The organism is Streptomyces sp. CA-249302, assembly GCF_050936785.1.
Lineage (GTDB): Bacteria > Actinomycetota > Actinomycetes > Streptomycetales > Streptomycetaceae > Streptomyces.
The window spans coordinates 4,158,655-4,214,172 of sequence record NZ_JBNJMG010000001.1 but is presented as its reverse complement, the minus strand read 5'-3'; the positions used below and the strand labels follow the sequence as shown (position 1 = coordinate 4,214,172).

Annotated in this window: 51 protein-coding genes and 2 tRNA genes (1 of these 53 only partly in view); 28 read left to right on the top strand and 25 right to left on the bottom strand. The window is 69.9% G+C overall.

Annotated features, from left to right (window positions below):
• Window positions 1–60: 60 nt before the first annotated feature.
• Window positions 61–288 carry a DUF397 domain-containing protein gene (locus ACQEWB_RS18820; protein WP_432832420.1) on the bottom strand — a complete coding sequence of 76 codons (228 nt, stop codon included), beginning with the start codon at window positions 286–288 and terminating at the stop codon, window positions 61–63.
• A 250-nt stretch (window positions 289–538) separates the two neighbouring features.
• A complete protein-coding gene (locus ACQEWB_RS18815; RefSeq protein WP_432832418.1) occupies window positions 539–1,054 on the bottom strand; it encodes a hypothetical protein in 516 nt (171 codons plus the stop codon).
• Between the two features lie 102 nt (window positions 1,055–1,156).
• Here ACQEWB_RS18815 and ACQEWB_RS18810 point away from each other — a divergent pair, with 102 nt between their 5' ends.
• Together ACQEWB_RS18810 and cyaB are read left to right on the top strand one after the other, a co-directional pair.
• Window positions 1,157–2,032, top strand: a complete 876-nt coding sequence (locus ACQEWB_RS18810) for a helix-turn-helix domain-containing protein (RefSeq protein WP_432832416.1) — start codon at window positions 1,157–1,159, stop codon at window positions 2,030–2,032.
• Window positions 2,029–2,607 (top strand): class IV adenylate cyclase, encoded by a 579-nt coding sequence (cyaB, locus tag ACQEWB_RS18805; protein WP_432832414.1) that lies wholly within the window; start codon window positions 2,029–2,031, stop codon window positions 2,605–2,607. Before ACQEWB_RS18810 ends, cyaB begins: the two co-directional genes overlap by 4 nt.
• A gap of 736 nt (window positions 2,608–3,343) precedes the next feature.
• On the opposite strand, the gene ACQEWB_RS18800 is transcribed toward cyaB, so the two are convergent.
• Window positions 3,344–4,069, bottom strand: coding sequence for a hypothetical protein (locus tag ACQEWB_RS18800; protein WP_432832412.1), 726 nt, complete (start codon window positions 4,067–4,069; stop codon window positions 3,344–3,346).
• 581 nt (window positions 4,070–4,650) lie between these two features.
• On the opposite strand from ACQEWB_RS18800, the gene ACQEWB_RS18795 reads away from it, so the two are divergent.
• The 4 genes from ACQEWB_RS18795 (at window position 4,651) to ACQEWB_RS18780 (ending at window position 10,248) form a co-directional block, all read left to right on the top strand.
• Entirely contained in the window at window positions 4,651–5,352 is a 702-nt protein-coding gene (locus ACQEWB_RS18795) for a hypothetical protein (protein WP_432832410.1), read from the top strand.
• Between the two features lie 28 nt (window positions 5,353–5,380).
• Window positions 5,381–6,847 carry a hypothetical protein gene (locus tag ACQEWB_RS18790; protein ID WP_432832408.1) on the top strand — a complete coding sequence of 489 codons (1,467 nt, stop codon included), beginning with the start codon at window positions 5,381–5,383 and terminating at the stop codon, window positions 6,845–6,847.
• Window positions 6,844–8,649: a DEAD/DEAH box helicase gene (locus ACQEWB_RS18785; protein WP_432832406.1), complete on the top strand. Its 1,806-nt coding sequence runs from the start codon at window positions 6,844–6,846 to the stop codon at window positions 8,647–8,649. The genes ACQEWB_RS18790 and ACQEWB_RS18785 overlap by 4 nt, the downstream gene beginning before the upstream one ends.
• A 249-nt stretch (window positions 8,650–8,898) precedes the next feature.
• Complete coding sequence (locus tag ACQEWB_RS18780; protein ID WP_432832404.1) at window positions 8,899–10,248, top strand: DNA cytosine methyltransferase; 1,350 nt, start codon at window positions 8,899–8,901, stop codon at window positions 10,246–10,248.
• On the opposite strand, the gene ACQEWB_RS18775 is transcribed toward ACQEWB_RS18780, so the two are convergent.
• The 4 genes from ACQEWB_RS18775 to ACQEWB_RS18760 form a co-directional block, all read right to left on the bottom strand.
• Window positions 10,180–10,647, bottom strand: coding sequence for a very short patch repair endonuclease (locus tag ACQEWB_RS18775; protein WP_432832402.1), 468 nt, complete (start codon window positions 10,645–10,647; stop codon window positions 10,180–10,182). The two genes, ACQEWB_RS18780 and ACQEWB_RS18775, sit on opposite strands and share 69 nt — an antisense overlap.
• 215 nt (window positions 10,648–10,862) lie before the next feature.
• On the bottom strand, window positions 10,863–11,873 hold the full coding sequence (locus tag ACQEWB_RS18770) for an SEC-C domain-containing protein (RefSeq protein WP_432832400.1): 1,011 nt from the start codon (window positions 11,871–11,873) through the stop codon (window positions 10,863–10,865).
• 158 nt (window positions 11,874–12,031) lie between these two features.
• Complete coding sequence (locus tag ACQEWB_RS18765; RefSeq protein ID WP_432832398.1) at window positions 12,032–13,192, bottom strand: MFS transporter; 1,161 nt, start codon at window positions 13,190–13,192, stop codon at window positions 12,032–12,034.
• Between the two features lie 162 nt (window positions 13,193–13,354).
• A complete protein-coding gene (locus tag ACQEWB_RS18760) occupies window positions 13,355–14,827 on the bottom strand; it encodes a beta-1,6-galactanase (RefSeq protein ID WP_432832395.1) in 1,473 nt (490 codons plus the stop codon).
• 242 nt (window positions 14,828–15,069) lie between these two features.
• Here ACQEWB_RS18760 and ACQEWB_RS18755 point away from each other — a divergent pair, with 242 nt between their 5' ends.
• Complete coding sequence (locus tag ACQEWB_RS18755) at window positions 15,070–15,885, top strand: class E sortase (RefSeq protein WP_432832393.1); 816 nt, start codon at window positions 15,070–15,072, stop codon at window positions 15,883–15,885.
• A gap of 21 nt (window positions 15,886–15,906) precedes the next feature.
• On the opposite strand, the gene ACQEWB_RS18750 is transcribed toward ACQEWB_RS18755, so the two are convergent.
• Window positions 15,907–17,334: an MFS transporter gene (locus ACQEWB_RS18750; protein ID WP_432832391.1), complete on the bottom strand. Its 1,428-nt coding sequence runs from the start codon at window positions 17,332–17,334 to the stop codon at window positions 15,907–15,909.
• Between the two features lie 68 nt (window positions 17,335–17,402).
• Between ACQEWB_RS18750 and ACQEWB_RS18745 the strand changes: the two genes are divergently transcribed.
• Together ACQEWB_RS18745 and ACQEWB_RS18740 are read left to right on the top strand one after the other, a co-directional pair.
• Entirely contained in the window at window positions 17,403–17,927 is a 525-nt protein-coding gene (locus ACQEWB_RS18745; RefSeq protein WP_432832389.1) for a winged helix-turn-helix transcriptional regulator, read from the top strand.
• A gap of 150 nt (window positions 17,928–18,077) precedes the next feature.
• Window positions 18,078–18,935, top strand: coding sequence for a fumarylacetoacetate hydrolase family protein (locus ACQEWB_RS18740; protein ID WP_432832387.1), 858 nt, complete (start codon window positions 18,078–18,080; stop codon window positions 18,933–18,935).
• Between the two features lie 17 nt (window positions 18,936–18,952).
• Here the strand turns inward: ACQEWB_RS18740 and ACQEWB_RS18735 are convergent, their stop codons facing one another.
• From ACQEWB_RS18735 to ACQEWB_RS18725, 3 genes are all read right to left on the bottom strand, one after another.
• The gene (locus ACQEWB_RS18735; protein WP_432832385.1) at window positions 18,953–19,819 is read right to left on the bottom strand and encodes an LLM class F420-dependent oxidoreductase; all 867 of its coding nucleotides are present in this window, start codon (window positions 19,817–19,819) and stop codon (window positions 18,953–18,955) included.
• Window positions 19,820–19,918: 99 nt separating this feature from the next.
• Complete coding sequence (locus ACQEWB_RS18730) at window positions 19,919–20,422, bottom strand: heme-degrading domain-containing protein (protein ID WP_432832383.1); 504 nt, start codon at window positions 20,420–20,422, stop codon at window positions 19,919–19,921.
• Window positions 20,419–21,504: a Gfo/Idh/MocA family oxidoreductase gene (locus ACQEWB_RS18725; protein ID WP_432832381.1), complete on the bottom strand. Its 1,086-nt coding sequence runs from the start codon at window positions 21,502–21,504 to the stop codon at window positions 20,419–20,421. The genes ACQEWB_RS18730 and ACQEWB_RS18725 overlap by 4 nt, the downstream gene beginning before the upstream one ends.
• A gap of 75 nt (window positions 21,505–21,579) precedes the next feature.
• On the opposite strand from ACQEWB_RS18725, the gene ACQEWB_RS18720 reads away from it, so the two are divergent.
• The 5 genes from ACQEWB_RS18720 to ACQEWB_RS18700 all read left to right on the top strand — a co-directional run bounded on the left by ACQEWB_RS18720 (window position 21,580) and on the right by ACQEWB_RS18700 (window position 26,228).
• Window positions 21,580–23,070 carry an ROK family transcriptional regulator gene (locus ACQEWB_RS18720; protein ID WP_432832379.1) on the top strand — a complete coding sequence of 497 codons (1,491 nt, stop codon included), beginning with the start codon at window positions 21,580–21,582 and terminating at the stop codon, window positions 23,068–23,070.
• 158 nt (window positions 23,071–23,228) lie between these two features.
• The gene (locus ACQEWB_RS18715; protein ID WP_432832377.1) at window positions 23,229–24,164 is read left to right on the top strand and encodes a hypothetical protein; all 936 of its coding nucleotides are present in this window, start codon (window positions 23,229–23,231) and stop codon (window positions 24,162–24,164) included.
• On the top strand, window positions 24,068–24,847 hold the full coding sequence (locus tag ACQEWB_RS18710) for an HAD-IIA family hydrolase (RefSeq protein ID WP_432832375.1): 780 nt from the start codon (window positions 24,068–24,070) through the stop codon (window positions 24,845–24,847). The genes ACQEWB_RS18715 and ACQEWB_RS18710 overlap by 97 nt, the downstream gene beginning before the upstream one ends.
• A 145-nt stretch (window positions 24,848–24,992) precedes the next feature.
• On the top strand, window positions 24,993–25,556 hold the full coding sequence (locus ACQEWB_RS18705) for a hypothetical protein (RefSeq protein WP_432832373.1): 564 nt from the start codon (window positions 24,993–24,995) through the stop codon (window positions 25,554–25,556).
• A 6-nt stretch (window positions 25,557–25,562) separates the two neighbouring features.
• Window positions 25,563–26,228 (top strand): class F sortase, encoded by a 666-nt coding sequence (locus ACQEWB_RS18700; RefSeq protein ID WP_432832371.1) that lies wholly within the window; start codon window positions 25,563–25,565, stop codon window positions 26,226–26,228.
• Window positions 26,229–26,578: 350 nt separating this feature from the next.
• Here the strand turns inward: ACQEWB_RS18700 and ACQEWB_RS18695 are convergent, their stop codons facing one another.
• A complete protein-coding gene (locus ACQEWB_RS18695; RefSeq protein WP_432832369.1) occupies window positions 26,579–27,343 on the bottom strand; it encodes an ANTAR domain-containing protein in 765 nt (254 codons plus the stop codon).
• A gap of 164 nt (window positions 27,344–27,507) precedes the next feature.
• On the opposite strand from ACQEWB_RS18695, the gene ACQEWB_RS18690 reads away from it, so the two are divergent.
• Complete coding sequence (locus ACQEWB_RS18690; RefSeq protein ID WP_432832367.1) at window positions 27,508–28,518, top strand: glycoside hydrolase family 6 protein; 1,011 nt, start codon at window positions 27,508–27,510, stop codon at window positions 28,516–28,518.
• A gap of 7 nt (window positions 28,519–28,525) precedes the next feature.
• Here the strand turns inward: ACQEWB_RS18690 and ACQEWB_RS18685 are convergent, their stop codons facing one another.
• The 4 genes from ACQEWB_RS18685 to ACQEWB_RS18670 all read right to left on the bottom strand — a co-directional run bounded on the left by ACQEWB_RS18685 (window position 28,526) and on the right by ACQEWB_RS18670 (window position 33,814).
• The gene (locus ACQEWB_RS18685) at window positions 28,526–30,463 is read right to left on the bottom strand and encodes a galactose oxidase-like domain-containing protein (RefSeq protein WP_432832365.1); all 1,938 of its coding nucleotides are present in this window, start codon (window positions 30,461–30,463) and stop codon (window positions 28,526–28,528) included.
• Entirely contained in the window at window positions 30,460–32,475 is a 2,016-nt protein-coding gene (locus ACQEWB_RS18680; protein WP_432832363.1) for a glycosyltransferase family 2 protein, read from the bottom strand. Before ACQEWB_RS18680 ends, ACQEWB_RS18685 begins: the two co-directional genes overlap by 4 nt.
• A gap of 317 nt (window positions 32,476–32,792) precedes the next feature.
• Entirely contained in the window at window positions 32,793–33,509 is a 717-nt protein-coding gene (locus tag ACQEWB_RS18675; protein ID WP_432832361.1) for a FadR/GntR family transcriptional regulator, read from the bottom strand.
• A 231-nt stretch (window positions 33,510–33,740) separates the two neighbouring features.
• Window positions 33,741–33,814, bottom strand: a tRNA-Lys gene (locus tag ACQEWB_RS18670).
• A 187-nt stretch (window positions 33,815–34,001) separates the two neighbouring features.
• Between ACQEWB_RS18670 and ACQEWB_RS18665 the strand changes: the two genes are divergently transcribed.
• The 5 genes from ACQEWB_RS18665 (at window position 34,002) to ACQEWB_RS18645 (ending at window position 39,648) form a co-directional block, all read left to right on the top strand.
• Window positions 34,002–35,408 carry a peptidoglycan-binding protein gene (locus tag ACQEWB_RS18665; protein ID WP_432832359.1) on the top strand — a complete coding sequence of 469 codons (1,407 nt, stop codon included), beginning with the start codon at window positions 34,002–34,004 and terminating at the stop codon, window positions 35,406–35,408.
• 115 nt (window positions 35,409–35,523) lie between these two features.
• Window positions 35,524–36,636 (top strand): SPFH domain-containing protein, encoded by a 1,113-nt coding sequence (locus tag ACQEWB_RS18660; protein WP_432832357.1) that lies wholly within the window; start codon window positions 35,524–35,526, stop codon window positions 36,634–36,636.
• A 114-nt stretch (window positions 36,637–36,750) separates the two neighbouring features.
• Window positions 36,751–37,356 carry a lytic polysaccharide monooxygenase auxiliary activity family 9 protein gene (locus tag ACQEWB_RS18655; protein ID WP_432832355.1) on the top strand — a complete coding sequence of 202 codons (606 nt, stop codon included), beginning with the start codon at window positions 36,751–36,753 and terminating at the stop codon, window positions 37,354–37,356.
• Between the two features lie 104 nt (window positions 37,357–37,460).
• Window positions 37,461–37,940 (top strand): hypothetical protein, encoded by a 480-nt coding sequence (locus ACQEWB_RS18650; RefSeq protein ID WP_432832353.1) that lies wholly within the window; start codon window positions 37,461–37,463, stop codon window positions 37,938–37,940.
• A gap of 34 nt (window positions 37,941–37,974) precedes the next feature.
• Window positions 37,975–39,648, top strand: coding sequence for an AMP-binding protein (locus ACQEWB_RS18645; RefSeq protein WP_432832351.1), 1,674 nt, complete (start codon window positions 37,975–37,977; stop codon window positions 39,646–39,648).
• A gap of 126 nt (window positions 39,649–39,774) precedes the next feature.
• Here the strand turns inward: ACQEWB_RS18645 and ACQEWB_RS18640 are convergent.
• The 6 genes from ACQEWB_RS18640 to ehuB form a co-directional block, all read right to left on the bottom strand.
• Window positions 39,775–39,848 (bottom strand) — tRNA-Lys (locus tag ACQEWB_RS18640).
• Between the two features lie 87 nt (window positions 39,849–39,935).
• Entirely contained in the window at window positions 39,936–40,694 is a 759-nt protein-coding gene (locus tag ACQEWB_RS18635; protein ID WP_432832349.1) for an IclR family transcriptional regulator, read from the bottom strand.
• 218 nt (window positions 40,695–40,912) lie between these two features.
• Entirely contained in the window at window positions 40,913–41,710 is a 798-nt protein-coding gene (gene ehuA, locus ACQEWB_RS18630; protein ID WP_432832347.1) for an ectoine/hydroxyectoine ABC transporter ATP-binding protein EhuA, read from the bottom strand.
• Window positions 41,700–42,350 carry an ectoine/hydroxyectoine ABC transporter permease subunit EhuD gene (gene ehuD / locus ACQEWB_RS18625; RefSeq protein ID WP_432832345.1) on the bottom strand — a complete coding sequence of 217 codons (651 nt, stop codon included), beginning with the start codon at window positions 42,348–42,350 and terminating at the stop codon, window positions 41,700–41,702. The genes ehuA and ehuD overlap by 11 nt, the downstream gene beginning before the upstream one ends.
• The gene (gene ehuC / locus ACQEWB_RS18620) at window positions 42,347–43,069 is read right to left on the bottom strand and encodes an ectoine/hydroxyectoine ABC transporter permease subunit EhuC (protein WP_432832343.1); all 723 of its coding nucleotides are present in this window, start codon (window positions 43,067–43,069) and stop codon (window positions 42,347–42,349) included. The genes ehuD and ehuC overlap by 4 nt, the downstream gene beginning before the upstream one ends.
• Window positions 43,069–43,971, bottom strand: coding sequence for an ectoine/hydroxyectoine ABC transporter substrate-binding protein EhuB (gene ehuB / locus ACQEWB_RS18615; RefSeq protein ID WP_432832341.1), 903 nt, complete (start codon window positions 43,969–43,971; stop codon window positions 43,069–43,071). The genes ehuC and ehuB overlap by 1 nt, the downstream gene beginning before the upstream one ends.
• A 59-nt stretch (window positions 43,972–44,030) precedes the next feature.
• Here ehuB and ACQEWB_RS18610 point away from each other — a divergent pair, with 59 nt between their 5' ends.
• The gene (locus ACQEWB_RS18610; protein ID WP_432832339.1) at window positions 44,031–44,525 is read left to right on the top strand and encodes a DUF3830 family protein; all 495 of its coding nucleotides are present in this window, start codon (window positions 44,031–44,033) and stop codon (window positions 44,523–44,525) included.
• Here ACQEWB_RS18610 and ACQEWB_RS18605 read toward each other — a convergent pair.
• Complete coding sequence (locus ACQEWB_RS18605) at window positions 44,506–45,906, bottom strand: amidase (protein WP_432832337.1); 1,401 nt, start codon at window positions 45,904–45,906, stop codon at window positions 44,506–44,508. The genes ACQEWB_RS18610 and ACQEWB_RS18605 overlap by 20 nt on opposite strands.
• A 38-nt stretch (window positions 45,907–45,944) precedes the next feature.
• Window positions 45,945–46,892 (bottom strand): D-2-hydroxyacid dehydrogenase, encoded by a 948-nt coding sequence (locus tag ACQEWB_RS18600; protein WP_432832335.1) that lies wholly within the window; start codon window positions 46,890–46,892, stop codon window positions 45,945–45,947.
• A 144-nt stretch (window positions 46,893–47,036) separates the two neighbouring features.
• Here ACQEWB_RS18600 and ACQEWB_RS18595 point away from each other — a divergent pair, with 144 nt between their 5' ends.
• The 3 genes from ACQEWB_RS18595 (at window position 47,037) to ACQEWB_RS18585 (ending at window position 49,741) form a co-directional block, all read left to right on the top strand.
• On the top strand, window positions 47,037–47,834 hold the full coding sequence (locus ACQEWB_RS18595; RefSeq protein WP_432832333.1) for a maleate cis-trans isomerase family protein: 798 nt from the start codon (window positions 47,037–47,039) through the stop codon (window positions 47,832–47,834).
• Window positions 47,831–48,562 carry a maleate cis-trans isomerase family protein gene (locus ACQEWB_RS18590; RefSeq protein WP_432832331.1) on the top strand — a complete coding sequence of 244 codons (732 nt, stop codon included), beginning with the start codon at window positions 47,831–47,833 and terminating at the stop codon, window positions 48,560–48,562. The genes ACQEWB_RS18595 and ACQEWB_RS18590 overlap by 4 nt, the downstream gene beginning before the upstream one ends.
• An 84-nt stretch (window positions 48,563–48,646) precedes the next feature.
• Window positions 48,647–49,741, top strand: coding sequence for an LLM class flavin-dependent oxidoreductase (locus ACQEWB_RS18585; protein ID WP_432832329.1), 1,095 nt, complete (start codon window positions 48,647–48,649; stop codon window positions 49,739–49,741).
• Here the strand turns inward: ACQEWB_RS18585 and ACQEWB_RS18580 are convergent.
• On the bottom strand, window positions 49,714–51,561 hold the full coding sequence (locus ACQEWB_RS18580) for a putative bifunctional diguanylate cyclase/phosphodiesterase (RefSeq protein ID WP_432832327.1): 1,848 nt from the start codon (window positions 51,559–51,561) through the stop codon (window positions 49,714–49,716). The two genes, ACQEWB_RS18585 and ACQEWB_RS18580, sit on opposite strands and share 28 nt — an antisense overlap.
• A gap of 313 nt (window positions 51,562–51,874) precedes the next feature.
• Between ACQEWB_RS18580 and ACQEWB_RS18575 the strand changes: the two genes are divergently transcribed.
• The 4 genes from ACQEWB_RS18575 to ACQEWB_RS18560 form a co-directional block, all read left to right on the top strand.
• Window positions 51,875–53,152, top strand: a complete 1,278-nt coding sequence (locus tag ACQEWB_RS18575; RefSeq protein ID WP_432832325.1) for a M6 family metalloprotease domain-containing protein — start codon at window positions 51,875–51,877, stop codon at window positions 53,150–53,152.
• A gap of 118 nt (window positions 53,153–53,270) precedes the next feature.
• On the top strand, window positions 53,271–53,540 hold the full coding sequence (locus ACQEWB_RS18570; protein ID WP_432832323.1) for a DUF6059 family protein: 270 nt from the start codon (window positions 53,271–53,273) through the stop codon (window positions 53,538–53,540).
• A 109-nt stretch (window positions 53,541–53,649) separates the two neighbouring features.
• Entirely contained in the window at window positions 53,650–55,320 is a 1,671-nt protein-coding gene (locus tag ACQEWB_RS18565) for a fatty acyl-AMP ligase (RefSeq protein WP_432832321.1), read from the top strand.
• A 64-nt stretch (window positions 55,321–55,384) separates the two neighbouring features.
• On the top strand, window positions 55,385–55,518 hold the beginning of the coding sequence (locus tag ACQEWB_RS18560; RefSeq protein WP_432832319.1) for an acyl-CoA dehydrogenase. Its footprint extends 1,639 nt past the window's final position; 134 of the gene's 1,773 nt are visible here — the first part of the coding sequence; it begins with the start codon at window positions 55,385–55,387; its stop codon lies beyond the right edge, outside the window.

The following is a 55,518-nucleotide window of genomic DNA, read 5'->3' as shown; positions in this document are numbered from 1 at the left end:
GAGGGAGACCGGTCCCATTGCGCTACGGCACCGGGACCGGTCGGGAAGAGGAGCCGCCGGTCAGACGGACGACAGCCCGAACCTCGCGGGATCGATACCGGCCGCGTCCAACTCCTCCGTCGTGAACCGCAACGGCTCGGCCCCCGGCCGCTTGCTGTCACCGAGGGCCCAGGCGCTCTCACCGATCCGCGCGAGCGTCACGCACCCTTCGGTGCAGGGGCCTCCGCAGGCCTTCACGAAGGACGCGCTGGTGATGTCGAGGTCGTAGAGGTGGGTTCCGTCGAGCATGGGTTTGCCTTTCTGGTTCAGCTGACGCGGTCTTGGGGGACCGCCGCCGCCCGGGGTGGGCGGGAGTCGGTGGTGGCCTCGGGCGTACCGAGACGGTGCGGGGGACCAAACGCGGCGTCCTGTACCGGAGGCGTTTCGGGACAGCCATCGCGATGGCTATACGTCACGTGGGGCGGGCCCGATGCCCTGTCGTGGACGTGTTGGTCATACGTGTCTGTTGGGCGAATGCCGAGTTGGCACCGGCAGCAGATCAGGACCATCGAACGCCCACCCACGCTTGACGCAGTTGGCGTCCGAGCAGGCATGATTCGGTGCCGTGCGCACATCCGGAGCAAGCCTCGTAATGGCCGACGAGCGCTTCGTACGCCTCCGCAGACGATTGCTTGGTGACGATCGCAGCGGCGCGGGCCAAAGCGTCATGCAACTTCTCCGGATCAGTGAGGAAGTTGCTGAGACCGGGAGGCACACGCCAGTGAGGCCCAACCGTGCACTGCGGACCCGGTACGACGAGATGAGCGGTGTCGCCGAGCACGGTGACATGTGACGACTCAGGCATTTCCCATGCCGTCGCCCGCCCTGTAGGGACAAGCCAATAGAGGGTGTCGGACCACGGATCCTCCATCACGGCCCCGGACTCGTCGCGTAGGCGGTCGAGGGTCTCCAACGCGATGGCGCGGGGGACCTTGATGGCGTCCCACCACTTGCCCGCAGGAAGCAACGACACCGAGTGACCCGTCGGCATCCATTCCAGAGAAGCAGTGTTCATGGAGCCACCATCGGGTGACAGACCGTGTCGACTCGATATCCAGCCGGTAATCTCACCGTGGGATACATTCCGATCCCGCCTGCGAATAACGGGAGTTGATCCGTGACCGCCCCGCTTGCGCCGATCGAGCTGCCGGACTGGGCCTGGGAGCGTGCCGAGGTCAGACAGGCTCTGCGCGCACGGAACATGGGCGCCGTGTTCCGGTACGCCCAGCAGTACGCGGGCGCCAGCCAGTCACGCATCGCCGCGGCGGCTGGAATGACGCAGGCACGCGTCAACGAGATCATCAACGGGCGCCGTGAGGTCTCCCGGCTCGATGTCTACGAGCGCATCGCGGACGGACTCCGCATGCCCGACGACGCCCGGCACTTGCTGGGCCTCGCGGCGAGCAGGGAGAAGCGGTCCGGCGGTGTGGCCTTCGACCTGGCCGCCTTCCCCGAGGTCGTCCGGGTGTACGCCGCCCAGCACTCGGCAGCCGAGGAGATCCAACAACAGGCCCGCGAGGCAACCGAGTTAGACCTGCTCGCGGTACGCGGCCTTGGCCTGGTAGGGCTCAACGACAGCCTGCTCCGCGCCTGCCTGCCGCGCGAACGTGGCGGAAAGGGACTCCGCGTACGAGTCGCGCTCCTCGATCCGGACAGTGACGCTCTCACCCGGCGGGCAGCCGAGATCGGAGAGTCGGCAGAATCCCTCGCCGGCGGCGTACGCCTGGCCGAGGCCCGGCTACGAGAGCTGGCCGACGTGTGCGACATCAGTGTGTGGCGCTACCGGATGCTGCCCACCTGGCGGGTCATTCGTATGGACTCCACCATGTTCGTCGGCGCTTTCGATGCAGGGTGGGAAGGGCATGAGTCGGCGACCTACAAGGTCATGGAGACGCCGCACGGACCCCTGTTCCGGGGATTCCGCAGGATGTTTGAGGCGGTCATTGCCGGCGCGCAGCGCACGGTACGACCGGGAGAGGGGAACCGCTCGTGATCGAAGCGGAATTGAAGGCCCGTGTGCACGCACCGGAGCAAGTCATGCGGCGGCTCGACGAGCTCGCAGTGGCCCGCGTGGAGGTATACCGGGATACGTACTACGACCGCCCTGATGGCTCGTTGGAGAAGGCGGATCAAGAGCTGCGTGTCCGTACGGTCCACGGAACGGGCGGCACACGGACGGTGCTGACCTTCAAGGATGCGACTGTCGACGAGAGTTCTGGATCAAAACCTGAGTACGAGACCCGAGTTGAGGATGCGGAGGCTGCGCATGCCATCTTGCGCAGCCTCGGTCATGTCGAGGTCATCGCGTTCGAAAAACGCTGCAGGAACTACGAGTTCCAGGCACGTGGTCGACTGATGCTGGCAACACTCGTTCGGGTGCCGGAGGTCGACGGGACCTTCCTTGAGGTAGAGACGCTCGTCGACGAAGCCGAGACGACAGCGGCTCTGAAGGACGTGCGTGCTGTCCTCGCTGGGTTCGGTATCGGATCTGAAGACCTTACCCGGGACACGTATACGGGTGCTGTGGCTGCGCAACGGGCACGTTCAGGCTTCATCAGCCCGGAGTGACGGCGGGGACTCTGGGTAACGCTGAACCGTGGCTCTACCAGGGCTTCCACAAAGCTGCTCGGGCTTCCATGCGTGGGTGACGCTCCGTCATAAGCGGTGTGACACTCGCTGAGTGCGGGGACTTCTGCAGACGGTGTTACCCCACCAGGGCGAGGGTGCCGTCTCGGCGACGGTGCGGTCGCCGGCCGGCAGGTGTGCATCGAACCCACGGTGAATCGCTTTTCTGCGACGGACGCACCGTGGAGTGTACGCAGGTGCGGCGAGGGCGCCAGGTCCGCAATCTGTCGTGATCACTATGCAGGACTATGCAGGACTAAGCAGGAACGCGGTCGTCTGAGGTCACCGCGACGATGGCCACGGTGGGAGGCGGCGGGACGCGTACGCCACTGCCAGTCCTGGAATTCTGCCCCGGGGTTAGAGCTGGGTCTTGCGGACTTCGCTGCTGTCGGGGCGGGGCTCACCGAGTAGGATCCCGAGCCTGGGCACCCGTTCCATTTCCTGCCGGGGCATCTCCAGGGCCTCCTTGGCTCCGAGAGCTTAGATCCGTGCGGCCGCCCGAACCATCACGGCCGCAATCACGGTGCTCAGCGGCCCAGGCTCCCACGGGGCTGCTGACCCTACGCTCCATCAGCGAAAACGCAGCCTCCAATCCTGGAATGACAATAGCTACCCAGGTGGATGCAGTCTGACGGCTGGGTGACGTCTGCAGCGTGCGCAGATGCGCTCGGGTGGAGCCTCATGTGGCGCCGGCGGGGCGGCTCAAAACTGCTCGCAGTATGGCGCCGGCGTCATCGAATGCTCCTTCCTCGTTCAATTCCAGTGACACTGCCATCGCATGTCTCGGGTTTCTCTGATCTCGCCCGTAGACGTGGATCAGGTCGTCAGCCAGGTGGTCATGCTCCCCCTGCCTCAGCTCCAACAGGACCAAAGCGGTCTCGACCGGGGTCAGCAGTTCGGTAGTCGTCTGTCTGAGGAGGGTGAGCGCCGAGGCTGGGTTCCCGGCGGCGTCCAGATCCTTGGCGTGTGCCGCCAACTGCCGAGCCGCAGCCACCTCTTTCTCGCTCCGCTGCCGGTCCCGCCGCTGGCGGGGGACCGGCAGCGGAGTCTTGGAAGCTTTGGCCATCGCCAGACGGGCTTGCAGGCCGGCTTCAACGGTTTCCATTTCCTGGACAGAGGCCCTTAGGGCTGCCGCCTCGCCCCGGAGCGTCGCCAGCTCTGCCGCTCTTTCATCCTGTGCCTGTTGGCGGACCGCGCAGGCGCGGCAGGGCCTGCTGAGCTGCTGCGTAAGCGAATCGATTCGCCCGCCCAGCTGGACGCAGAGCTTGCATCCCAGCCGCTCGCCCTCGGCGCTGGCACGGAGGGCGAGCAAGTAGTCGTGAGTGATGCAGACATCCTGGCCGCTGGCGGCGGCATCTGCTGAAGCTTCCTTGTGCAGACGCTCGACGAAATTCTGCGAAGGCACCCTGGGGCGGTTCAGGTACCTCGACAGTGAATCTGCGGTACAGCCAAGACGTTTCGCTGCGTCCGCCTGAGTGGGATAGCTATCTGCCGGTTTATCCGGGTTTTGCGTTTTGAGCAGCCTGGACAGGGCTCGAAGCGCCAGTGCGAGATGCCGCTTCCGTGGAGGTACGTCAGCGTTGAATCCCTTCCCAGGATCCAGCCAACCGCGTCTTGCTGAGCCCCTTCCGGCCGATGACATGCGATTTCTGCCTTCCTGGGCTGCTTGTGCGTCCTAAGGGGTCATCCGCCCCAAGGTCTTCCCGTGATCCGGCAATTGTGCCCCAGGGGCGATGTTCCTGCGCCCCATTCTCTGCTTCTCGGGTACCGGACGGACTTGCTCTTTGAGAGCAAGTCCGTCCGGTAGAAATTGCTTTACCCGGGCAAGCTCGAAAGCCCTGGACTTTCACCTGGTCCTTGGTGTCAGCTGAATGAGCCGCTGAGGGGCGGGGGATCGCGGAGCCCAGGTGACTGCACTGTCAGTTGCGGTTGCCGCACACTCCGAAACAAAAGGCGTGTCATCGGCACGAGTTCACGGAGGCGTTAATGGCGGAAATCCCGTCCTACCAGGACAAGCAGTTCGGCAGCATGGTGAGGGCTGCGCTGTGGCTGGTCACCGAGGTGGGGGAGGGGAACATCTTCACCAAGGCCCAGCTGCGTGAAGCCTTCCCGGAGGTGGCGCAAATCGACCGCAGGCTGCGGGACCTGCGCGATCACGGCTGGCGGATCGACACGAGCCGCGACGACCCCTCGCTGCTCCAGCAGGAGCAGCGGTTTGTGATCAGGGGTGCTGATGTCTGGATCCCTGGCAAGTCGAAGGCGCCGAAGCACAAGGCCAGCCTCACCGCTGCCCAGCGGGCGAAGGTACTCCAGGACGACAACCACCTGTGCCGGTCGTGTGGCATCGGCGCCGGCGAGGCGTACGAGGACGGCGGCGGGATCGAGCTTGCCAAGCTCAACGTCTCACGGCGTAAGGTGCTCAACTCGGACGGGAGCGTCGAGCACCAGCTCGTCACCGAGTGCAAGCGGTGTGGGACCGGCGGCGGCGCCGACCGGGAGGTTGACCTCGGGGCGCTGCTGGAACTTGTCGAGGCTCTTGCTCCGCTGGAGCAGCGCCTCTTCGCCAAGTGGATCGATGCTGACCAGCGCTCGTTCAGTCCCATCGAGAAGGTGTGGGGCATTTACCGCACGCTGCCCGAGGAGTCGCGTGCTGCGGTGGCGCAGGCCATCGACGACATGACCGGCTGATCCGGAACGACCGGCAAAAGTAGCTGACATGACCGGCGACAGAAAGGGACGGGGAAAAGACATGGTGCGGGAGTTCCCGCCGCCGCCGCGCGCGGAGCAGTTCAGTGAGCTGATCAAGAAGAGGGTGGCGGAGGCGAAGGGCGCTGGAGGCACCCGGGAAACGGTCACGGTCGACTGGAACGGGCAGCAGATCCACGTCGATGTGATCGACCTCCCGTTGAACGACCTCTACCTCAACCCGGGTACGCACAGGATCCGCGCCCAGCGCAGTCACAAGCCGGACCAGGACCGGAACTTGGACAAGGATCCTTTTGGAGAGGCAGGCCAGGAATACCTGAGCGGCCTGCTCCAGGCCATGCCGTCTGACCCGGAGCTTCAAGACCCTGCCTTCGACAAGCTGATGGAAGACCTCCGGGAGTTCGGCCAGAACGACCCCGGGCTGGTTACACATCACGGCGTACTGGTGAACGGCAACACGCGTGCCGTCGCCTTGCGGAAGCTCCACAAGCCGTCCATGCGCGTGGGCGTGCTCCCTCCGTCGTTTACCCAGGCCGACATCGACGCCGTGGAGCTGGCCCTTCAGCTCCGCCAGGACCAGCGGCGCGACTACTCGTATGTCAACCGGCTTCTCGCCATGGAGGAGCAGGCGGCGCTGGGCCGTACGCCCGAGCAGATCGCCAAGGAGTTCCGGATCCGGCCGGCGACGTACCACCAGGAACGGTGGATCCTGAGCGTCATCACGGAGCTGAACGAACGCAGCGCGAGTGGCGGGGGCGTCGCGCTGCGGCTCGTGGACTGGGAGAGGGCCCAGGAGCGCCTCAAGGAACTCCAGCGGCTCTACGTGAAGTTGGAGAACCTGGACCGGGACCAGGCCGAAATCATGAAGGAGCGGCGCCTGGCGGCGATCCTGCTGAACTTCTCGAAGACGGACGTGCGCCACATCGACGAGGTGTTCCTGGAGGAGGGGTATCTGGAGAAGGAGCTGCCGCCGGCGCTGGCGGACACCGGCACGACAGCCCAGCCCGAATCCGTGTCCATCCCCGGGCTCGGGCTGGACGTACCGGCCGCCTCGTCGGCTGTGTCGGCGGCCCGTGCCCTGAACGACAGCATCCTGCGGGCAGCCGCCACTGTCCGTAATACCTCGGCGGGGCTGCCTGACAGCGAGAAGGCTTCGGCGCAGGCGCTCCTGGACCAGGCCAAGGATGCCTTCGACAAGGCGATCGACAGCCATGGCCGCGACGCCCGGGTCCGCAAGCGCAAGCAGCTCGCGCCGGCCCGGCTCGCGGACGCGTGCGCCAACATCGATCAGTGCATCATCGAACTGGTTCAGGCCCGGACCTCGAACAGCCTGGATGAGGAGGCCTTCGACGAGGCTGTGGTCAAGCTCCAGACCAGCCTGCGCAAGCTCGCCCAGCAGGCGGGGCGGGGGATCCCGAACCCTGGAGACGGCGTCTCCTGGCTCATTGCCGCTGCTACCGCGGAGGGCACCCAGTGACGGAAACGTCCCTGCACCTGGGGTTCGACGACTCGCGTACCCGTGTGGTCTTGCGGACCACCGACCAGTACCGGCAGAACCTCGTTCAGCTGGCCGCCCGGTTCCGTACCGGCGGCCAGCTGGGCCCTCTCTCCGCTTCGGTGGCCCTGGATGAGCTCCTCGCGAACCTGCCTTTCCTCAGCAGTTGGCCCGCCCCCGCCGACGTGGAGTGGACTCCGGAGCTCAGGAAGCTCGTCGCCGGGGTGGTCAACGACTCCAGATTGGTTGAGGAGCGCCTCGCCGACTCCGGGGCATCCTCGGAAGTCGCTGCTGACGATGTGCTGAACCTGCTCGGAGACACCTGGAAGGAAGACCTCAACACCTTCCAACGACGTGACATCGCCAAACTGCTTTCGCTTGGGCACGGGGCGAATTTCAGCGTGCCCGGTGCTGGAAAGACCCGCGTGGCGCTCGCCGTGTACGCGGCCCAGCGGGCAGAGGGTGCGGCCAGCAGACTGCTGGTTGTCTGCCCTAAGTCGGCCTACGAGTCGTGGCGTTATGAAACGGCCGTCTGCTTCAACTACCCGCTCCGCACCCATGTGCTCGACGGCTCGCTGGACGAGTGGGCTGAGGTCCTCATCGTCAACTACGAGCGCTTGGACCGTTCCCTGCCTCTGCTCGCGAACTGGCTTAAGTCCGCCCCGTCGATGCTCATTCTCGACGAGGCCCATCGAATGAAGCTCGGTGCACGCGGTACGTACGGCGCCGCGTGCATGGCGCTGGGCCCGCTCGCGGAACGACGGCTGATCCTGACCGGTACACCGGCCCCGAACGGCTCCAAGGACCTGGAGAACCTCATGGGCTTTGTCTGGCCAGGGCACGGGCAACGCACGGTCACCCGGGCGGTGGCCGGCGGGGACCTTGCCTACGCGAGCACCGTTCTGCGCCCGCTGTTCACCCGGACGACCAAGCAGGAGCTAGGCCTGCCGCCCATGACCCTGCGGATGCGCTACGTCGACATGCCGGACCTGCACGCGGAGATCTACAGCTCGTTGGTGGGCGGCATTACCAACGGCACCGCGCGGGAGGATCTCAGTGCGCTTGGCAAGACGGCACTGCGTCTGCTGATGGCCGCGACGAGCCCAGCCTTGTTGGTGGAGGGCGCCACCAAGTACGAGCCGTTGGCCTACCAGTTGCCTCCGCTGGATCCTCCGGCTGGCAGCTCGCTGTATTCGCTGATGCAGAACCTTCCCGACTACGAGCTGTCCCCCAAGTACAAGGAAGCGCTGGCAATCGTCGCCGAGAACGCCGCGCAGGGCCGTAAGACGTTGGTCTGGACGACCTTTGTGCGCAGCTTGACCACCTTGGCGCAGATGCTGGAGAAGTACAGTCCGGCAGTCGTGTACGGCGGTACGCCTGACAGGGAAGAGCAGTTGCGCCGCTTCCGGGAAGATCCCAGCTGCATGGTGCTGGTCTCTAACCCGGCGACTCTGGGAGAGGGCATCAGCCTGCACCATGTTTGCCATGATGCGGTTTATGTGGACCGCGACTTCATGGCTGGGCGCTACCTGCAGAGCCTCGACCGCATCCACCGCCTGGGGCTTGCCCCGGAGACGGAGACCAGGGTCACGGTGATCGCAGCGCGTGGGACGGTCGATGAAGTCGTCGAGGTGAGCATGGACCGGAAACTTGAGTTCATGGGGAAGATCCTCGATGACCCCACGGTCCAGCAGCTGGCTGACCTGGAGGAGGAGCCCTCGGTGGCCGCCGGGCTCGCACCTGGCGACATTGAGGCGCTGCTGCGGCACATCCGTGGCGGATAGTGGGTCCGCTGCTGGTCGGTACCCCTCGTGCGCACGGCGATGACGACTTTGGGCGCGTCTGGTGGGAAGAGTGGTGCGTAAGATCACAAGGTTGAAAAGTGGTCGTTGGTGTCTCCCCTGCCCCCTCTCACCGGTCAGGGGAGAGACAGTGGGACACTCGTCGGCGTCGAGTGTTCAAGAACCAGGCGAATGAGCATGGCCTCTGGGACACTTGGGCATCAGTTTTGAGTCACTCCCGGAAGGACCACTATGAGCGCCAGCGGTCGCGAGCGTCCGCAGTTCACCCGGCCCCTGACCTCGCTTGAGATCTGTGCCGGTGCGGGCGGCCAAGCCGTTGGACTGCACAACGCGGGGTTCGACCACTTGGCGCTTGTGGAGTGGGATCCGCATGCGGTGGAAACACTGCGGGCGAACGTCGGCGGCTGGCCGGGGTGGGGAAAGGAACACACTAGGGCACTTAGGCCTATGGATGTGAAGGAATTTCTCAAAACTGAAGTACGCGGGAACTTGCCGATCGAAAAGGGTAAGCTGGATCTCCTCGCCGGTGGTGTGCCGTGCCCTCCGTTCTCGCTGGCTGGCAAGCGGTTGGGAAAAGATGATGAGCGTGACCTTTTTCCTGACGCTTTGAAGATTATTGAAGATTTTATGCCGCGAGCGGTAATGATTGAGAACGTTCGAGGGATCCTGGAGCCCCCGGAGGTTTTCATTGACTATCGCCGGGATATTCTCGGCGAGCTCCGCCAACTCGGCTATGTGGTTCCAGAAATCAAGAAGAGCTGGTCGGCCGTCGAGCAGGATCGCGTTATGCGAAAGGTCTGGCGGAGAATTGACGCGAGTAACTTTGGTGTTCCGCAGCTTCGTCCGCGAGCTATCTTGGTTGTCATTCATGAAGATGAGTTGGTTTCATCGGACACCGAATTCCTGTGGCCATCCAGGATCAGAGGCGGGCAGGCGACCGTAGCTAGCGAACTCGCAGCCAGTATGGAGGCCCGTTGCCGGAAGTACTGGACGAAGAACAAGGATGGGGAGCGGGCGAAGCCGGGAGAGCGTACTGGCAAGGATGTCTACCGGGACTGGCTGCGCAAGGCTTCCAGGGCAGCTGAGGTGGGCCGGGGGGTCGCTCCGACCCTGGTCGGAGGGTCTAAGAAGCATGGTGGTGCAGACCTCGGGCCAACCAGGGCCAAGCGGGCCTGGGAAGCTCTGGGGGTCGACGGGATGGGGGTTGCCAACGATCCCAAGGACTGCGATCCAGAGCGGGATCTTTTCCGTCCTGCTGGTCCCATGCTGACGGTTGAACAGGCCGCGCTCATCCAGGGTTTCCCGCAGGGCTGGAAGTTCCAAGGGCGCAAGACGGCTCGGTACCGTCAGGTTGGTAACGCTTTTCCGCCCCCGGTCGCTCAGGCGATAGGGAGTGCCATCGCCGCTGTGCTCCGGCCTGAGCATAGGGATGAACTTCTCGGCGAATATGAGCTGGATACTGATGGCTCTGCCTCGGATGCGCTTCAGACGGAACAGCTCTTCCTTCCGGTATCAGACAGGCCGCGTCCTACTACTTCTGCGCCGCCGGTTAACCGCAGTGGCAATCTTGTCCGCGCATGAGTCGGGTGGCTCGTGCTCCCAGAACCGGAGCACGAGCCACCCGGCATCCATGAGCCGCTGATCAGTGTCACGGTCACGTTCGACGTTACGCAATACTTTCTCTGACCAGTAACCAGAGTTCGTCTTTGGCGGTACGTAGTGTTCTGGGCAACCGTGCCAATAGCAGCCGTCGATGAAAATGGCCACCTTTGTCGGTCGGAACACCAAGTCTGCTGTCCGGCGAAGGGTCGGCAGAGGGCGGGCAGCCACGCGATACCGCAGCCCTTGGGCGTGCACGAGTCGTCGAATCAGCCACTCAGGCTTTGTGTCGCGGCTGCGGATCGCCTGCATGTTGCGGCGCCGTGCCGCAGACGAAGCCCAGGAGCCTTCCGGCGCTTCCCACTGCGGATCATCAGGCACGGCACAGAGCCTAGACCCAAGTAAGCCGGGTCTTCGAGGCTGAGCGGTGTACGAACCGACGGCCCCAGGTCACCGCGTCGATCATGGGCACATCTGGGCCAGACTTGGCGGCCACGACCAGCGCTTCGCCGAGCCGTCAGTGGCCCAGATGCTTCAAACGCTTTCGACTGACCAGCCCCTAAGTTGAGCGGTGCTGGGCTGGGTCGGTTACGTCGTCACGCCCCGTGGCACTCCCCATACCCCCGCCCCGACCCGCACCAGCAAGCCGCTCCCCGCTGCGGCGGCCAAGCCACCGCTCGCCCCCGTGCCGCCAGCGTCGTCGCGTACTGCGGTAGCAGTCCCGTGTCCGACGGGGATGCTGCTTCCGATGCCGCGAAGGCCTCGTACGACGGGACCGTGCCCGTGACGATGCCCAGGTTCGCCGTGCCGCTGGCGGCCAGTTCCCGAAGCGACGCCTCTATCGTCGACAGGTGTTCCTCGTGGGAGGGGTACTCCTCGGAGAGAGGCGGGTAGGCCGCGAGGAGTTCCGTCAGTTCCGCCGTCGGCCAGTGCAGGACCGCCACCGGGAACGGGCGGGAGAGGGCCTCTCGGTAGGCGCCGAGTTCTGCTCGGAGGCGGGAGATCTCGGCTTCCAGTTCCGCCGGGTTGTCCGAGCCCAGGGACCACACGCGTTTCGGGTCGTGGAGTTCGTCCAGGGAGACCGGGGAGGAGTGCAGGGTGTCGGCCAGGGCGTCCCAGTCGTCGTGGGCCACGCCCAGCATGCGGCGTACGCGGTGGCGGCCGAAGAGGAGGGGGTGCGTGGAGTACGGGGGCTCGGTCACGTCCGTCAGGAGCAGGCGGGCTCCCTCCGTGAACGTTTCCTGCGCCGCCTCCAACTCGTCGTGGGCCTCCAGGGCCTCCGCGACGATCACCCAGGGGGCCGGGTCGCGGGGGGACGCCGCGCGGACGCCGTCGATGATCGCTCGGGCCTCGGCCTCGTGGCCGTACTCCCAGAGGTTCGAGGCCTTGAGGGCCCGTACGAGATACGGGTTCTCCAGGCCGGACTGGGTGGAGAGCAGGCGGTCGTAGAGCGCGGTCGCGGCGGGGCGGTCGCCGGCGAGTTCCAGGTGGGCCGCGGCTTGCAGGAGCAGGGCCTCGGCGTCCTCGGGATACAGGCCGGCGGTCCGCTCCAGGCGGGCCGCTTCGGCGGGGTGGTCGACGTTCTCGGCGGGCGTGTCGGGGCGCATGAACGACACCGTACTGCCGATGGCTGGGGGAGGCGGAGAGAGGAGGAGAAGGAAGAAGAGCGAAGTGTGCAGGTCGGCCATGAACACTTCGCCGGGAAGCAGCACCGCTGACGCCGGGAGGCCTCAGCGGTGACGCCGGGAGGCAACAGCGGTGATCATCAGGCTCGCTCCGGTTCTGGCGTCGCCTGGAGTGTGGCTCGGGCCGCGTACGTCATCACTGCCAACGCCGTCAGCGTCAGTGCCGCGCCCGCGTACAGCGGGGCCGTAAAGCCGAGGCCCGTGCTGATCGTCACGCCGCCGAGCCAGGCGCCCAGGGCGTTGCCGATGTTGGAGGCCGAGACGTTGGCGCTGGCGGCGAGGGGGACGCCCGCTGCCTCGTCCGTTACGCGGGTGATCATGCCGGGGACCGAGGCGAAGCCGGAGAGGCCGAGGAGGAAGAGGAGGGTTACGGCGGCCGGTTTGCTGGCGGCCAGGAGGCCGAAGAGCGTGAGGGTGGCCGTGAGGCCCGCCAGGGACACGATCAGGGTGGCGTCCCGGTTGCGGTCGGCGCCGCGGCCGCCTGCCATGTTGCCGGCGACCAGGCCGGTGCCGTAGACGATCAGGAGCCAGGGGAGGTCGGTGGTGGAGAAGCCGGTGACCTCGGTGAAGGTGTACGCGAGGTAGCTGAAGGCGCCGAACATGCCGCCGTAACCGAGGGCCGTGGCGGTGAGGGTCAGCCAGACCTGGCGGGAGCCGAAGGCGTGGAGCTGGGGGCGCAGACCGTCCCCGGAGCCGGAGGTCAGCTGCGTGGAGCAGGAGGTCACCTGCGTGGAGCCGGAGGTCATCGGCGTGCCGGCCCAGGACGGGACCAGGGCGGTGATCGCGAGTAGGGCCGCCACCCCTATCGCCGTGATCGCCCAGAACGTGGCTCGCCAGCCCCAGCGTTCGCCCACCAGGGCGCCGAAGGGGACGCCCAGGACGTTCGAGACGGTCAGGCCGGCGAACATGACCGCGACCGCTCGGGAGGCGCGTTCGGGCGGGACCATGCGGCGGGCCACCAGGGAGCCGATGCCGAAGAAGGAGCCGTGGCAGAGGGCGGCCACCACCCGGCCCAGGAGCATCACCGGGTAGGTGGGGGCGATCGCGGAGAGGAGGTTGCCCGCCACGAACAGGGCGACCAGGCCGATCAGGACCGTCTTGCGGTGGAGGCGGGCGGTGGCGGCCGTGAGCGCTATCGCGCCTACCGCCACCGCCAGGGCGTAACCGGAGATCAGGCGGCCCGCCGCGGCCTCCGAGACGTCGAGGCCGCGGCCGACCTGCGGGAGCAGGCCGGCGATCACGAACTCGGTCAGCCCGATGCCGAAGCCGCCGAGCGCGAGCGCGGCGAGACCGGGGCCAGGGCCAGGGCCGGAGCTGGGGACAGGGCTGGGGCCGGGATGGCTACGACTACGGCTATGGCTATGGCTATGGCTATGGGTACGACTTCCGTCCGGTGCCGCCAGCTAGATCACCACCCCGTCGATCTGCAGCGTCTGTACCGCCTTCCCGGCGATGGAGACGGCCACCGTCTTTCCGCTCAAGTACGTGTCGGAGTACGACTTGTAGAGGTCGCCGCCCGTCGTCACCGTGTTCCAGCGCGGGACCAGGCCGCCCGAACCGCCGGTCACGGTGGTGAAGTTGGCGAGGTTGAAGGTGAAGGTCTGGGCGGATGTGGAGGTGTTGAGGGCCACGATCACCAGACGCTTCGCGGTCGAGTCGTAGGCCGCCACCGCGTTGCTCACGCCCGTGTCGAGGATCTTCATGCCGGGGCGGATGTGGCGGCTGAACTGGGCCATTGTGTAGTACTTCGTCTGCACCGCGCCCGCCGCCAGGGTGCTCGCGTCGTACGCGATCATCGCCCAGTTCGTGGACGGGTCCATGACCTGCCAGTAGACCCAGGCGGTGGGGTGCAGCCAGCGGAAGTCGTAGAGGAGGTTGAAGGCGAGGGTGTAGCCGGTGCCGTCGTTGTCGCCGGTCTCGGAGTTCCACAGGGCCTTGCCGGCCGTCGTCACGACGTCCGTGTACAACAAATCCCTTCGGCCGCCGGAGCCTTGGTAGCCGTGGACGTTGACTCGGTCGACGTACCCCTTCGTCGTGGAGGAGAAGGAGCTCCAGGTGGTGCGGGCCAGGTCGTAGCTCGTCTCGTCCGAAGCCGAGATCTTGACGCCCGTCAGGCCCCGGGTGTTCAACTCGCTGCGGAGGTACGGGAGTACGGCCGACTGGACCGTCGCGTCCATGTGGCAGCCCTCCTGCGTGCCGGTCGCCGTCCACCAGCTGGAGCTGGGCTCGTTGAAGGCCTCGACCGTCGCGAAGTTCACGCCCCAGTTGTTCTTGGCGTAGAGAGCGACGGCCGCCAGATGCGAGGCGTGCTGGCGGTAGTTCCAGGACTGGAGGTTGTTGCCGCCGTCGGAGGCGCCGGACGGGTTGTGGTTCAGGCACATCCACCACATGGGGGAGTTGGCGAAGAGCTCGGTGGTCGCGCCGCGGGCCACCGCCTTGGTCAGCATCGCGCGCTGGGTGGCGTCCGCCGTCCACTTCCAGGCCGAGGAGGTGGGGTCCTCGTTGTTCCAGTCCTGCCAGTAGCCCTCGATCTGCTTGAACGCCGGGATGTTGGCGGAGGCGACCATGCTCTCGCCGTTCACGGTGTTCGAGCTGCACGCGCCCAGGTTGTAACGGGCGATGTTCAGGCCCAGGCCGGGGAGCGAAGTGCCGTTGTACGTCGTCGACTTGGTGGTGAAGAAGATGTCGGCGAAGTCGTCCCGGGCGCCGAAGACGTTGGCCCACCAGGCCAGGGAGGTGCCCCAGCCCTCCCAGGTGCCGTACGAGGTACCGGGGCTGACGGCGATCGTCGCGTCCGCGCGGGCGGTGCCGGTGGCGAGCGCGCTCCCGAGGAGGGTGCCGCCGGCCGCGGTCAGCAGGGTTCTGCGTCGGATCATGGTTACTTCTCCGAGCTTCTTCTCCGGTGTGGTGGCCTGTCCCGTTCATGCCACGACTGCACGCCACGACGAAGCATCGGGGGTGGGGCGCGGGCTTGTCGAGGGTTACGACAGCCCTTTCTAAAACCTATGTACGAAGTGCCGAACAGGGCAGGCCGAGGAAGGCCGGGGCGTGCGGGGCTGGTGACTTGAAGGCCCGGCCCTTATGGTCGGGCGGCCCGGTGGCGGAGGGAGACGTACGGATGCGACGGATGCGATGGATGCGGATTCCCGTCGTGCAGCGGATTCCCGTCGTGCAGCACAGCAGCCGGCGCCGCTCGGCCCGGCGCCGCCGTGTGCTGTGGGGCGGCGGCGAACTCCTCGTCACCGTGGGGGTCGTGCTGGCGCTCCTCGTCGTCCATCAGCTGTGGTGGACCAACCGGGAGGCCCGGCGCGGCGCCGAGCGCAAGGTGGAGGCGCTGGAGCGGGAGTGGGGTGACGGCAACTCCGGTACGGGCGGCGGAGATTCGAGTACGTCCGTGCCCACGGCGTCCCCGTCGCCGTACAAGAAGAGTGGTGGCCGTGACCGTCAACAGGCCACCACCGTACGGCGGTCCAGCCCCTCCTGGTCCCAGGCCTACGCCATCCTCACCATTCCCCGCCTCGGTCTGCGCGTCCCGGTCGCGGAGGGGGTGAGCAAGCAGAACGTCCTGAACAAGGGGTACGTCGGCCACTACCGCGGCAGCCAACAGCCGGGCCAGGCAGGGAACTTCGCGCTCGCCGGGCACCGGAACACGCACGGGGAGCCGTTCCGGTACATCAACCGGCTGCGGGCCAAGGACGTGGTGGAGGTGGAGACGAGCAGTGCGACCTATACGTACGTCGTCGACAAGACGCTGCCGCAGACCTCGGCGCGGGACTCGGGGGTCATCCGGTCCGTCCCGCGGTCGACCGTCAAGCCGCGGTACGGGTACAGCGCGCCCGGGTACTACATCACGCTGACGACCTGCACTCCCGAGTTCACGTCCAGGTACCGGCTGGTGGTGTGGGGGAAGCTCGTCTCGGTGCGGCCCCGGTGAGCGGGAGCCGATCCGATCCGGTCACGCCCGCTCCCGCAGGACCAGTACCGCGAACGCCGCCAGCAGGGACAGGCCCGCCGAGACCAGCAGGGCGGTGTTCGCGCCGTGGCCGAGGCCGGCCTTCGTGGAGGTGACGATCGCGATGGTCAGGGCCACGCCGGCGCAGGAGCCGATGTAGCGGAAGGTCTGCTGGGCGCCGGAGCCCATGGCCGCGCGGGCGGCCGGTACCGACTCGACGGAGAGCAGGGGCAGCGCGGCGTTCAGCAGGCCGCTGCCGATGCCGCCGAGGACCAGGCCGGGCAGCAGGCGGTGCCAGGAGCCGGAGTCGATCGCGCCGAGCATGGTCAGGACGCCGGCCGCGTGCAGGGCGAAGCCGACGGCGAGTTGGTGGCGGGGTGGGACGCGGCCCGCGAGGCGCTTGGCCTGAAGGGCGACCGTGAAGGAGAGGCCGGACCAGAGGAGGAAGAGCCAGGCCGTGTCCATCGGGGACAGGCCCAGCACCTGCTGGAACAGCACCGGCAGGAAGCTGAACAGGCCGATCACCGCGAGGCCGGTGAACAGCCCGCCGGCGGAGGAGGCCAGGAAGCCCGGGCGGCGGAGGAGGGAGAGGTCGATCATCGGGGTCGTGGTGCGGCGTTCCACGAGGGTGAACACGCCCACCAGGACCACGGCCGCCAGGAACAGCAGGCCCACCTCGGTGCGCAGCCAGCCGTCGCGGCCCAGGGTGAGGGCGGCGACCAGGGAGACCAGGGCGAGGCCGAAGGTCAGCGCGCCCAGGATGTCGGGGCGCCCGCCCCTCGGTGAACGGGACTCGGCGAGGGGGCGGGGCGCGAGGGCGGCCACCAGGAGCGCGGCGGCGCCGAGGACGCCGTATGCCACCCGCCAGTCGGGCATCGCGCCGGCCAGCAGGGGGCCGAGGGCTATGCCGCCGCTGACGAAGGCGCCCCAGACGCCGGTCGCGTGCAGGCGGCCGCGCGGGGTCGGGAAGGCATGGACCAGGAGGCCCAGGCTGCTCGCGAGGATCGCCGCGCTCGCCGCGCCCTGCGCGATACGGGCGAGCGTGAACTGGAGCGTGGTGGAGGCGAGGGCGCCGAGCGCCGTGGTGATGCCCAGGGTGAGGGTGCCGAGGAGGAAGATCCGGCGGCGGCCGTAGTCGTCGGCGAGGCTGCCGGCCACCAGGAGGAGGGCGGCGAGGCCCAGCGGGGTGCCGTTGATGAGCCAGGCCTGGGCGGAGAGCGAGGTGTGCAGGTCGGCGGCGGTGTCGCGGAGGGTGATGATCGGGGCGGTGTACGTCATCAGCGTCACGGCGGTGGCCGCGCTGGTCAGGGCGAGCGTGGCGCGCGGGTGCGGGGGCGCCTCGGCCTGGGGGGCCGGCTTGGGCTCGGCCTCCAGGACGGGCTGGGTTCGTGATTGAGTTCGCGGTTGGGTTCGTTCATTGAACCTAGTCATGCCTGGACTCTAACACCATGGGTTCGGTCATTGAACCAACCGCGGGAAAAGTGGTTACAGTGGACGGCATGGCACTGGGCAAGGACTACGCGTCACAGGACTGCTCCATCGCCCGCGCGCTGGAGGTCATAGGCGAGCGGTGGACCCTGCTGGTCATCCGCGACGCCCTCTACGGCGTCCGCCGCTACAACGACTTCCTCGTCCACCTCGGCATCCCGCGTGCGGTCCTCGCCGCCCGCCTCCAGGCGCTGACGGCGGAGGGGATCCTGGAGAAGCGCCGGTACCAGGAGTCGCCGCCGCGCGAGGAGTACGTCATCACCGAGCGCGGCATCGCCCTGTTCCCGACGCTGCGCTCCCTCGGCCTCTGGGGTCGCGAGCACTTCGACGAGGCCCAGCGGCGCCGCTTCGAACACGTCGACTGCGGCACGGAGCTCGGCCCGTACGGCGAATGCCCGGCCTGCGGGAAGGTCGTGCCGGTCGCGGACGTGCTGATGGTGCCGGGGCCGGGACTCGACCCGGAACCGGCCGATCCGGTCAGCCGGGCGCTGCTCGCGCCGAGGCGGTTGCTGGAGCCGATCGGGACGACGGTCTAGTTCCGGGGGAGAGGACGTCCACGGTGGGGTGGGGTCGGTCCAGTCCGTGAACCGGGTATTGCGGGATGGACGTCGAGCTTGGAGGATCGACCAGTCATCCGATGGCTGCACCCGTCGGAGGATGCCCCGCGATCGAGGGAGATTGTGATCATGAAGCTGCTGCGAGTCGGTACGGCCGGTGCGGAGACGCCTGCGCTGCTCGACGCCGACGGGGTCCTGCGGGATCTGTCCGGTGTCGTGGACGACATCGACGGAGCGCTGCTCGCCGACGACGCCGCGCTGGAGCGGGTGCGGTCCGCCGGGGCGGGCAGTGAACTGCCGGTGCTGGACGCGGCCGGGCTGCGGATCGGGCCGCCTCTCGCGCGGATCGGCAAGGTCGTGTGCATCGGGCTGAACTACTACGACCACGCGCGCGAGACGGGGGCCGAGCCGCCCGCCGAGCCCGTGATCTTCTTCAAGGCCGCGGACACGGTGGTCGGGCCGAACGACACGGTGCTGGTTCCGCGCGGGTCGGTGAAGACCGACTGGGAGGTCGAACTCGCGGTCGTCATCGGGCGTACGGCGCGGTACGTGGAGTCGGCGGAGGCGGCGCTCGGGCATGTCGCGGGGTATGCGGTGGCGCACGACGTGTCGGAGCGGGAGTTCCAGATCGAGCGTGGCGGGACCTGGGACAAGGGGAAGAACTGCGAGACGTTCAATCCGCTGGGGCCGTGGCTGGTGACGGCGGACGAGGTCGGCGATCCGCAGGGGCTGTCGATGAAGCTGTGGGTCAACGGGGAGCTGAAGCAGGACGGGACGACGGGCGAGCAGATCTTCCCGGTGGGGGAAGTGGTGCGGTACGTCAGCCAGTTCATGACGCTGTACCCCGGCGACGTCATCAACACCGGTACGCCGGCGGGGGTTGCCCTGGGGCAGCCTGAGCCCAAGCCCTTCCTGCGGGCAGGGGACGTGGTGGAGCTGGAGATCGACGGGCTTGGGCGGCAGCGGCAGGAACTCAAGGACGCCTGAAAGTCAGCGGTAAAGGGTCACTTCAGCAGATCGGCCAGCCTGCGCCATTCCTCTCGCGGGAGCGTGTTGCGGTCGCCGCCGTTCACCACCTGTAGGGCCACGTGGTCCGCGCCCGCCTCGAAGAAGGTGTCGATGCGGGTGCGGACCGTCGTCTCGTCGCCCCAGGCGAAGACCGCGTCCACCAGGCGGTTGCTGCCGCCCTCCTCGAGGTCCTCCTCGGTGAAGCCGTGGCGGAGGAAGTTGTTGGTGTAGTTCGGGAGGGCCAGGTACATGGCCAGGTAGTCGCGGGCGATGGTGCGGGCCCGGGTCGGGTCCGCTTCGGGGACTACCTTCAACTCGGGGGCCAGCAGCGGGGTTTCGCCCAGGATCTCGCGGGCGTGGGCCGTGTGCTCGGGGGTGACCAGGTACGGGACCGAGCCCGCCGAGCGGTCGCGGGCGAGCTGCAGGGTCCTCGGGCCCAGCGCGGCCAGCACACGGCGGTCGGCGGGGACGCCGGCCTCGTCGAGGGCGTCGAGGTAGGCGACCAGGGCCGAGTACGGGCGCCGGTACTGGTCCGCGAACTTGGCGTGGCTCACGCCGAGGCCCAGCACGAAACGGCCGGGGTGGGCGGACTCCAGCTCGGCGAAGCCCGCCGCGCTCTCGGCCGCCTCGTACTGCCAGATGGACTGGATGCTGGTGCCGACGGCGAGACGAGACGTCGACTCGACGAGCGGAACGGCGTGGCGGGCGGCGCTGCTGCCGCCCAGCCAGACGGCGCCGTAGCCGAGCTGCTCCAACTCGGCCGCGGTCTCGGCGAGTTCGGTGCGGCGGGACGGGTCCTCCGAGCGCAGCGCGACGCTCCAGATGCCGTAGCGGCCGACGGATCGTTTCAGGGTGTCACTCACGGGGCGGGTTCCCTCCGGTCGGTGTGCCGTACATCCGTGCTGTACGGCGATGTCAACCGGAGGGGGCGCGAGGATCTTCCCCTCGATGTATCGGTGGGCTCAGCGCTTGAGGAACTCCTCCAGCGCCTCCACCACGAAGCGGTGGTCCTGGAGTTGGGGCAGGCCGCTGACCGTGACCGCGCCGATCACGCCCACGCCCTCGACGTTGATCGGGAAGGAACCGCCGTGCGCCGCGTACTCGTCGGGGTCGAGGCGGGAGGAGTCCTCGAAGGTCGTGCCCTTGGCGCGGAAGCGGTGGCCGACCAGGTAGGACGCCTCGCCGTAGCGCTCGACGACCCGGCGCTTGCGGGCGATCCAGGCGTCGTTGTCGGGCGCGGAGCCCGGCAGTGCGGCGTGGAAGAGCTGCTGGCCCGCGCGGTGGATGTCGACGGCGACCGGCGCCTGCCGCTCACGGGCCAGGTCGACCAGGAGCGAGCCGAGGGCCCACGCGTCCTCGTAGGTGAACTGACTGAAGACCAGGCGCCGTTCCTGCCCCTCCAGCTCCTCCAGGGACGGAGTGATCTCCGGGTGGAACTTGGGCGTGATCTCGGTGTTGTGCGTCACAGCGTCACCGCCACTCCGTCGCGGGCCGAACGGTGGGCCGCCTCGATCACGTCGAGGGCGGCGGCCGCCTCCAGAGCGGTCACCGGGTTGGGACCGCCGTCGTTGAGGGCCCTGTTCACGGCCGCATAGTACGCGGGGTAGTCGCCGGGGAGGGTGGGTACGACGGTGCCGCCGCCGGTGATCGGGGACTCGCCGGCGCCGATACGGCCGTACAGCTCCGCGGGCTCCGCACCCCAGCCGGCACCAGGCCGCCGGCCTTCCCGCAGGTCCGCTTCCTGGGGGTCGAGGCCGTACTTGACGTAACCCGCCTTCGAGCCCAGGACCCGGAAGCGCGGGCCGAGTTGGGCGGTCGTCGCGGAGACGTAGAGGTGGGAGCGGACTCCGTTGGTGTGCGTGAGGGCGAAGAAGGTGTCGTCGTCGGTCTCGGCGCCGGCGCGGCGGACGACCGCCTCGGCGTAGACGGTACTGACCGGGCCGAAGAGGGTCAGCGCCTGGTCGACGACATGGCTGCCGAGGTCGTAGAGCAGACCTCCGATCTCTGCGGGGTCGCCGGACTCGCGCCAGCCGCCCTTGAGTTGCGGCCGCCACCGCTCGAACCGCGACTCGAACCGCCATACGTCGCCCAACTCGCCCTCGGCGAGCAGGCGCTGGAGGGTGAGGAAGTCGTTGTCCCAGCGGCGGTTCTGGAAGACGGAGAGGAGCAGGCCGCGCTCCTCGGCGAGGGCGGCGAGCTCGCGGGCCTCGGCCGCGGTGCCGGCGACCGGCTTGTCGACGACGACCGGGAGGCCGGCCTTCAGGGCGGCGGTGGCCAGCGGGACGTGCGTCTTGTTGGGCGACGCGATGACGATCAGGTCCAGCTCGGCGGCGCGGTCGAACAGCTCCTCGGGCGTGGCCGCGACGCGCACGTCCGGGAACTCGGCGCGGGCCTGCTGCTGCCGCTCCGGGTTCGAGGTGACCACCGTGTCGAGGTGCAGGCCCTCGGTGGCGGCGATCAGCGGGGCGTGGAAGACGGAGCCCGCGAGGCCGTAGCCGATCAGGCCGACGCGGAGGGGAGTGCCGGGCGTGCCAGTCGTACCAGTCATGCGCCCCACTTTCGCAACGCTGTTGCCAAAGTGCAAGTGCGGGGGAGAATGGGGGCCGAGGGAAGCGCGGTCGGGATGGAAGGGCGGCAGGTCGTGAGGGGTGCGGGTCCGGGCTCGGACGTGGTCGGTGGCGTGAATCTGCTCGGCCTGCGCAGCCACAACACGGCGCTGGTGCTGGATCTGCTGCGTACGGCGGGCGCCGACGGGATCAGCCGCCTCGAACTCGCCGAGCGGACCGGGCTCACCCCGCAGGCCGTCAGCAAGATCACCGCCCGGCTGCGGGCCGACGGCCTCGCCACGGAGGCGGGGCGGCGGGCGTCGACGGGGGGCAAGCCGCGGACGGTGCTGCGGCTGGTGCCGGAGGCGGGGCATGCGGTGGGGGTGCACCTGGATCGCGACGAGGTGCGGGTGGTGCTGGTCGACCTGACGGGCGCGGTGGTGAGGGAGCGGCGGGCGTCCGTGGATCTGGGGGCGGGGGCGGAGGCCGTGGTGGAGGTGGTCGCGGGGGAGGTGGAGGCCTTGGTGGAGGTGGTCGCGGTCGCGGGGGAGGCGGAGGGTTTGGGCGTGGGTGGGGCCGGCGAAGGTGCCGTGGCCGTTGGCGCTGCTCCCGCGGGCGTCGCTTCCGGCGCCGACCGGGCTCCCGCTGCGAGCCCCACGCCGGGCGCCGACCTTGCTGCCGCCGCGCATGCTCCCGGCATCGACCTTGCTGCTGCCGCCCAGGTCGCCAGTGCCGGCCTTGCTGCCGCCGACCGGGCTCCCGGTGCTGGCCTTGCCGCTGCCGCTGCCGCTGCCGCTGCCGCTGCCGCTGCCGCTGCCGCTGCCCAGGCTCCCGGTGCCGGCCTTGTTGCCGCGGCCCACGCTCCCGGCCTTGCTGCTGCCGCCCACGCCGACGCCCACGCCCAAGCCCCCGGCGCCGCCCCCCTCCTCGGCGTCGGCGTCGCTCTCCCCGGCCCCCTCGACCACACCCTCGGTGTCCTCCACCGCGTAACCGGGTTTCCCGAGTGGGACGGCTTTCCGCTGCGGGACGCGCTCGTGCGGCGGCTCGGGGTGCCGGTGGTCGTCGACAAGGACACCAATGCGGCGGCGTTGGGGCTGGCCGTGCGAGGGGAGGGCGGCTCCTTCGCGTATCTGCATCTCGGTACGGGGCTCGGGGCCGGGCTCGTGATCGGGGGTGCCGTGCATCGGGGTGCGCGGACCGGGGCGGGCGAGTTCGGGCATCAGGTCGTCCAGCTGGACGGGCCGCCCTGCACCTGCGGCAACCGCGGCTGCGTGGAGGCCCTGTGCCTCGCCGCCGCGGCCCGCGACGACCTGGCGGAGGCGGCACGCGTCCTCGGCACCGGCGCCGGCAACCTGGTCGCGCTGCTCGACGTGGACCTCGTACTGCTGGGCGGCCGCACGATCGCGGCCGATCCGGACGTGTTCGTACGAGGGGTCGCCGCCGTCCTGGAGGAACGTGCCCGGCGCGTAGGCGAGGCCCCGGTGCCGGTGCGGCTCGCGCCCGGCGAGGTCGCGGAGGGCGCCGCACAGCTGCTGCTGGCGCCGCTGTTCGGGCGGGCGGAGGGCTGACGCGGGCGCGGGCGCGGGTGCGCCGAGCGGAGGGAGCCGCGGCCGATCGAGGGGAGCCGCGGCCGATCGAGCGGACTTGCGGCCGATCGAGCGGACTTACGCGCCCCTCGGTGCGGCGGCCCCCCATCCCGCCCCGCACCCGACAGGGTTATGTGTTCATGCGACTGTCCAAGCCCACGTTCCTCTGCCTGGCCGCAGCCGCCGCCGCCCTCCTCCCCGTACCGCCCCCGGCGTCCGCGGCCCCCGCCCCCACCTGTGCCGCGCCGGACGGCCGCGGCTTCCCCCTCACCACCCGCATCCACGACGCCCCCGCCGACTACGAGGCCGGCGGCGGATACGGCACCTGGTATCTGGACCTCACCAACACCACCACCCGCACCTGCGCGGCCATCCACCCGGTCGTCGTGCTCGTCGACGCGAAACGCGCCCTGAAACCGTCCCAGCCGCGCCTGGAGTTCTACGACGGTCCGCGCACCCACCCCGTCCACTTCGAGCCGACGGACGAGGCCGAGCTCGTCGGAGCCTTCGACGACGGCTTCCCGGGCTTCACCGTCGGCCCCGGAAAGACCCTCACCGTCAAGGTCCGCCTCGCGCTGACCTCGGGCGCCGTACCCAACGAGGTCACCGTCAACGCGGCCGTCGTCCAGCGCCACGACGACGACGGCGACTGGGTCGGCCAGTCCAACGACTACCGCTTCCGCGTCTCCGACGCCCCGCTCCCCGACACCACCCCCACCGGCACCGCCCCACCCGCCCCGACCGGCCCCTCCCCTTCGCCGACGAACTCGCCCGCACGGGGCTCACCGCCCCCACCCTCACCGCCACCGCCGCCGGGCTCCTCCTCGGTGGCACCGTGCTCCTGCTGGCGCGACGCCGGCGCCGCTGAACCCCGCCGCGGGAAACAACCGGAAGTGGGCCATTCCCTCAAGATCCGGCCACTGTTTAGGGTGGGCCCCACGCAGCACCGCGTACATGCGTACGGCAGGAGATCCCGCACATGTCAGAACGCAGGCCCATCGAGTCGTGGCTCACCGACATGGACGGTGTGCTCATCCACGAGGGCGTACCGATCCCCGGCGCCGACGCCTTCCTGAAGAAGCTCCGCGAGTCGGGCAAGCCCTTCCTCGTGCTGACCAACAACTCCATCTACACCCCGCGCGACCTGCACGCCCGGCTCCAGCGCATGGGGCTGGACGTGCCGGTCGAGTCCATCTGGACCTCGGCCCTGGCCACCGCCCAGTTCCTGGACGACCAGCGGCCGGGCGGCAGCGCCTACGTCATCGGCGAGGCCGGCCTGACCACCGCGCTGCACGACATCGGGTACATCCTCACCGACCACGAGCCCGACTACGTCGTCCTCGGCGAGACCCGCACGTACTCCTTCGAGGCCATGACCAAGGCGGTACGGCTGATCGAGGGCGGCGCCCGTTTCATCTGCACCAACCCGGACGAGACCGGCCCCTCCACCGAGGGTCCGCTGCCGGCGACCGGCGCGGTGGCCGCGCTGATCACCAAGGCGACCGGGAAGCAGCCGTACTTCGCGGGCAAGCCGAACCCGCTGATGATGCGGACCGGGCTCAACGCGATCGGCGCCCACTCCGAGACCAGCGCGATGATCGGCGACCGCATGGACACCGACGTGCTGGCCGGCATGGAGGCCGGGATGCAGACCTTCCTGGTGCTGACCGGGCTGACCCGGCCGGAGCAGGTCGAGGACTTCCCGTACCGGCCGTCGAAGATCGTGGACTCGATCGCGGATCTCGTCGACCGGGTCTGAGCGGTCGTGTCCGAGCGGTCGTGTCCGAGCGGTCGTGTCCGAGCGGGCGTGAAACCTTTCGGGACCCGTACGGAGCAGTGAGGCCCCGCTGAGGATGCGGGGCCCCCGGCCGCGGGGGAGCCTCCAGATATCTGGAGGTTTCACGATGGGCTCACTTCGCCTCACTCGCTGTACCGGAACTCTCTGTACCGGACTCCTGGCCGCCACGGCCGCCGTCCTCCCGGCGGCGCACGCGCACGCGGCCGACGGAGGTGGCGGCGGAGGCGGTGTCTCGGTGACCCCGTCGTCCCCCGCCGCCGGTGCCGACGTCGCGCTGCGGGTGACCGGCTGCTCCGGCAAGACGGCCACCGCGGTCTCGGCGGCCTTCGTCGCGGACGCACGGCTCGCCGGAGTCGACGGCACCCTTGCCGGGGACACCAAGGTTCGCTCCACGGCCGAACCCGGCTCCTACGACGTGAAGATCAGCTGCGCCGACTTCGAGATCAAGGGCAGGATCACGGTCGTGGCCAAAGGGGCGCAGCCCTCCACGCCCGCTTCTCCCGTCGCGCCTGTCCACGCGGGCGGCGGCGGCACCGCCCACCTCGCCTCGGTCGACGCCCGCGCGGACGGCCCCGGCACGGCGCACGCGGTGACCGGAGTGATCCTCGCCGGCGTGGCCGCGGTCGCGGTGGCCCTGCTCAGCGGGCGCCGGAGCCGCAGGGCGGAGTGAGCGGGCATGGGTGAGGGTGAGCGCACCTCCATGTCCGGCCGGCTCCTCATGGGCCTGGCCTGGGCCGTGCTGCTGCTCGGGCTGTGGCTGTGGGGGCGACAGGTGACCGATGTGCGGCAGGGGATATCCGCGCCCGCCACCGGGGACATGGCCGCGGTCGGGCGGCCGCCGGAGGCCGAACTGCCGCCCGCTGTACGGCCGTTGGGGGACGCGCTGCCGCAGCGCGTGGACATTCCCGACCTCGGGGTGCAGGCGCCCGTCGTCGCCCGGGGGCTGGACCGGCAGGGGGCGATCGATCCGCCGCCCTTCGACCAGGCGGGCGTTGTCGGGTGGTACGCGGCCGGGGCGAAACCCGGGGCGGCCGGGACCGCGCTGCTGGTCGGGCACGTCGACACCGAGACCCGGCCCGCCGTCTTCTACAAACTCAGCGCCCTCAAGCCCGGCGAGACCGTCCGCGTCGTCCGCGACGACGGCAGGGTCGCCGAGTTCACCGTCGACGACGTACAGGTGCTGACCCGCGAACGCTTCGACGCCCGCCAGGCATACGGCCAACGCCGGTCCGGGCGGGCCGAGTTGAGGCTCATCACCTGCGGCGGCACCTTCGACCGCGCCAGCCGCGGCTACACGGCGAACGTGATCGTGTCGGCGTACCTGACCGGAACCGGTCTCTAGAGCCTGTCGTCAAATTCCCGTCTCCCCCGGAGGGCTCGGGCACCTGGCCCGGTCGACGGCTCGCTCCCCCCGAAGCCGCCGACCGGGCTGGTCCTCAACCGCGCGCGCACGGGTTGCGGGAGTAACCCGGCGACGGGCGCGGGAGGTTTGTGAGCCACAGTTGGTGAACCACTGACCGGGGGCTGGGGCCGTCTGAGAAGACTCTAGAACGGATGAGCGCCGGAGCCTAGGGGGTGTTTGACGCCAGGTTCCACTACGGTGGCTCTCTGTCATATGCCCAGGTGGTCCGTGACTCCCGGACCGCTCCCGTACCCCTCCCGGACGGCTCCGGGACCACTCCGGGACCTGCTTCAGGGCGTTTCCCGCGCCTCCCGGCGCAGTTCCGCGTCGTCCGCGAGCCCGGCGATGACGGCCCGCGCCACCTCGTCCAGCGGCAGTTGACGCCGGCGCGCGTACTGCCTCAGCGCCAGGAACGCCCGGTCTGCCGCCGTGCCCCAGCGCTCCGCGAGCATGCCCTTGGCCTGCTCGATCCGCACCCGGCTGGCGAGCGCCTGCTGCAACTGCCCGCTCAGGGTGCGGTATCGCGTGTACTGGTGGCGGTTGTGCAGCCCGAGCGCCGCGGCGTCGGCGAGCACCTGGGCCAGCAGCACCTCCGAGTCGGAGCCGGACGGCGAGTCGTCGGGCAGCGTCGGCGCGAACACGTTGAGCGCGCCGAACAGCGTCCCGCCGCGCCGCATCGGCACTGCGAAGGTCGACGCGATGTCGTGGCCGAGCGCAGCCGCGGTGAAGTCCGGCCAGCGGGCGTGGGCATGCGCCACCCTGATGGAGACGGGCGGCACGGGCAGCCCGGAGCCGTAGCTCTCCACGCAGGGCCCGCCGCCGTGCTGGGTCCGCAGCAGGTCGAGCGCAACCTCCTGCTGCCGACTGCTGCCGGCCAGGGACACCGACCGGTCGCCGTCGACGAGCATGATCCCGGCGGCCCGCGCGGCCAGCAGATCCACGCACTGGTCGGCCACCCGCCGCAGATGCTCCGGGGCCTCGAAGTCGTCGGCGAGCGTGTCGGCGGCCTCCACCAGTGCCGTGGCCAGCCTGAGTTCCCGGGTCGTGTGGTGCATGACAGCGCATCCCCTTCCCTGCCCGCCCGCTCCCGGCCCGTTGTGCGCCTACCCCTACCCTCTGTGCTGTAACAGCTCTCCGACAAGGCGTGGGCGACCTCGTGGGCGCCACGGGGTGTATGTCAGGATTGAGACTTGGACCGGTGCACCCAAGGGGGAGTTGGATGTACGGCAGCAGGGGGGCCGCGATGCGTGCTTCCACGGCGGTGCTGGGGGCGGCGCTGCTGATCGCGGGGTGTTCCTCGGGGGGCGACGGCGACAAGAACGCCGGCGCGAAGATCACCCAACAGCCAAGGAGCAGCGACCCGTTCTGGGTCAACCCGGACGGCAACGCGGCCCGCCAGGTCGCCGCGTACGCCAAGTCCGGCAAGGACACCGACGCCGAGCAGATCCGCAAGATCGCCGAGCAGCCGACCGGCGAGTGGATCGGGCCGGAGAACCCTCAGAAGGAGGCGCAGGGCTTCACCGAGGCCGCCGACAAGGTCGGCCGCACGGCTCTGCTCGTCCTCTACAACATCCCGCACCGCGACTGCGGCCAGTACTCGCAGGGCGGCGCGGCCGACGGCGACGCGTACCGGGAGTGGATCGACGGGGTGGCCGCGGGCATCGGGGACCGTCCCGCGACGGTCGTCCTCGAACCGGACGCCGTACTGCACCTGGTGGACGGCTGCACCCCGGACGAGTTCCACGAGGAGCGCTACGACCTCCTCAAGGGCGCTATCACCAAGCTCAAGTCCCTGAAGAACACCAAGGTGTACCTGGACGCGGGCAACGCGGGCTGGGGCCACCCCGACCAGATCTTCCAGCCGCTCCAGTGGGCGGGCATCGCCCAGGCGGACGGCTTCGCGGTCAACGTCTCCAACTTCTACTCGACCGAGGACTCCATCGCCTACGGCAAGGAACTCTCGTCGAAGGTCGGCAACAAACACTTCGTCATCGACACCAGCCGCAACGGCAACGGCCCCTACACGGGCGGCGACGAGGACGAACGCTGGTGCAACCCCCCGGGCCGCGCCCTGGGCGAGACCCCGACGACGAAGACGGCGGACCCGCTGGTGGACGCGTACCTGTGGGTCAAGCGGCCGGGGGAGTCGGACGGGACGTGCAAGGGCGGGCCCAAGGCGGGCCAGTGGTGGGCGAGTTACGCACTCGCCCTTGCCAAGGCCAGTAAGTAGCCGACGGCTACGGCACCTTGACCCACTGCGCCTTGCTCGGCGTCCCCTGGTCGTCGTCCACGAAGATCATGTACCACCCCGACTGAACAAGGTTCTTGTTCTTCGGCACGGTCACCGTGATCTTGTTGCCGGACGTCTTGAAGTCCAGTGCGATCGACCGCTGATCGACATCGGTCACATGGGTCGACGCACTGGGCCTGATCAGCCGTACCTTCTTGATCGCGGAGGCCTGCGGTGACGTGAACGTCCCCGATCCGCCCCGCGCGATGGTCTGCGGCCCGCCGGAGAGCGAGGGCCGCGAGTCCCGGTACAGATACGGCGGCGTGTAGATCTCGATCCGCTGCTCGAACTTGCCCGGCTTGGTGTTCGCCTTGTCGCCGTACAGCGAGTCCGACCCGAAGAACATCACCCGCCCGTCGGGCAGCAGGATCGACCCGGAGTGGTAGTTGCGCCCCACCAGCGGATCCGCCACCCGCTCGAAGGAGTTCGAGGACGGGTTGTACAGCCGCGCCTGGAGGATGTTGGAGTCGCCGCGCCCGCGATAGTCCTCCGAGCCGCCCGACACCAGCACCGAGTCGTCCGGCAGGATCGAGGCCTGCGGATACCGGGTCCCCTTCTCCAGCGTCGGCCCGTCGGTGAACTTCGGGTTCGCGTCCTTCAGGTCGATCAGCCGCGTCTTGTTGCTGGACTTGGCGGACTCGCCCACCCCGCCCCCGCCGATCACCATGAACTTCTCGTCCTGTGCCGGCGGCAGCAGCACGGTCCCGGAGGTCTCCATCTCGTTCGCGTCGCTCAGCCCGGACAGCTTGGTGAACTGGTTGGTGCCGACGTCCCAGATCCCCGGAATCCGCCCGACGTTGTCCGGCCCGTACCCCGCGTTCGACCCCGAGTAGAAGATCTTGCCGTTCTGCATGAGGAACAGCGCAGGGTAGGTCGGGAACTGCCGGATCTTCTTGGTGTACGTCCATTTCTTGGTCGCCGGGTCGAAGATCTCGTTCTTGCCCGGGACCAGCTGCCCGATGTCGTCGAGCCCGGAGACGCTGAGGACCTTGCCGTCCGACAGCGTGGTGAGCGTCGGATACCAGCGGGCCTCGTTCATCGGGTCGACCTTGATGTACTTCTCCGCGACCGGGTCGAACTCGAAGGCGTCCCGGATCCCCTGGAAGTCCTTCTTGTCGAGCGCGAGCTTCTGCGCGATGCCGTACGTGTTGCGCGCGTCGGTGCCGGTCAGGCCCTGGATGCGGTAGTTGTCCTGCGTACCGGTCTCGTACTTGGTGCCGCTCCGCCGCGCCTCGACATAGATACGGCCGAGCCCCGGGTCGTTGCGCAGGAACTTGCCGGTCGCCTTGTCGAAGACCTTCTTCGCGCGCGGCACCAGCACCGGGTCCTTCGACACGAAGGTCTTGCCGTTCTCCTTGCCGGTGAACACGGTCCCCGCGGGCAGCGTTATCGGCTTGTCCGGGTTCTCGTTGTGCACCACCATCAGCCCGCCGGCCTTGGTGACGTCACCCTTCAGCTTCTCGTACCGCTTGGTCCCGCCCGCGATCAGCAGATTGCCGTTGGCCAACTGGGTGTGACCCGTGCAGAACAGGTCCTTCGGCGTCGGGATCTTCTTGATCGTCCCCTTGACCGGGTCCCAGATCCGGGTGTCGAACTTCTTCGCGTTGAAGTTGTCCTGGTTGTTCCCCGAGCCCGCGATCAGGAGCACCTTGCCGGTGCGCAGCAGCGCCGCGTGGATGGTGTCCTGGCGGTACTCCTTGGGGAACTCGACGATCTGCCAGTGGCCGTTGTCCGCTTTGTACTCGGGTCTGTTGATCTGGTACTGGTGGTACTTCTCGGTCCCGAAGCGGTACAGCCACGGCCCGTTCATCCCGGCCAGCGCGAGCACCACCGCCGTGCCGATCGCGAGTCGACGGGCCCGGCGGTGGCCTGCACGGTCGTTCATTCCTTACGTCCCCCAAATCCACCCAGGGCGATCTGCATCGTCTGGTCGTTGCCTTGGTCGCCGCCCTCGCCCGAGGCCCCGTCGGAGGCGGCCCAGGTGGGCTTGTGCCCGGTGCCGTGCGGCGAGTGCTGTGCCGGCACCTGGTGCTGCGGCTGGTACGCGCCCGCTGGCGCCGGCGCGCTCGCCGGTTCGTACTGGACCGGCTCCGGCGGCCGCTTCTTCTCCTGCCACAGCGAGTAGCGCCAGGCGAAGATCGGGGAGGCGGTGATCAGCAGGGCGAAACTGGCCCAGATGATCATCGCCGGGTGCGAGTGCCCGTACGCGAAACCGGCGGAGATCGAGGCACCGAAGACGAAGATGAAGAACAGGTGGATCCGGAAGGTCCCGAACAGGGTGTCCGGGCTGGCCGAGTCGCCCTTGGGCGTCACCACGAACTTGCTCTTGCGGCGCAGCACGGCGTCCATGAGGGAGCGCGCGTAAATCGGTGCCGACAGCGCGGACATCACCATGCCCGCCACACCACCCGAACCCTCGGGCTCGTGCGGCGAGACGTTGTGCCGGCGGTTCCAGACGTAGAGGCCGATCTGCAGCGCGGACGCGTTGCCGTAGAGCATCAGCCACACGGTCGGGTCGATGTTCACACCCGAGGCGCCCAGGCCCAGGAAGAGCGCACAACTCAGCGCCGCCAGGATCCAGTTGAGGGCCGACATCGGGTAGAAGATGATCATCATCGTGTAGTTGAAGAGCTTGCCCGGAGGCAGCGAGAACCAGCCCTTCCAGTACTGCTTCAGGATCGTCTCGTACGTCCCTCGCGACCACCGCAGCTGCTGCGTGAAGAAGTCGGTCCAGGCGCCCGGGCCCTCGCCCACCGCGAGCACGTCCGGCGTGTACACCGACCGCCACTTCTTCCCCGTCGCGGGGTTGCGGTGCCGGTGGATCTCGAAGCCGGTCGCCATGTCCTCGGTGATCGAGTCGTACAGACCGCCGATCTGCTTCAGCGCCTTGATTCGTACGGCGTTCGACGTACCCACGAACATGGGTGCGCCGTAGAAGTTTCCGGCCCGCTGGATGAGCGCGTGGAACAGGAACTGCTGCGACTCCGCGGCCTTGGTGATGGGGTTGTCGTAGTTGCCGTACACCTGCGGGCCGATGACGAAGCCGACGTCCGGGTCGCGGAAGAAACCGAGCATCCGCTCCAGGTAGTTGGGCAGCGGCACATGGTCGGTGTCGACCGAGGCGAAGAAGTCGTACTCGTCGCCGTGCGCCTGGAGCCAGGAGTTGTAGTTGCCGTGCTTGGTCTTCGCGCGGAACGGGCCCTTCTTCCGGTTCCACTGCTCGACTCCCTTGCGGGAGAAGTGGTGCACACCGAGGCGCGCGCAGACCGCCTTCACCTCGTCGTCGTCGCCCTCGTCGAGCAGCCAGATGTGCAGAAGGCCCCGGTGCCGCAGCCGTACGGCGGCCTCCAGGGTCTTCGTGACCATCTCCAGGGGTTCCTTGCCGGGCACGTACGTGGTGATGAACGCGACTCTCGTGCCGGTCTCCGGCACCACCGGCACCGGGTCGCGGGCGACCAGGGTGGCATGTGCGTTCGACAGCACGTTCATACAGCGGAAGAACTCGATAAGACCGATCGAGACCAGCATCACGATGTCCAGCGCCGGCAGGAAATCGAACGCGGGATAGTCACGTTCGGTCCAATGCTCCGGCTGGAGCAGCCAGGCGAGCAGAATGAGCGAGAGCAGGGGCGCGGCGCCCAGCATCAGGGCGGCGCGCAGGCGGTGCGGCTCCTGCGAGAGCAGCGAGCGGTACTGCACCTTGTACGGCTTGTTCGGATCGGGCTGGGTGAGGGGACCGGCCAACCGGCTGTAGTGCTCGTAGTCGTATCTCGGCAGTGTCTTCTTGATCCGGCGGAACTGGCCCGTCGTGCTGCTGTTCCGGTGCGAAGGCACCCTGAGCTGGGTGGTTTCTGACGGGTCGAAGTTCTGCCGGGCGCCCGTCGGCGTCGACGTCATGAGTCATCCCCCCACACGCAGGTCACCGCGTGTTGTGTCGGTTCCTTCCGTCCGCGCACGAGTCCCCCTCGACTCGTCACAGACGTATCAGTGACCGGCCGCAGTCACCACACTTTCCACACCCATAGACATGGAACCGCGACCTTCCGGTTGCATGATGCCCCCCTCGGCATCCCCTCGTGAACGGGGCCCCCTATCCCCGCAGACCGGGCAACCGCTTACTAGACCCCCAACTACCGCGTATCCGCAGCATCTTGAAAAACAGGGTTCTACGGCGTTCATCATGATCGCAAGATGCGAAACGCGGTGTTTACCGGTCATACGCGTTCATTGTGGCGCCTGTGGGGGTCTTGTGGATGCTCTGTGGACAGGCGGGTACGGATGTTGTCGAAGTGCTCTCTTATGGCCTCCTCCGCCCGCATCGAGTCGCCGGACCGCACCGCGTTGAGGATGTCCCGGTGCTGTCGGCAGGTGACCCGGTGGTCCGGCGGTGCGCCGCCCAGATCCGTGTGAACCCGGTGGAAGGCGTCCCAGAACGCCTCCAGGACCTCGCCCAGAAGCACGTTGTCCAGACCCCGGTAGAGGGTGGCGTGAAAGGCGCGGTCGGTCTCGGCCAGGCCGGCACCTCCCTGTGCGGCCTGTTGTTCCATACGTCCCACGAGCGCCTCCAGTTCAACGAGGTCCCGTTCGGGAATCCGCCCCGCGAGCCGGGAGACCAGCCCGCTCTCCACCGCCTCGCGCAGCTCCAGCAGCTGGAGGAAGGAGTCCTCGCCCCGGTAGTGCCCGGCGACCGTGCGGAAGGCCAGGCCCTCGATCATCGGCGCCAGGGTCATCGGGCCGACATACGTCCCGAAGCCGTGCCGGATCTCCACGATGCCCATCGCCTGGAGCGCCTTGAGCGCCTCCCGCACCGAGTTCCGGCTCGCACCGAGGAACTCCATCAGCTCGGGCTCGGTCGGCAGCGGGGCCCCGGAGGGAAGCCTGCGGTCGATGATGAGCTTCTTGATCCGCTCCTGAAGGTCACGCGCAGCCATGGCGAGAGAGTATCCGGCCAAACCGGGGGAGCCCCCTGTTCCGGCCAAGCAAAAGGCCCCCCGCTCTCACGGAGGGCCTTCGCTGTCGGTGCGCCGCCAGGGACTCGAACCCCGGACCCGCTGATGCTGTGTTCATCTGGGGGATAACCCCCAGACCCCCAGCCGCCTTGACGGAGCCGCTGGGGTTCAAAGGCAAAGGCCCCCCGTGATCACGGAGGGCCTTGCTGTCTGTGCGCCGCCAGGGACTCGAACCCCGGACCCGCTGATTAAGAGTCAGCTGCTCTAACCAACTGAGCTAGCGGCGCCTGCTGACAGCGGAACTCTACCGGATCCGCGGGGGTGCTCCCGACCGCGGGCGGGCCGTGTCACCAGGGGTTCGGGGTGGCCGCGTACGTCATTCGGACCGTCAGAATGCGCGTCCGGAAGACAGTTGGGAAACTGATCGACGTGCACGAACGCGGACATTTCCACCTGGAGTGTGAGGGGAATCGCATGGAGACTCCGGTATTCGAGGAAGTCGACCCCGCGAGCGACTGCGACTGCCCCGGCTGTGCCCACTGGCGGCGCGTCCTGCCGTACTCCCGGTCCGGCCGCCACCCGGCCGCGCACCGGACGCTCATCGTCGCGGCCGCCGCCTCCGCGGCCCTCGGCGCCGGTCACGCCGTACCGGCGATCGCGGCCCCGCACGCTCCCCCCGGCCCCGGCGTCCCCGCGGCTGACGAGCCCGCCACCCCGCAGGGCGGCAAGGCCCCGCTGCACGGCCCGGCGGGCAAGCCGGCCAGGCCGCCGCACGCGGTCAAGGCGCCGGCCACCACCCGTGCGGAGATCATCCGGCGGGCCAAGACCTGGGTCGCCGCGCAGGTGCCGTACAGCATGGAGGAGTACTGGTCGGACGGTTACCGGCAGGACTGCTCGGGGTTCGTCTCGATGGCCTGGAACCTGCCCGGGAACGAATGGACCGGCAGCCTCGACCAGTACGGGGAGCGCATCCCCAAGGACGACCTCCAGCCGGGCGACATCCTGCTGTTCCACAATCCGGCCAACCCCGAGAACGGCTCGCACGTCGTCATGTTCGGCGGCTGGACGGACTACACGCACACCTACTACATCGCCTACGAGGAGACCCGCCCGCACGCCCGCCGGCAGGCCACCCCGTACGCGTACTGGAGCCACTCGGACCGCTATGTCGCCTACCGGTACAAGGGGCTCGCGGCGGACACGGCGGGCGCCGGGGCGGGCGCGGGCGCGGGAGCGGGAGCTGGGGCGGGCGCGGGCGCGGGCGCCGGTGCCGGGGTCGGGGTCGGGGTCGGTACCGGGGTCGGGGTCGGCTCCGGGAAGGACGCGACGCCGTACCCGGGGGCCTTGTACTTCGGGCCGGGGGCCGACAACAAGTACGTCACCCGGCTCGGGCAGATGCTCGTCGCGCGGGGTGCCGCGCGCTTCTACACCTCCGGTCCCGGTCCGCGCTGGTCGGACGCGGACCGGCGGGCCACCCAGGCCTTCCAGCTGGCGCAGGGGTGGAGGGGTGCGGACGCCGACGGGCTGCCCGGGCCGCAGACCTGGGCCCTGCTGGTGAGCGGGACGGGCAAGGACATCGCGGCGGCCGGGGCGGCGGGGCCGCCGGCCCCTGCATCTCACGGGAAGCCCGCCTCGCACGGTGTCCCCGGCTACCCGGGGCGGGGCATGTTCCGGCCCGGCGCGAACAACGCCTTTGTCACCCAGTTGGGGCGGCAGCTGGTGAAGAAGGGGTTCGGCAAGTACTACGCGAACGGGCCGGGGCCGCGCTGGGGCGAGGCGGACCGGCGCAACGTCGAGGCCTTCCAGCGCGCCCAGGGCTGGCGCGGCGGCGCGGCGGACGGCTACCCGGGGCCGGAGACCTGGAGGCGCCTGTTCTCCTGAGCGGTCGCCGAGACGACCCACCCGCCCGTTGAACCCACCTGTTGAACCCACCTGTTGAACCCACCCGTTGAACCCACCCGTTGTGACGCATCTGGCGCGGAGGCTGGAGGCACGCATGAGTACCACGACCACATCGCAGACGCCCGAGTCCGAGGGACCGGCCCGGTCCGGTCGGCTCATCCAGAACGAGTCGACCATGGAGATCCCGGTCCACCTGCTCTTCCGTGACGACCCGGACCCGGTGTCCGTGCCGCTCAGGCCCGCCGTCGTGGGGCGCCGGCAGGGCACCGGTGAGCAGCCCCGCTTCCGCCGCCCGCTGCCGGCCAGGCCCCGCCCGGCCGTACAGGTCGACCCCGAGCTGGCCGAGCGGCCGGCCAGGGTGCTGCCCGGGGCGGCGGGCGTGCTCGCCGGCGCCTGCGGGGTCGCCGGCTGTCTGGCCAGTTCCTGGTGGGCGGGCGTTCTGCCGCCGCTCGCGACGGAGGCGCTGCGGCTGCCGGAGTACGCGGGTGCCGGACTCGGTCCCGCCCAGTGGGCCGCGTACGCCGGGGCCGGCGCCCTCGGTCTGTTCGGGTTCGGCGGGCTGGCCCGCGGGCGGACCGGACGGGCCTGGGTGCTCGGCCTGTTCGGCCGCTACCGGGGGACGGTCCGGCGCACCGGCCTGATGTGGGTCAACCCGCTGCTGCTGCGTCGCCGCGTCGACGTACGGCTGCGGCACTGGCGCAGCGAGCCGATGCCGGCCGCCGACGGCAACGGGGTCGCGCTGCGCGCCGTCGTCCTGGTGGTGTGGCGGGTCCGGGACACCGCGCGGGCCGTGCTCGGGGTCGAGGACCACGAGACGTATCTGCGCGAGTGCGTGGAGGCGGCCCTCGCCCGGGTACCGGTCGAGATGCCGGGCGGCACCCGGGGCTCGGCGGAGCTCGCCGGGGACGCGCTGACCCGGCTGGTCGCGGCGGACGCGGCGCCGGTCGGCCTGGAGGTGTTCTCGGTGCAACCGGTCCGGGTCGAGTACGCCCCCGAGGTCGCCGCCGCCATGCACCGGCGCCGCATCGCCGCGCTGGACGCCCAGCACCGGGCGACCGTGCTCTCGTCGGTCGTGGACTCGGTGGAGGACACGGTGACCCGGCTGACCGTACGCGGACTCGTGGAGCTTGACGACTACGAACGCAAGGCGCTGGTGAAGGACTTGACGGTGGCGTTCTGCTCGGGACGCGGGGAACAGGGAGCGTGATTGGTATGGACACGTCGTTTCTCTAGACACGGTCAACTAACGGCAATAATCTGGGACTTGGTCTAGACCTGCACGCCTCATGGAACTTCCCCCACGTTCTTCAGGAGCGGCAGCATGCGCACAAGGACCAAGTCCTACGCCGCCGTGGTGGGTCTCGTCACCGCCGGAGCCTTCGTGTTCTCCGCCGGCGGTGCCAGCAGCCACGGCTACACCGACCTCCCCATCAGCAGGCAGAAGCTCTGCCAGAACGGCACCGTGACGAACTGCGGCGACATCCAGTGGGAGCCGCAGAGCGTCGAGGGGCCGAAGGGCTTCCCCGCCGCCGGACCGGCCGACGGCCAGATATGCAACGGCGGTGTGAGCAGGTTCAGCCAGCTCAGCTCGCCGACCACCCCGTCCGGCGGTGCCTGGCCCACCACCAAGGTGACGGGTGGTCAGAGCTACACGTTCCGCTGGCAGTTCACCGCCATGCACGCCACGACCGACTTCAAGTACTATGCCACCAAGCAGGGCTGGAACCAGAACCACAACCTGGCCCGCTCCGACCTCAACACCACCCCGTTCCTGACCGTCCCCTACAACGGTCAGCGCCCCCCGGCCACCCTCTCCCACAGCGGCACCCTGCCGTCCGGGCTGAGCGGCCACCACGTGATCGTCGCGGTGTGGACGATCGCCGACACGGGCAACGCGTTCTACGCCTGCTCGGACGTCACGTTCTGAGCGTCGCTTTCTGAGCATCGCTTTCTGAGCATCGCTTGAGCAAAACCGGCTTTCCCCGAGGGTAGGTTCACCGCACCAAGCAGTACCTGACCTCGGGGGAAGCCATGGACGTGGTGTTCTATCTCGTGCCCGGCCTGATCATGGCCGGCGCTCTCTTCATGGCGTACCGCGTGCTGCGCCGCTGGTTGCAGGTGCGTGGCGCCTGGAACAGCGGGCTCACCGCGCAGGGGCGGTGCCTGCGGATGTTCACGACGACGCACGGCGGCGGCCACGACACCCATGTGCGCACGACCCTGCACCACGTCTACGAGTTCACCACCCACGACGGCCGGCAGGTCCGCTTCGAGGAGGAGGACGGCCGGGCGACCGTCCTGGAGGGCGACCTCGTCACCGTCTACTACCAGGACGGCCCCACCGTGGTCGCCACCGCCCACGAGCCGGGGCAGCTGAAGCAGGCGGCGGCGACCGTCGGCCTCCTCGCCTTCCTCGGGGTCGTGGTGGTGTTCTGCGTCGGGTTCATGGTCACCTTCCACACGATGGACTCCGGCTCGGACGACTCCGGGTACTCGGCGACGCTGCCGTAGCAATCTGACGGTGCGTCAACTACCGTGCGCCCCCATGGAGTCCAGTGGGTCCAGGGAGTCCGGAAGGCGCACGGTCGCCGAACTCGTAGCCGGGCAGTGGGGCGACCACCGCCCGGCCCTGTGGTGCGAGGACCTGGTCCTCACCCACCACGAGGTGGCCGCCGGCGCCGCGGCCCGCGCGGCCCTGCTGGCCGACCTCCTGCCGCCCGGCGCCGAACCGCACGTCGGGGTCCTGCTCGACAACACCCCTGAATACCCACTGTGGTTGAGCGCGGCGGCTCTCGCCGGAGCCGCCGTCGCCGGTATCAACCCCACCCGCCGCGGCCCCGAACTCGCCCGCGACATCCTGCACACCGAGTGCCGGGTCCTCATCACCGAGCACACCCACCTCCCGCTCCTCACAAGCCTCGAACTCCCCGGCGTACGACTCCTGTTGACCGACTCCGAGGAATACGAGGCCCTCCTCGCGCCGTATACGACCGCGGTACCCGACGCCTCCAAGGCCGCCCCGGGTGACCGTCTGCTCCTGTACTTCACCTCGGGCTCGACCGGCGCGCCCAAGGCCGCGATCTGCACGCAGGGGCGGCTGGCCGCGGCCGGGGCCTCGCTGGTGGGGCAGTTCGGGGTGCGGCGGGAGGACGTGCACTACGTCTGTATGCCGATGTTCCACGGCAACGCGGTGATCGCCGACTGGGCGCCCGCGCTGGCGGCCGGGGCGGGGGTGGCGCTCAGGCGGCGGTTCTCGGCGTCCGGATTCCTCGCGGACGTGCGGAAGTTCGGGGCGACGTACTTCACGTATGTGGGGCGGGCCGTGCAGTACGTACTGGCGACCGAGGAACGGGACGACGACCGCGACAACCCCCTCCGGCTCGGCTTCGGCACGGAGGCGGGGGCGGTCGACGCGGCGGCCTTCGAGCGGCGGTTCGGGGTGCGGCTGGTGGAGGGGTACGGGTCCTCGGAGGGCGGGGCGGCCGTGCAGTGGTCGCCCGGGACGCCGGCCGGGGCGGTGGGGCGGGCGGCGCCCGGTCTCGTCGTACTCGATCCGGAGACGGGGCGGGAGCGCCGGGCGGCCGTGTTCGACGGGGCCGGGCGGCTGCTGAACGGGGACGAGGCGATAGGGGAGCTGGTCAACCGGGGGCCGAACCCCTTCGAGGGGTACTGGCGCAACCCGGACGCGGAGGCCGAGCGGCGGCGGGACGGGGCGTACTGGACCGGCGACCTCTTCTACCGCGACTCCGACGGCTATCTCTACTTCGCCGGGCGCACCGACGACCGTATCCGCGTCGACAGCGAGAACCTGGCCGCGGCGATGATCGAGAACATCCTCGCGCGGTACGAGGGGGCCGACGCCGTCGCCGTGTACGCGGTGCCGGATCCGGTGACCGGGGACCAGGTGATGGCGACCGTCGCCGGGAGCTTCGACCCGACCGCCTTCGCGAGCTTCCTGGCCGCCCAGCCTGATCTCGGCACGAAGATGGCACCACGGTTCGTGCGGGTGCTGGAGCGGATGCCGGTGACGGCCACGAACAAGATCCACCGCGCCCTCCTCCGGCGCGAGGGCCTGAACTGCACCGACCCGGTGTGGTGGCGCCCACCGGGCGAGACGACGTACCGGAAACTCGCACCGGAAAACACCGAAGGCCCCCTCGCTCCCACGAGAGGCCCTTCACCGGCGCGCCACCAGGGACTCGACCCCCGGACCCGCTGATGCTGTGTCCATCTGGGGGCTGTGTCCACTAGCGGCTCCGCCGCGGGCCCCCAGACCCCCAGCCGACCTCGCAGCACCCGGAAAACGCCGAAGGACCCCTCGCTCCCACGAGAGGCCCTTCTGAAGTGCGCCGCCAGGGACTCGAACCCCGGACCCGCTGATTAAGAGTCAGCTGCTCTAACCAACTGAGCTAGCGGCGCATGACTCTCGCCGACCACTTGGGCTGTTCCTCGTGGGCGGCGACGAAGAAAATACTACCTGGTGTGGAGGGGTGCTTCCGACCAAGGTCAGATGGCCAGGGAGAGCAGGACCGGGGCCGCGTTGCGGTTCAGGGCGTCGGCGGCCTGGCGGAGGCGGTGGGCGTCCTCGACCGGGAGGGAGAGGGCCAGGCAGCCGACCGCGGAGCCTGCCGTGATCGGGACGGCCGCGCAGACCGTGCCGACCGCGTACTCCTGGAGGTCGAGGTGGGGCACGGTGGGCGGCTGGGACTCCAGGCGGTGGAGGAGGAGCTTGTCGCTGGTGATCGTGCGTGAGGTCAGGCGGGCCATCTTGTGGCGGGAGAGATGGTCGCGCCGGCCGTTGTTGTCCAGCTGGCCCAGCAGGCTCTTGCCGATCGCGGTGGCGTGCGCCGAGTAGCGGAAGTCGACCCACTCGTTGACCACCGGGGTGGTCGGGCCGTCCGCGTACTGGGCGATCTTCACCTCGCCGTCGACGTACCGGCTGAGGTAGACGGCCGCGCCGACCGAGTCGCGCAGCCGGTCCAGGGTGCGCTGGAGCTTGTCGCGCAGGGCCTGCTCACGGCCCTCGGCGGAGCTCAGGCGGTTGAGGGCGTCGCCGGTTACGTACGCCCCGTCGGCGATCTGCTCGACGTAACCCTCGCGGCGCAGCATCCGCAGGAGGGTGGTCAGCCGCTCCGGGGTGAGGCCGGTGAGCCGGACGAGCTCGGTGTCGTCGACTCCGGTGGTGTGCCGCGCCACGGTCTCCAGGACGCGCAGGGCGTCCTGGGCCGAGTGGTACGGCGCGGTCGGCTCGTGCTTCAGCGCCACGGTTCCCCCTGCGCGCTCGGTCGCTCTACAACTGGGCCGTCATACCATGCAGCGAATCTCTTCCAAGATAACGGCCAAGAGGCTTGTTGTGAGCGGCTGTTGACGAGATTCCGACCCCGCTCCACCGCCCTCAACAGGGACGTCGGCACTCTGGCATATGCCGAAGGTAAGATCCGGGGCCTGGACCTCGGAGGTTGAACCGTGTTCAATCCCTGAGGTCACAGCACCGCGCTGAGAAATTCCCGGGTCCGGTCCTGCTCGGGCTCGCTGAAGATCTTCTCCGGCGGCCCCGACTCGATGACCTTGCCGGAGTCGAACATCAGCACCTGGTCGGAGATGTCCCGGGCGAAGTTCATCTCGTGGGTCACACAGAGCATCGTGATGTCGGTGGTGCGGGCGATGCCGCGGAGCACGTCGAGGACGCCGGCCACCAGTTCCGGGTCGAGCGCGGACGTCACCTCGTCCAGGAGCAGCACCCGCGGCCGCATGGCGAGGGCCCGTGCGATCGCGACGCGCTGCTGCTGGCCGCCGGAGAGCCGGGTCGGGCGGGCGTCGGCCTTGTCGGCGAGGCCCACCAGGTAGAGGAGGTCGCGGGCCCGCTGCTCCGCCTCGTCCTTGGGCAGGCCGAGCACGGTGACCGGCGCCTCCATGATGTTGCGCAGCGCGGTCATGTTCGGGAACAGGTTGAACTGCTGGAAGACCATCCCGATCTTCTTGCGGACCTCGCGGACCTGCTTCTCGGGCGCGGGGAAGAGCTTCTCCCCGTCGACGGTGATGGTGCCCTCGTCCGGCTTGGTGAGGGTCATCAGCAGCCTGAGGATCGTCGTCTTGCCGGAGCCGGACGGGCCGATCAGCGTGACGTGCCTGCCCGAGTCCACCGAGAAGTCGAGGCGGTCGAGGACCGTGTTCTGCCCGAACCGCTTGGTGACCTGCTCGAGCCGGATCAGCTCGCTGCCGTCCACCGCGGGGTTGCCGCCCGCGTCGGGCTCTTTCGTCAGAGGGGTGTCAGCGGACAAGGCGTCGCTCCAGGGCTCGTACGAGAAGGGAGGCCGGACAGGCGATGAGGATGAAGGCCACGCCGATGACCGTCAGGGGCTCGGTGAACTGGAAGTGCTCCTGGGAGAACAGCCGGGCCCGGCCGAGCATCTCCATGACGGTGATCGTCATCAGGATCGGCGTGTCCTTGAGCATCGCGATGACGTAGTTGCCGAGGGCCGGGACGACCCGGCGGATCGCCTGCGGCAGGATCACCGCGGTCCAGGTGCGCCGCACCGGAAGGTTCAGCGCGGTCGCAGCCTCCCACTGACCGGCGGGGACCGCCTCGATGCCGGCGCGGTAGACCTGCATCGTGTACGTCGAGTAGTGCAGCCCGATCGCACAGATGCCGGTGGTCAGTGCCGACCACGTCAGGCCCCACTCGGGCAGGACGTAGAAGAAGAAGAAAAGCTGCACCAGCAGCGGTGTGTCGCGGATGAACTCCGTGACCACACCGACCGGCCAGCGCACCCAGCGCGTCGGTGCGCGCATCAGCAGCGCCCACACCAGCCCGAGCGCGAACGAGATCAGCGAGCCGATGGCCAGGATCTGCAGGGTGACCAGCAGACCCTCCCAGAACTTCGGCATGAAGTCGGAGACGGCGCTCCAGTCCCATTTCATCCGAGGGCACCTCCCGCACCCACACCGGTCGTCTCGGGACGGCGCAGCTCCTGCTCGGGCGTGCGCCCGACCGGCCTGCCCAGCCCCGCCTTGAGCTTGCGTTCCAGTCCGCGCATGCCCCGGGTGAGCAGGAAGGCGATGACGAAGTAGATCAGCAGGACGTACGTGTAGATCTCCGCGCTCTCCTGGAGCGCGAGGCGCACCAGGTTGGCGCTGAAGGCGAGGTCGCCCATGCCCATGACGGACACCAGCGCGGTGCCCTTGAGCAGCTCGATCAGCAGGTTGGAGAAGGGCGGGATCATCTCCGGCACCGCCTGCGGCAGCAGGACCAGCCGCAGCCGCTGCCAGGGCGTGAAGCCGAGCGCGATCCCGCCCTCCTGCTGCGCCGGGTCGACCGAGTTCAGCGCGCCGCGCACGATCTCGGCGCCGTACGCGCCGTAGGTCAGTCCGAGCGCGAGCGTGCCCGCCCACAGGGGCACCAGCTGCCAGCCGAAGGCGATCGGCAGCACGAAGAACACCCAGAAGATCATGATCAGGGCGGAGGTCCCGCGGAACACCTCGGTGTAGAAGCCCGCGAGGAAGCGGACGATCCACAGCCGGTGGGTGCGGGCGATGCCCACCCCGAAGGCGACGGCCGCGGCCACCAGCCCGCTGAGGACCAGGAGTTGGACGGTGGTCCAGATGCCTTTGAGTACGAGTTCCCAGAGTCCGGAGGTCATCAGCCGGTCCCTCCGGCGCAGAGTTCCTTGGCGGTCAGGTCGGTCATCTCCGCCTTGGTGAAGCCGAACGGCCGCAGGATCCGGAAGAGTTCGCCGCTCTCCTTGAGCTTGCGCAGCTCGACGTTGAAGGCGTCCCGCAGCCTGGTCTCGGTCGGCCGGAACGCGAACGCGCCGCCGTCGACATGGGGTTTGCCCTTGACGAGCGGGGCGAAGGCCTTGGTCGACTCGGCCTTGCCCGACTTCCTGACCACCTCGCGGGTGGTGAGCGCCGTACCGGCGAAGACGTCGACCCGGCCCGCCTCCACGGCGTTCAGCCCGGCCACCTGGTCCGGCACGATCAGGATGTCGCTCTCCTTGTACCCCGCCTCGACGGCGTACTGGATCTCCGCGTACCCGGTCCCGGTCGCGAACTTCGCCTTCTTCGCGACGACGTCCTCGTAGTCGTGCAGCCCCTTCGGGTTCCCCTTGCGCACGATGAACGCGTCGAGCATCTGGTAGTCGGGGTCGGCGAAGACGACCTGCTCGCAGCGCTCGGGGTTGACGTACATCCCGGCCGCGACGACGTCGAACTGCTGCGAGTTGAGGCCCGGGATCAGCGAGCCGAACTCGGTCGGCACCGGCTGGACCCGGTCCACGCCGAGCCGTTTGAAGACCGCCTTGGCCAACTCCGGCGCCTCGCCGGTCAGTTCGCCGTCCTTGTCGATGTACCCGAACGGGATCTCGCCGGCGATGCCGAGCCGTACGACACCGGCCGCCTTCAGCCGTTCGAGCAGGTCGCCGCCTTCCGTGGTGGACGCGGTGGCCACGCGGCTGCAGCCGGCGGTCCCCAGCACACCGAGCGCCGCCACCCCCGCGAGCAGCGACCGGCGTGTTGTCCGAGGTGTGTCTCTCTCGTTCCCCATAGGTGGAGCCATGGCGGCGCGGCTACCCGAGAGCATGCGATGTATGCACCATGGAACGCATGGCTGACCGCTACATCGAAGTCTCGCTGGTCAAGCGCGGTGTCTCCGGCACGGCAAAACTGCTGGACGACCGCGCCCCCGTCACCTGCGCGGCCGTGTGGGACGCCCTCCCGCTGGGCGGCGACGTCTACCACGCGAAATACGCGCGCAACGAGATCTACGCCCTCTTCCCACCCTTCGCCCCGACCGAGCCACCCCTGGAGAACCCGACCGTCACCCCGATCCCCGGCGACCTCTGCTACTTCTCCTTCGCCGGCACCGAACTGGGCACGAAGTCGTACGGCTACGACCGCGAGGTCCGCGCCGGCACCACCGTCGTCGACCTGGCTCTCTTCTACGAGCGCAACAACCTCCTGCTCAACGCCGACGTCGGCTGGGTCCCCGGCATCGTCTGGGGCCAGGTCGTCGAGGGCCTCGCCGATCTGGCCGAGGGCTGCAACGACCTGTGGCGCTCGGGGGCGGCGGGGGAGACGCTCAGCTTCCGCCGGGCGTGAGCCGTCCGTCCGACATGAGCGCGTGCGCCGCCCGCAGCACCAGTCCGTCCCGGTGCCGGGCGGCCACCAGCTGAAGCCCGATCGGCAGTCCGTCCCCGTCCGTGCCGACGGGGACGGTCGCCGCCGGCTGCTGGGTCAGGTTGAAGGGGTACGTGAACGGGGTCCACCCCGTCCAACGGCGGAAGCCGGACCCCTTCGGCACCTCCGCGCCCGCCTCGAACGCCGTGATCGGCAGGGTCGGCGTGACGAGGAGGTCGTAGGACTCGTGGAAGCGGCCCATGCGGCGGCCGAGATCCATCCGGACGTCCACCGCGGCGAGGTAGTCGAGCGCGGAGTACCGGGCGCCGGTCCCGCAGATCTCCCGCAGCCCCGGGTCGAGCAACTCCCGCTGGTGCGGCCCGAGTTGCTGGGTCACCCGGGCCGCCCCCGAGAACCACAGGGTGTGGAAGGCGTCCACCGGGTCGGTGAGGTCGGGGTCGGCCTCGGTGACGTACGCGCCGAGCTCCGCCAGCCGCTCCACCCCGCGCCTGACGGCCGCCGCGACCTGCGGCTGCACGGCCACCTGCCCGCCGAGTGAGGGCGAGTACGCCACCCGCAGCCCGCGGACGCCCTCCGCCAGCCCCGCCGAGAACGGCCCCGGCGCCGCGTCGAGCGCCGACCAGTCCCTGCTGTCCGGCACCCCGATCACGTCCAGCAGCAGCGCCGCGTCCGCCGCGTCCCGGGTCATCGGCCCCACGTGCGACAGCGTCCCGAAGGCGCTCGGCGGATAGAGCGGCACCCGTCCGTACGTCGGCTTCAGCGCGAAGATCCCGCAGAACGCGGCCGGGATACGGACGCTGCCGCCCCCGTCGGTGCCGAGCGCGAGCGGCCCCGCGCCGAGCGCCACGGCGGCCGCCGCGCCCCCGCTGGAGCCGCCGGCGGTACGGGACGGGTCGTGCGGGTTGCGGGTCACCCCGGACAGCGGCGAGTCCGTGACGCCCTTCCAGCCGAACTCCGGGGTCGTCGTCTTCCCGACGAACACGGCCCCGTGCTCGCGCAGCCGGGCGACGGAGGGCGCGTCCTCGCCCCAACTCCCCTTATCGGAGATGGTCTTGGAGCCCTTCAGGGTCGGCTCCCCGCGCAGCAGGATGATGTCCTTGACGGTCGTCGGAACCCCGTCCACCAGCCCCTTCGGCTCCCCGCGCCGCCACCGCTCCGTCGACTCCCGGGCCTGCGCGAGCGCCTCGTCCGCGAGCAGCCGTACGAACGCGTTCACCTCCGGCTGGATCCCCTCCGCCCGCTCCAGTACCGCCCGGGTCGCCTCCTCCGGACTGAACTCGCCCCTGCGATACCCCTCGACGAGTCGTACGGCGGTCAGTGCGGTGAGGTCGAGGTCCGTCATCTGCCCTCCAGCGCTGGGTGGTTCGGCGGTTCAGGGGATCAACGCCCAGGTACATACCCGCGTTTCTTGTCCACCACGTTCACCAGCGGCCGCCCCGCCGCCCAGCGCTCGTACAACTCCACGAACTGCACGCCGAGTTCGTCCCGCCAGCCGATCGTGTCGCCGCTCATGTGCGGGGACACGATCAGGCCGGGGACCTGCCACAACGGGCTTTCGGGGGTGAGGGGTTCGTGTTCGAAGACGTCCAGGGCGGCGCCCGCGATCCAGCGCTTGGCCAGCGCCTCCGCGAGCGCGTCCTCGACCACCAGGCCGCCCCGCCCGATGTTGATGAAACGGGCCGAGGGCTGCATCACGTCGAAGCGGCGCGCGTCGAACATGCCGTACGTCTGCTCGGTGAGCGGGGCCGCCGCGATCACCCAGTCGGCGCGGGCGATCAGGCGGTCCAGGTCCTCGGGGCCGTGGATGCCGGTGTGCGGGGTACGGCCGACGAGGGCGGTGGTGATGTCGAGGGCCTTGAGCGTGCGGGCGATCGTCCGGCCGATCGGGCCCGAGCCGACCACGACCGCGCGCGTGCCGGCCACCCGCTGCGACTCCCGGTGCCGCCAGGTGCGCTCCGCTTGCAGCGTCCAGGTCGTCGGGAGGTCCTTGGCCATGGCCAGGACGAGGGCGGCGACGTACTCGGCGATGGGCTGGTCGAAGATGCCGCGCGCGTTGGTGACGACCGTGTCGGAGGCGGCGAGTTCCGGACACATCAGGTGGTCCACGCCCGCGCTCGCCGTGTGCACCCAGCGCGGCCGCGGCCCCTCGCCCGGCCAGGCGCTCCGCACCACCCGTGACGTGAAGTCCCAGACCAGCAGCACATCGGCGTGCGGCAGCAGCTCGGCGAGCGTCGACTCGTCCGCGTGCTCGACACGGGCGCGGCCGGTGAGTCTGCCGAGGCGGGGGAGGGGTTCGGCGTCCAGGACGAGAAGGGTGGGGACGGTCATGCAGGAGGGCTCGATTCCGGGTGCGTGGCGGCCGTCTGACATGCGAGGTTTGACCACGCTCGCACCCGAACCTACCTTCGTCAACACGGGCGTTGCGTACGGTCCGTTGCTCACCACTTCCTGACCGTGAGGGCGGTGTCCGTCATGGACGTTTCCTTCCTTGGTGGACCACGGCCGCAGCGCGGCGTCGGAGTGGTCGCCCCCTGCGACTTCGCGCTCGACCGCGAGCTGTGGCGCTGGGTGCCGGACGAGGTCTCGCTGCATCTGACGCGGACCCCGTACGTGCCGGTCGAGGTGAGCCTCGACCTGGCCCGGCTGGTCAGCGAGCACGAGACGCTGGACGACGCGGTCCGCACGCTGACCGCGATCGCCCCCGAGGTCGTCGCCTACGCCTGCACCTCCGGCAGCTTCGTCGGCGGGATCGCCGGCGAGCGGGCGATGTGCGCGGCGATGACGCGCGCGGGCGCCGTCCCCTCGGTCACCACCTCGGGCGCGCTCCTGGAGGCACTGGCGGCGCTCGGTGCACGCCGGGTGGCGCTCGTGACGCCGTACACCGTGTCGGTGACGCGCGCGCTGGAGGAGTACGTCGCCGAGGCGGGCGTACAGGTCACCGGCTGCGTCTACATGGGCCTGACCCGGCACATCTGGAAGGTCCCGTACCGCGATGTGGTCGCCATGGCGCACAAGGCGGTGCGGCGCGCGGCCGACGTCCTGTTCATCAGCTGCACGAACCTCCCCACCTACGACGTCATCCCGCAGCTGGAGGCCGAACTGCGCATCCCGGTGATCTCGGCCAACCAGGTGACGATGTGGGCCGCGCTGGCCCGGCTGGGTACCCGAGCGGTGGGGCCGTATCAGGCGCTGATCGATCCGGCGGCGCGCTCCGGTCCCGTACTGCCGGAACTCCCGGACGGTGAACAGCACCAGGAAGGCAGGTCATGACGGCACTCGGTTTCCTCTACCCCGGCCACTCCGCCGAGGACGACTACCCCCGCATCGAGCAGCTGCTCGGCAGCGACATCCGGCTCGACGTCGTCCACACCGACATCGGCACGGACGCGCACCGGGTGGACGCCCTGCTGGAGATGGGCTCGGCCGAGCGGCTCGGGGCGGGCATCGAGGAACTGCGCATGGCGGGCGCCGAGTCGGTGGTCTGGGCGTGCACCAGCGGCAGCTTCGTGTACGGCTGGGAGGGCGCCCACGAGCAGGTCCGCACCCTCGCCCGCGGCGCGGGCATGCCGGCCTCCTCGACGTCCTTCGCCTTCGTGCACGCGGCACGGGAGCTGGGGCTGCGGCGGGTGGCGGTCGGCGCGACCTACCCGGACGACGTGGCGGACCTCTTCGCCCAGTTCCTGGGCGCGGCCGGCCTGGAGGTGACGTCGGTCCGCGGCGCCGGGATCATCACGGCGGCGGAGGTCGGCACCTGGGGCGAGGCCGAGGTCTTCCTGCTGGCGAGGGACGCCGACCGCCCCGACGCGGACGCCGTCCTCCTCCCGGACACGGCCCTGCACACGGCGGCCCACATCCCCGCCCTGGAGAAGGAACTGGGCAAGCCGGTCCTCACCGCGAACCAGGTCACGGTGTGGGAGGGCCTGCGGCTGGCCGACCGCAGGGTGAACGCGCCGATGCTGGGGACGCTGTTCACCCGGGAGCCGATTGTGCAGGCGTGATCACCACCCCGGGGAATAAAGCGGAGAGTGCCTCCTGTTAGCGCCGGAAGAACAGCGCACGGCCAAATACAGGAGGCATCCACCGTGACGGCAGACGAGATCCGCGGGACCGCACTGGGCACCGCCCCCGTCCCCCTCTCCGTACTGGACCTGGTGACGGTCGGCGCCGGCAGTACCGCCACCGACGCGCTGCGGACCAGCGTGGAGCTGTCCCGGTTCACCGAGGCCCGTGGGTTCCACCGCTACTGGGTCGCCGAGCACCACTCCATGCCGGGCGTCGCCTCCTCCTCGCCGGCCGTGATCCTGGCCCACCTCGCCGCCCACACCGACCGCATCCGGCTCGGCTCGGGCGGCGTCATGCTGCCCAACCACGCGCCGCTCGTCATCGCCGAGCAGTTCGGCACGCTGGAGGCGATGGCCCCGGGGCGGATCGACCTCGGCCTCGGCCGCGCCCCCGGCACCGACGGCGCCACCGCGGCCGCCCTGCGCCGCACCGACACCCTGAACGAGGGTGCCGACGACTTCCCCCAGCAGCTCGCCGAGCTCACCCGCTTCCTGGACGACGACTTCCCCGACGGCCACCCCTACCGCCGTATCCACGCGATCCCCGGCCCGATCCAGGCCACCACCCCCGGCGGCGTCCAGTCCCCGCACCGTCCGCCGGTCTGGCTGCTCGGCTCCTCCGGCTTCAGCGCCCGCCTGGCCGCCGTGCTCGGTCTGCCCTTCGCCTTCGCGCACCACTTCTCCGCGCAGAACACCGTCCCGGCCCTCGACCTCTACCGCGAGTCCTTCCGGCCCTCCGAGGTCCTCGACGAGCCCTACGCCCTCATCGGCGTCTCCGCGCTCGCCGCGGACGACGAGCGCGAGGCCCGCCGGCAGGTCCGGGCGACGGCCCTGAACATGGTCCGGCTGCGCACCGGCCGCCCCGGTCTCTTCCCCGACCCGGCGGAGGCCGAGAAGCACGAATTCACCCCGTACGAGGAGGAGTTCGTCCAGTCCTGGGCCGGCAACATCGTGCACGGCACCGCCGAGGAGGTCCGCGACGGCCTGGACGCCCTCCAGAAGCGCACCGGCGCCGACGAGTTGATGCTCACCTCGCACGCCCACCGCGGCGAACTGCGCCTGCGCTCCTACGAACTGATCGCGGACGCCTACGGGTTGCCGACCGCCGAGGTCTGATCACCCACGGCCTGATCCCCCATCAGCTCGGAGATACGATCCGGCGACACCGGCCGCGAGTACAGCCACCCCTGGCCGGTGTCGCAGCCGATGCTGCGCAGCCGGGTCGCCTGCGCGGAGGTCTCCACGCACTCCGCGGTGACCGTGAGGCCCAGCCGGTGGGCGAGTTGGATCATCGCCTCGACGACGACCTCGTCGGCGGGGTTCGGCGGGGCGGCCTCGTCGCTGCGGCCCTCGTACTGGAAGCCCCGTACGAAGGAGCCGTCCAGCTTCAGGACCGAGACCGGCAGGCGGCTGAGGTACGCCAGGTTCGAGTAGCCGGTGCCGAAGTCGTCGATCGCGATCCGCACGCCCATCTCGCTGAGCGCCTGGAGGGCCTGGAGCGGGCGGCCCGCCGAGCCCATCACGGCCGACTCGGTGAGCTCCAACTGGAGGAGATGCGGGGCGAGTCCGGTCTCCGCGAGGGTCTGTGCGACGTCCGCCACCAGGTCGGAGTCCCAGACCTGACGCACCGCGACGTTGACGCTCACGAACAGCGGCGGATCGTCCGGGTGGTCCAACTGCCAGCGGCGGGCCTGGCGGCAGGCGGTGACCAGGATCCAGCGACCGAGCGGCACGATCGAGCCGTCCTCCTCGGCCAGTCCGATGAACCGATTCGGCGTCAGGACACCGAACTGCGGGTGGTTCCAGCGGATGAGCGCCTCGACGCCGTTCACCCGCCCGTCCTCCATGCCCACCAACGGCTGGTACTCCAGCACGAATTCACCGCGCTCGATGGCCGGGCGGAGGGTGGAGGCGAGGGCCTGGCGGGTCATGCGGTGGGCGTTGCGCTCCGGGTCGAAGAGCGTCCAGCGGTCCTTGCCGTCGGCCTTCGCCCAGTAGAGCGTCGTATCGGCCGCCTGCATCAGGGCGGTCGGCGTGGTGCCCGCCGCGTGCCGCTCGACCACGCCGATCGACGCCGACACCGACAGCCGCTGCCCGGCGAGGTCGAACGGCGCCTGCACGGCCTTCAGTACGGACTCGGCGAGGTCGGCCAACTGGTCCGTGCCCGTGGAGTCCTCCACCAGCAGCGCGAACTCGTCGCCGCCCAGTCTCGCCACCAGCGGGGTGCTGGCTCTGGCGTGACCGGCCTCGTCCGCGCAGCGCGTGAGCCGCTCGGCGACGGCGGCGAGCAGCCGGTCGCCGACGCGGTGGCCGAGCGTGTCGTTGATCGCCTTGAAGCCGTCGAGGTCCAGGTAGCACAGGCCGATCCGGCCGGTCCCGCTCTCCTCGTACGACCCCGCCTCCAGCGCGGCCGTCAGACGCTCGAAGAACAGCGTGCGGTTGGGCAGCCGGGTCACCGGGTCGTGCATCTGCAAGTGCCGCAGCCGGCCCTGGAGTTCGCGCTGGGCGCTGATGTCGGTGACGGAGAGCAGGATGCCGTCCTCCTGCGCGGGCAGAGGGGTGACGGTGACCTGGACCCAGACCGACTGGCCGTCGGTGTGCTTGAGCCGGCGGGTGCAGCGCAGCCGGGCCTCGCGGCCGCGCAGCACCTCGCGATAGGCGTGCCAGGTGCGCGCGTCGGACGCCAGGTCCACCAGGTCCGCGCCGATCCGGCCCACCAGCGCCTCGGCGGGGCTGCCGAGCAGCGCGCCGAAGCCGTCGTTGGCGGTCACGACCAGCCCCTCGCGGTCGACGACCGCCATGGCCAGGGGTGCGGCCGCGAAGACCGAACGGTACGGCGGTGGTTCGGCACCAACAGCCGTAAAGATGTCACTCTCTGTTACGGCGCCCCGGTCGAGGTCTGCCGCGGGCGCCGGCCCTTCGGACGTTCCGCTCACCGCTAGCTCCCGCAGTGCACTTGATCGCTGTCCGTGCAGGAAAGTGTGCCGATCATAGAGGCAGACCCGAGGGCCTTCCAGCCACCATCCAGTGTCCCGGATGGAGTGGCACTTCTGACAGATCGTTTCTGCCCGCAGCTGGGCGGGTTCTTGGGGTCCCCGACCACTTGTGACGTTCCGTGAGCGGTTCGGGGGTGTCGGGCCTGACGGCCTTTCGGGTGGCTCACTCTTTTGGGGCAGACAAACAGGGCGTAGTACGACAATCCAACACAGGCTGGGTGCGGTGTCCCGCGAACCGCTCCCGGAGGTCCCTGTGCCGCGTCCGTTCCCCTTCAAAACCTTCAGGGGTTCCCGACTGCGCAGCACCGCCGCCGTGTGCACCACTCTGTCCGCCCTCGCCGCGACCTCGCTGATCACCGGGCCCTCGGTCGCCGAGCCGTTCTCTGCCGGTCCGTGCGCCCTCCAGCGCACCGACGCGCACCACTCGGAGGGCCTCGACACCTGGAACGCCGCCTATCCGCGCCCGGCCCGCCGGCTGGACGCGGTGATGGTCTTCCTGTCCTTCCCGGACGCGGCCCCGCGCACCACGCCCGCCCAGCTGACCGCCGATCACTTCCCGGCCACCAGCCGCTTCTTCGAACGCGCCTCCTACGGGAAGTTCACCCTGCGCCCGCATCCGCTCAAGCACTGGATCCGGATGCCGAGACCCTCGACCGCGTACGCCATACAGCGCGACTGGAAACCCGAGGACCGCGCCGCCTACCTGCGCGACGCGCTCGCCGCCGCCGATCCCCAGGTCGACTTCTCCCGCTACGACGTCGTCTACTTCGTCGCCGACCCGGACGCGCCCGGCGTCGACTCGGACGCGACGAAGGTCGTCAACCTGGACACCCCGCTGCGGGCCGACGGCACGGACGTCCGCCGGGTCGTCACGGTCTTCGAGAAGCACCCGCCGGACCGGCTGGTCCTCGCCCACGAGACCGGCCACGTCTTCGACCTGCCCGACCTCTACCACCGGCCGGTCGACGGCAAGGGCGACTGGGACACGTACGTCGGCGACTGGGACCTGATGGGCAGCCAGTTCGGGCTCGCGCCGGATCTGTTCGGCTGGCACAAGTGGAAGCTGGGGTGGCTGGAACCGCGCCAGGTGGTGTGCGTACGGGAGTCGGGCACCACCCGGCTGACGCTGGAGCCGCTGGAGGCGGCGCCGGGCCTGCCGGTGACAGGTGCGGCCGGGGCGCCCGCCTTCGGGCTCGGCCGCGGCACCAAGCTCGCGGTCGTGCGCACCGGCCCCGACAGCGTGCTCGCCTTCGAGGCGCGCGGCCCGGTCGGCAACGACACGGCGACCTGCCGCTCCGGCATCCTCGTCTACCGCGTCCGCAGCGGCGCCCAGTCCGGCGACGGCCCGGTCCAGGTGATCGACGCCCACCCGCGCACCGAGGCCTGCTGGGAGAACTCCGTCTACCCGCCGCTGGCCGACGCCCCGGTCGCCCTCGGCGAGAGCTTCACGGTGCCGGACACGAAGGTACGGGTGGAGGCGGAGGGACGGACCGCCTCGGGGGCCTGGAACGTGAAGATCACGGTCCGCTGACGCCCTGCCACCGCACCAGGACCGCTCGAGCCGGACGCGAGCGGGCCCGCTCACCCTGCGCCGGAGCGGGACTACTCACGGTCAGGAGGCGGCGATGCGGAGTGGCAAGAGGTGGGGCATGCGGACACGGAAGTGGATGGTCGAGGCCCTGATGGCGCTCGGCACTTCCTATATGTACGGAGAGGCCCAGCAGGAGGTGCTGTACCGGCTCATCGGGTACCGGCCCGCCTGGCCGGGGCGCTCGGAGTACCTGCACGAGCCGCCGCCCGGACACCCGGAGCGGCTGCGGCCCGACATCCCCCTCACGGCGGACGAACTCTGGCTGGGCCGCCAGCTCACGGCGGCCTACACCCGCGCCGACGAGGAGGAGGGCACGAGGCCGGCCTGAGAGCCTGTGTCACATCCCCGGCCGCCGCCCACCGCAGTTCGAGCCCCCGTCGAGCCCTCGCCGCAAGACTCGAAGGAGCCTGAGCCGAGACCAGCGGGAGGAGCGTCACATGGACGGGGGGCGCGGTACGACGGGTCCGCAGCACGGGACGTGGCTGCCGGCCGGAGGACGACCGGGCCGGGACGCGGTGCTCCAGGTGCGGGACGGGGGTGCGGTACGGCGGCTGTCGTACGGCGAACTCACCGCGCGCGTCGAGCGGCTGGCGGGCTGGCTGCAGCGGCGGGGAGCCGCGGGTCGGCGGGTGCTGGTGGCCGTGGAGGAGGGGCCCGCGGCGGCGGTCGCGGTGCTCGGGTGCCTGCGGGCGGGCGCGGTGGCCGTGCCCGTTCCGCCGCCCTCCGCCTCACGGGCCGCCGCGCAGCGCACGGCGGCCGTCGTCCGGGACGCCGCCGCGAGCCTCGCGCTCACCGAGTCCGCGCACGCCGCAGAGCTGTCGCAGACCCTGTCGCTGGCCGGGTTCGGCGACCTGGAGTGCCTCGCCGTGGACACCGGCCCCGCCGAGTCGGCGGACGGGGCGGCGGCGCCGCGGATCGGGCCGGACAGCCCGGCCCTGCTCCAGTACACCTCCGGCTCCACCGCCGCCCCGCGCGGGGTGCTGGTGACCCACGGGAACCTCCTCGCCACGATGACGGCCGTGCGGGGCGCGCTCGGCACCGGCCCGGACGCGCGGATCGGCGGTTGCCTGCCGCTCCATCACGACCTGGGCCTGGTCGGGCAGTTGCTGCATCCGCTGTGGCTGGGCGCGACCGCCGTGGTGCTGCCGGTCCGGCCGGTGCTGCGCGACCCGGTGCGCTGGCTGGAGGAGATCGCCCGGCACGGCGTCACCGTGTCGGCCGCCCCCGACTCGCTGTACGCGCGCTGTCTCGGCGCCCTCACCGACGAACGGGTCGCCGCCCTCGACCTGTCCCGCTGGCGCACCGCCGTCGACGCCGCCGAACCCGTCTCCGGCGCCACCCTGCGCGCCTTCGCCCGCCGGCTGGCGCCCGCCGGCCTCGACCCGCGGGCGCTCGCCGCCGGGTACGGGCTGGCCGAGGCCACCTTGATGGTCTCGGTGTCCGCGCCGGGTGCGGCGGGGCGGGCGCCGACCGACGAGCGGGCCGCGGTGAGCTGCGGGCCGGCGCACGGGGCCGAGGTGCGGATCGTCGACCCGGACAGTCACGCGGTGGTGTCCGAGGGGCGGGAGGGCGAGATCTGGGTGCGCGGGCCCGCGGTCGCGGCCGGGTACTGGAACCGGCCGCTGGACACTGCGGAAACGTTCGGCCGCAGCACTGCCGAGGGTGAGCGCGGCTTCCTGCGCACCGGTGACCTCGGCCGGCTCACCGGCGGCGAGATCCGGGTCACCGGGCGGCTGAAGGACCTGATGCTGGTCGACGGCGCCCCGCTGCACCCGCACGACCTGGAGCGGGTCCTGCTGGAGAACGGCCCGCCCTTCGTCTCCGCCGCGGTCTTCGCCCTCGCCGCGTCCGCCGCGGCGGACCGGGTCGTGGTGGTCCAGGAGGTACGACAGAGCGGCGGCGCCCGCTGGGACCCGGACCGCCTGGTCGGCACCGTACGGCGCGGCCTGGACGAGGAGTTCGGGGTGACGCCGTACGAGGTCGTCCTGGTCCGGCCCGGCACGGTCCGCCGCACGACCAGCGGGAAGGTCCGGCGGTCGGTGATGCGGGAGATGTATCTGCGCGGGGAGTTGCGGCCGTTGTTCACGGAGGGGCGGGCGGCGGCATGAGCGTGGTGCGGAGGGGACTGCCGGGTGGGTGGCGGCCGGTGGGTGCGGCGGGGAGGGCGGTCGGATGACCCTCGCGGCCGACCGGGCCGACCGGGCCGACCGGGCAACGGCGGGTGGCTCCGACCGGGACGCGTGGGATCGGGCCGGCGCCCTCGATCGGCTGCTCGGCGATCCGCACGACGACGCCGGTCCGGCCGG

Excerpts from the sequence above, each read along its gene's own strand:
- ACQEWB_RS18710 (WP_432832375.1), top strand. The coding sequence starts at position 24,068 with ATGTCAGAACGCAGGCCCATCGAGTCGTGGCTCACCGACATGGACGGT.
- ACQEWB_RS18720 (WP_432832379.1), top strand. The coding sequence starts at position 21,580 with ATGGAAGGGCGGCAGGTCGTGAGGGGTGCGGGTCCGGGCTCGGACGTG.
- ACQEWB_RS18570 (WP_432832323.1), top strand. The coding sequence starts at position 53,271 with ATGCGGACACGGAAGTGGATGGTCGAGGCCCTGATGGCGCTCGGCACT.
- ACQEWB_RS18715 (WP_432832377.1), top strand. The coding sequence starts at position 23,229 with ATGCGACTGTCCAAGCCCACGTTCCTCTGCCTGGCCGCAGCCGCCGCC.
- ACQEWB_RS18820 (WP_432832420.1), bottom strand. The coding sequence starts at position 288 with ATGCTCGACGGAACCCACCTCTACGACCTCGACATCACCAGCGCGTCC.
- ACQEWB_RS18815 (WP_432832418.1), bottom strand. The coding sequence starts at position 1,054 with ATGAACACTGCTTCTCTGGAATGGATGCCGACGGGTCACTCGGTGTCG.
- ehuB (WP_432832341.1), bottom strand. The coding sequence starts at position 43,971 with ATGGGGAACGAGAGAGACACACCTCGGACAACACGCCGGTCGCTGCTC.
- ACQEWB_RS18745 (WP_432832389.1), top strand. The coding sequence starts at position 17,403 with ATGGCACTGGGCAAGGACTACGCGTCACAGGACTGCTCCATCGCCCGC.
- ACQEWB_RS18780 (WP_432832404.1), top strand. The coding sequence starts at position 8,899 with ATGAGCGCCAGCGGTCGCGAGCGTCCGCAGTTCACCCGGCCCCTGACC.
- ACQEWB_RS18565 (WP_432832321.1), top strand. The coding sequence starts at position 53,650 with ATGGACGGGGGGCGCGGTACGACGGGTCCGCAGCACGGGACGTGGCTG.
- ACQEWB_RS18755 (WP_432832393.1), top strand. The coding sequence starts at position 15,070 with ATGCGACGGATGCGATGGATGCGGATTCCCGTCGTGCAGCGGATTCCC.
- ehuC (WP_432832343.1), bottom strand. The coding sequence starts at position 43,069 with ATGACCTCCGGACTCTGGGAACTCGTACTCAAAGGCATCTGGACCACC.
- ACQEWB_RS18750 (WP_432832391.1), bottom strand. The coding sequence starts at position 17,334 with ATGACTAGGTTCAATGAACGAACCCAACCGCGAACTCAATCACGAACC.
- ehuD (WP_432832345.1), bottom strand. The coding sequence starts at position 42,350 with ATGAAATGGGACTGGAGCGCCGTCTCCGACTTCATGCCGAAGTTCTGG.
- ACQEWB_RS18690 (WP_432832367.1), top strand. The coding sequence starts at position 27,508 with ATGTACGGCAGCAGGGGGGCCGCGATGCGTGCTTCCACGGCGGTGCTG.
- ACQEWB_RS18705 (WP_432832373.1), top strand. The coding sequence starts at position 24,993 with ATGGGCTCACTTCGCCTCACTCGCTGTACCGGAACTCTCTGTACCGGA.
- ACQEWB_RS18675 (WP_432832361.1), bottom strand. The coding sequence starts at position 33,509 with ATGGCTGCGCGTGACCTTCAGGAGCGGATCAAGAAGCTCATCATCGAC.
- ACQEWB_RS18605 (WP_432832337.1), bottom strand. The coding sequence starts at position 45,906 with ATGACGGACCTCGACCTCACCGCACTGACCGCCGTACGACTCGTCGAG.
- ACQEWB_RS18645 (WP_432832351.1), top strand. The coding sequence starts at position 37,975 with ATGGAGTCCAGTGGGTCCAGGGAGTCCGGAAGGCGCACGGTCGCCGAA.
- ACQEWB_RS18665 (WP_432832359.1), top strand. The coding sequence starts at position 34,002 with ATGGAGACTCCGGTATTCGAGGAAGTCGACCCCGCGAGCGACTGCGAC.
- ACQEWB_RS18595 (WP_432832333.1), top strand. The coding sequence starts at position 47,037 with ATGGACGTTTCCTTCCTTGGTGGACCACGGCCGCAGCGCGGCGTCGGA.
- ACQEWB_RS18660 (WP_432832357.1), top strand. The coding sequence starts at position 35,524 with ATGAGTACCACGACCACATCGCAGACGCCCGAGTCCGAGGGACCGGCC.
- ACQEWB_RS18680 (WP_432832363.1), bottom strand. The coding sequence starts at position 32,475 with ATGACGTCGACGCCGACGGGCGCCCGGCAGAACTTCGACCCGTCAGAA.
- ACQEWB_RS18795 (WP_432832410.1), top strand. The coding sequence starts at position 4,651 with ATGGCGGAAATCCCGTCCTACCAGGACAAGCAGTTCGGCAGCATGGTG.
- ACQEWB_RS18610 (WP_432832339.1), top strand. The coding sequence starts at position 44,031 with ATGGCTGACCGCTACATCGAAGTCTCGCTGGTCAAGCGCGGTGTCTCC.
- ACQEWB_RS18650 (WP_432832353.1), top strand. The coding sequence starts at position 37,461 with ATGGACGTGGTGTTCTATCTCGTGCCCGGCCTGATCATGGCCGGCGCT.
- ACQEWB_RS18725 (WP_432832381.1), bottom strand. The coding sequence starts at position 21,504 with ATGACTGGTACGACTGGCACGCCCGGCACTCCCCTCCGCGTCGGCCTG.
- ACQEWB_RS18740 (WP_432832387.1), top strand. The coding sequence starts at position 18,078 with ATGAAGCTGCTGCGAGTCGGTACGGCCGGTGCGGAGACGCCTGCGCTG.
- ACQEWB_RS18700 (WP_432832371.1), top strand. The coding sequence starts at position 25,563 with ATGGGTGAGGGTGAGCGCACCTCCATGTCCGGCCGGCTCCTCATGGGC.
- ACQEWB_RS18590 (WP_432832331.1), top strand. The coding sequence starts at position 47,831 with ATGACGGCACTCGGTTTCCTCTACCCCGGCCACTCCGCCGAGGACGAC.
- ACQEWB_RS18655 (WP_432832355.1), top strand. The coding sequence starts at position 36,751 with ATGCGCACAAGGACCAAGTCCTACGCCGCCGTGGTGGGTCTCGTCACC.
- ACQEWB_RS18685 (WP_432832365.1), bottom strand. The coding sequence starts at position 30,463 with ATGAACGACCGTGCAGGCCACCGCCGGGCCCGTCGACTCGCGATCGGC.
- ACQEWB_RS18790 (WP_432832408.1), top strand. The coding sequence starts at position 5,381 with ATGACCGGCGACAGAAAGGGACGGGGAAAAGACATGGTGCGGGAGTTC.
- ACQEWB_RS18770 (WP_432832400.1), bottom strand. The coding sequence starts at position 11,873 with ATGCGCCCCGACACGCCCGCCGAGAACGTCGACCACCCCGCCGAAGCG.
- ACQEWB_RS18600 (WP_432832335.1), bottom strand. The coding sequence starts at position 46,892 with ATGACCGTCCCCACCCTTCTCGTCCTGGACGCCGAACCCCTCCCCCGC.
- ACQEWB_RS18695 (WP_432832369.1), bottom strand. The coding sequence starts at position 27,343 with ATGCACCACACGACCCGGGAACTCAGGCTGGCCACGGCACTGGTGGAG.
- ACQEWB_RS18760 (WP_432832395.1), bottom strand. The coding sequence starts at position 14,827 with ATGATCCGACGCAGAACCCTGCTGACCGCGGCCGGCGGCACCCTCCTC.